The following is a 56,933-nucleotide window of genomic DNA, read 5'->3' on the forward strand; positions in this document are numbered from 1 at the left end:
ATGTACAACACGCCGGAGGGGCGCGCGAAGCTCGAGGACAAGCGGCGCTTCGCCCGCGAGTACGCCGATCTTCTGGGCCGGGAGTCCATCGACCTGCGCGATGTCGACGACACGGAGCTGGCGGCCTTCCTGGCCCGGCACCCCAAGGTCCTCGCGAAGCCGAACGACGGGCACGGCGGCGGCGGCATCGACCTGCATGAGACCGGGCCGGGCACCGACCCGGCCGCATTCCGCGCCGAGGTCACCGGCAAGGGGCAGACGATGATCGACGAGTTCATCGTCCAGCATCCCGACATGTCGGCGCTCTACCCGGACAGCGTCAACACCGTCCGGCTCATCACGTTCCTCGACAAGGCCGGCGTCGTGCACCTGCTGGCGGCGGTGCTGCGCATCGGAAACGGCGCGGTCATCGACAACTTCGCCTCCGGCGGCATGTTCACGATGCTCGACGAGTACGGCGTCGCCCTGTACCCGGGCGTCGACAAGAACAGCAACGTCTACCCCGAGCATCCCGTCACGCACACGCCGATCGTCGGCTTCCAGGTCCCGCTGTACGACCAGGTGGTGGAGCTCGCGTTCGCGCTCGCCCGCCGTACCCCGGAAGCGCCGTACGTCGGCTGGGACCTCGCGATCACCCCGAGCGGCCCCGTCGTCATCGAGGGCAACCACAACTCCAGCGTGTTCCAGCCGAAGCCGTCCGCCTCCGGCGTCCGCACGGGCCTCCTGCCCGTCTACCGCGCCGCGATCGGGTTCTGAGCGGCGCTCCGGCTCGCCGGCAGGCTGCCCGGCTCAGGCGATCGGCCGGGGTCAGGCCGGTGCCTGCAGAATCCGCCTGACGCCGGCTGATCGCCTGACTGCGGCGGCCGAGTGCCCGCCGGATGCGGGGGATGCCGCGGGCCGGGGAACGACGAAGCGCCGAGGGGCTGGGCCGCCTCGGCGCTTCGGTGATCGTGGGTGGGCGTCAGACCGCTTCGGTCAGACGGGCCGTCTCGTCGTGCCACGACGTGGCGATGGAGCGCAGCTTCTCCTCGTACTTGCGGCCGTGGTGCGCGCAGAACAGGAGTTCGCTGCCGTTGACCTCGGCGGCGATGTAGGCCTGTGCGCCGCAGGAGTCGCAGCGGTCGGCGGCGCTCAGGCGGTACTCGAGGACGGCGGGGGACTCTGTGGTGGTCGACATGCTCATTCTGGGTGCCTCCTCGTTGACGTCAAGATCCGGTCCGGTCATGAAATACAACCACGCGGATGTTTCGAGAATGCCGCGATCCGGTCACATTTCGCTGTGCGCGTACCGTGAGTCGCGCCGCGGGGCGGGAACCGGCCCGATGGCGCGTGTGTCTGCGGGGCCGGGGGACCGGCCCCGGATACGCTAGAGGATTGTGACAGCCGAGTATTCCGCCCATCACCTCCAGGTGCTCGAAGGGCTCGAGGCCGTCCGCAAGCGCCCCGGCATGTACATCGGATCGACGGATTCGCGTGGTCTCATGCATTGCGTCTGGGAGATCATCGACAACTCCGTCGACGAGGCCCTGGGTGGCCACGGCTCGCGCATCGACATCCTCCTGCATGCCGACGGGAGCGTCGAGGTCCGCGACCGCGCCCGCGGCATCCCCGTCGACGTCGAGCCGCGCACCGGTCTCAGCGGCGTCGAGGTCGTCTTCACGAAGCTGCACGCCGGCGGCAAGTTCGGCGGCGGCTCGTACGGCTCCTCCGGCGGGCTGCACGGCGTCGGCGCATCGGTCGTCAACGCCCTCTCCGAGCGTCTCGACGTCGAGGTCGACCGCGGCGGGAAGACGTGGGCCATGTCGTTCCACCGCGGCGAGCCGGGCCTGTTCGCCGGTGACGCGCCGGACTCGCCGTTCACCCCGTTCGAGAAGTCGTCCGACCTGCGCGTCGTCGGCAAGGTCGCCAAGGGCGTCACCGGCACCCGCATCCGGTATTGGGCCGACCGGCAGATCTTCACGAAGGATGCCAGCTTCCACCTCGATGAGCTCGTCCAGCGCGCACGGCAGACGGCGTTCCTCGTGCCGGGCCTGGAGATCGTCATCGCCGACGAGCGCGGCCCCGAGCGCGTGGAGACGAGTTACCGCTTCGACGGCGGCATCTCGGAGTTCGCCGACTTCCTCGCCCCCGACTCCGGCCTCACCGACACGTGGCGTCTGACGGGCTCGGGCACCTTCACCGAGACCGTGCCCGTGCTGCAGCCGACGGGGGCCATGGTCCCCACCGACGTCGAGCGCGAATGCCAGGTCGACATCGCCCTGCGCTGGGGGACCGGCTACGAGACGACGAGTCGCTCATTCGCGAACATCATCTCCACGCCGAAGGGCGGCACCCACCAGCAGGGCTTCGAGCAGGGTCTCATGAAGGTCGTGCGCGGGCAGATCGATCAGAACGCGCGCAAGCTCAAGGTCGGCGCGAACGAGAAGATCGAGAAGGACGACATCCTCGCCGGTCTCACCTGCGTCCTGACCGTGCGCCTGCCCGAACCGCAGTTCGAGGGGCAGACGAAGGAGATCCTCGGCACGCCCGCCGTCCGCAACATCGTCGCGAACGTCGTCCAGCGCGAGCTCACCGCACGTTTCACCTCGTCCAAGCGCGACGACAAGGCCCAGACCGCGCTGCTCCTGGACAAGGTCGTCGCGGAGATGAAGGCGCGCATCTCGGCGCGCACGCACAAGGAGACCCAGCGGCGGAAGAACGCACTGGAGTCCTCTTCGCTGCCGGCGAAGCTCGCCGACTGCCGTACGAACGACGTCGCCCAGTCCGAGCTGTTCATCGTCGAGGGTGACTCGGCGCTGGGCACCGCCAAGCACGCCCGCAACAGCGAGTACCAGGCGCTGCTGCCCATCCGGGGCAAGATCCTCAACGTGCAGAAGGCGTCGGTGAGCGACATGCTCTCCAACGCGGAGTGCGCGGCCATCATCCAGGTGATCGGCGCCGGGTCCGGCCGCTCCTTCGACCTGTCGGCGGCGCGGTACGGGAAGATCATCCTGATGAGCGACGCCGACGTCGACGGCGCCCACATCCGCACGCTGCTGCTGACCCTCTTCTTCCGGTACATGCGTCCGCTCATCGAGGAAGGGCACGTGTATGCCGCGGTTCCGCCGCTGCACCGGGTGATCGTGGTGAACCCCGGCTCCAAGCCCAACGACACGGTCTACACCTACTCCGAGCAGGAGCTGCACACGCTGCTGGCCAAGCTGCAGAAGTCGGGCAAGCGCTGGCAGGAGCCCGTGCAGCGTTACAAGGGCCTCGGCGAGATGGATGCCGATCAGCTGGCCACGACGACGATGGACCGCGCCGGGCGCACCCTCCGCCGCGTCCGCGTCCAGGATGCCGAGGCCGCGGCGCACGTGTTCGAGCTGCTGATGGGCAGCGACGTGGCCCCGCGCCGCGACTTCATCGTCTCCTCGAGCGACCGCCTGAACCGCGAGGCCATCGACGCCTGACGCGAGGACCTACTCCTGGACCTCCCAGACGGGACCTGGCTCCACGGCCCACTCCACGAACGAGCGCGCGCGCCCGTCTTCGGCGAACTCGATGACCCAGAGGTTCGCGTACACGCTGCCGCCGGCGTAATCGGTGCGCCCCTGGATGATGCCGGTGCCGGCGGTGAGCGCCAGGGGCGCACCCTCGAACGTCCAGGTTCCCGGCTCGTCCCGGTGCGCTCGCCAGCCCGCGACGATGGCGTCGGCTCCGACCCATGGCTCCGCGTCCCAGGGACTTCCGGCGTAGGTGGCGTCGTCGGTGAACAGGGCACGGATGTCGTCCGGCTCGTTCGACTGCCAGGCGACGAGGTAGCGGTCGAGCCAGTTCTGCAGAATGTCGTCCATCCCGCAGGTCTACCTTAGGGTGCCGACAGCGGTGCCGACAGCGGTGCCGACAGCGGCGTCGGACAGCGGCGTCGGCGATCAGCCGACGACGGTGCCGATCGCGCCGATGACCGCCTCGAGCGGCTGCCCCGAGGCGTCCCGCTTCGCGCCGGCTGCCGGCAGGGCGCGCACGGCGCCGTCCGTGCCGACGGCGCGTGGGTCGGAGCCGACCCAGGCGAGGGTCAGCGTGTCCTCGCCCTTCAGGAACCGCTGGGCGCGCACACCGCCGGTGGCGCGACCCTTGGCCGGGAACTCCGCCAGCGCGGTGACCTTGCCGCTGCCGGGGTCGGCGCCGGCGAGGGCCTGGTTGGACCCGGCGATCGTGACGACGACGGCATCCTCATCCCCGGGTGCGACGGTGCCGAAGAAGACGACGCTCTCGCCGTCCGCGACCCGGATGCCGGCCATTCCGCCGGCGGAGCGGCCCTGCGGGCGGACGGCGTCCGCCCCGAAGCGCAGCAGCTGCGCGTCCGTCGTCGCGAAGACGAGTTCGACGTCGTCCGGCGCCGGGGCCGCGCCGACGACGCGGTCACCGTCCTTCAGCGCGATGATCTCGACGTCGTGCTTCGTCCCGAGCTCGGTGGCCGCGACGCGCTTGACGACGCCCTGGGCCGTGCCGATCGCGATGACCGGCGCCTCGACGAGCGGCACGACCGCGACGACGTGCTCGCCGCCGGAGAGCCCGAGGTACTGGTCGGCCTTCGTACCGGCGGCCAGCTGCACCGAGTTGCCGGGGACGGACGGCAGGTCGACGGGGGAGAAGCGGATGAGGCGCCCGGCCGAGGTCACGGCACCCAGGTCGCCGCGGGTCGTCGCATCGACGCCGGAGCGGACAGCGTCGTGCTTCGAACGGCGCGCCGGCGGGACGATGCCGCCGCCGAGGGTGTCGACGGCGAGCTCGGCGCGCACCATCCGGCCCGTCGCGGAGAGGAACACACGGCACGGGGCGTCGGCGATCTGGAGGTCGGCCGGCGCGGCGGCCCGCGAGCGGGAGGCGACGGGTCCGCCGTTGAGGAGCAGGGTGCGCCGTGGCGTCCCGTAGGCGTCGGCGGCGGCATCCAGCTCCCGCGCGACCTGCGCGCGCAGCAGGGTGTCGCTGGCCAGCAGCTCCTCGAGGTGCGCGATCTCCGCCTTCAGCGCGTCGCGCTCGGTCTCCAGCTCGACACGGGAGAACTTCGTGAGACGGCGCAGCCGCAGCTCGAGGATGTACTCCGCCTGCGCCTCGGACAGGTCGAACACGTCGCGGAGACGCTGCCGCGCCTGCTCGGAGTCGTCGGAGGTCCTGATGACCTGGATGACCTCGTCGATGTCGAGGATCGCGATGAGGAGACCCTCGACGAGGTGCAGGCGCTCCTGCCGGCGGCCGAGGCGGTGACGGGAACGACGGGTGACGACCTGGATGCGGTGGTCGAGGTAGACGCGGAGGAGCTCCTTGAGTCCGAGCGTCTGCGGCTGCCCGTCGACGAGCGCGACGTTGTTGATGCCGAAGGAGTCCTCCAGCGGGGTCAGCCGGTACAGCTGCTCGAGCACGGCGGCCGGGTCGAAGCCCGTCTTGATGCCGATGACCAGGCGCAGTCCGTGGTTGCGGTCGGTGAGGTCGGTGACGTCGGCGATGCCGGTGAGCTTCTTCGCGCCGACGGCATCCTTGATCTTCTCGATGACCCGTTCGGGGCCCACCATGTACGGCAGCTCCGTCACGACGAGGCCGGTTCGGCGGGGCCCGACCGACTCGATCGACACCTTCGCGCGGGTGCGGAACGAGCCCCGCCCGCTCGCGTAGGCGTCCTTCACGCCGTCCAGGCCGACGATGACGCCGCCGCCGGGCAGGTCGGGGCCGGGCACGAACTCCATGAGCTCATCGAGCGTCGCGTCGGGGTGGTCGAGGAGGTGGACTGCGGCGGCGACGACCTCGATGAGGTTGTGCGGTGCCATGTTCGTCGCCATGCCGACCGCGATGCCGGTCGTGCCGTTGACGAGGAGGTTCGGGAACGCAGCCGCCAGCACCTCGGGCTGCTGGAACTGGCCGTCGTAGTTCGGGATGAAGTCGACGACGTCCTCGTCGAGGTTCTCCGCCAGCGCGAGGGCCGCGGGTGCGAGCCGCGCCTCGGTGTAGCGGGCGGCGGCGGGGCCGTCGTCGAGGGAGCCGAAGTTGCCGTGGCCGTCCACGAGCGGGACCCGCAGGGCGAAGTCCTGCGCGAGGCGAACGAGGGCGTCGTAGATGGCGGAGTCGCCGTGCGGGTGCAGCTTGCCCATGACCTCGCCGACGACTCGCGCGCTCTTGACGTGACCGCGGTCGGGGCGGAGGCCCATCTCCGCCATCTGGTACAGGATGCGGCGCTGCACGGGCTTGAGCCCGTCGCGCGCGTCGGGCAGTGCGCGGGAGTAGATGACGGAGTACGCGTACTCCAGGAACGACCCCTGCATCTCCGCGGAGACGTCGACGTCTTCGATGCGTCCCTCGTCGATGGGCGCGGGTTCGGTGCGCGAAGCTGCCATGGAACTGAGGGGTCCTCCGGTGACGGGAAAAGAGGCCCGTCCGCCGTGTGCGAGACTGGCCCCGATGTCTCTCAGCCTACCCGCGGACCCGCCGTCGGCCCGGAGCCTCACCGGTGTCGTGCCGCAGGTCCTGGCCTCGATGTCGGGCGGAGCGGACTGGTTCCCGTCGGCCCGGTCGGCGGTCATCCTCGTTGTGGACGGCCTCGGCCGCGGCAACCTCGCCGCGCGCGCCGGGCACGCGCGCTTCCTCGCGCAGCGCATGGCGAAGAAGGACTCCGCCCGCACGGTCTTCCCGTCGACGACCGCCGTCGCCCTGACGAGCCTCCTGACGGGGGTGGATGCCGGCGTGCACGGCATCGTCGGCTACCGCGCACGGGTGCCCGGCACCGACAGCGCACCGAACCAGCTGAAGGGATGGGAGACCGACGGGCTCGACCCGATGACATGGCAGCGCGCCGAGCCGCTCCTCGCCCGGGAGTCCGCGGCCGGCCGGCCCTGCTTCGTCGTGTCGCGGCCGTTGTACGCGGGCACCGGCTTCACACGCGCCATCCAGCGCGGCGCGACGTTCGTCGGCGCCGCGCACCTCACCGAGCGGGTCGCGCAGGCGGCGGCGCTCGCGGACCACGACGGGGCGCTGGTCTACCTGTACGCGCCGGAGCTCGACACGATCGGCCATGCGCAGGGGTGGGAGAGCGCGGCGTGGACCTCGAGCCTCGAGTCCGTCGACGCGGCCGCGCGCCTCCTCGAGGAGCGCCTCCCGCGCGACGTCGGCGCGCTGGTCACCGCCGACCACGGGATGGTCGATGTGCCGCGCCACCGCCAGATCCTCCTGGGCGACGGCGAGCCCCTCCTGGACGGCGTGCGCCTCGTGGCGGGGGAGCCGAGGATGCTGCACCTGTACGCCGAGGACGGCGAGGCGGCCGGCGTACTGGCCCGCTGGCGCGCGGCGGAGTCGCACCGCTCCTGGGTGATGGGACGGGACGAGGCGGTCTCCGCCGGGCTGTTCGGTCCGGAGGTCGACCCGGCCGTGGCGCCGCGGATCGGCGATGTGCTCGTCGCCGCACGGTCAGCGGTGGTGTACTACGACGACCGTCTCGCGGACAGGAAGCCGCAGAACATGATCGGCCAGCACGGGTCCCTGACCGATCAGGAGCGGATCGTCCCGCTCATCCGCCTCGGCGCGTTCGCGCGCTGAGACGGGCTCAGCCGTCTTCCGTGCGTGCCCCGAAGACGATCTCATCCCAGGACGGCATCGACGTGCGCCCCTTGCGCTTGCCGAGGTCGGCCGTGGTCGCCTCATCGGGCCGCGGCTGCTCGACGGACTCCGGCTCGGGGACGATGTCGTCGTATCCGGGCTCGAGCGCATCGAAGAGGGCGACCGGCGCGTGCGGATGGGCATCGGCGTGCTCGTCCGACGGCATGGGCTCGCGCTGACCACGGCGACGCCGCAGCGCCTCCAGCAGGTCGGCGGTCTCCGCCGAGGTCACACCCTGGTCGGGCGCCCGCTTGATGGCGGCCTCCTGCACGGCCGCCGTGGCGGGCGTGCGCAGCTCGGGCTGGTCGTCGGCGTCCGCCTCGACGATGCGCCGCGGTCCGAACGCCCCGCTGTCGAAGCGCGAGGCATCCTTCAGCGGCGAGAAGTCGAGAGCGCGCAGCCGGGGGATGAGGCCCTCCGGCAGGGACCCCTGCCGGGAGAGCTGCACGGCGTCGGAGTTCTGCGGCGCGAGCGTGGAGCGGCGCGGGTCGAACGACCAGCGGGCATCGTGATCGACCTCGTTCGCGACGAACTCGAGCTTCACGACCCACCCGGTCTGCTCGCGCCAGCTCGACCAGCGCTCACCCGACGCGCCCGCCTCGGCGAGCTTCGCACGCACGGCCGCGCCGAAGGTCGGCTGGGCATCGGGTTCGATGTCGCCGCCCATGAGGACGGGGACGGCGAGGGCCTGCCCCACGATGTGGTCGCGCTCCGCGAGCACGGGGCCTTCGTAGCGGGCGACGTCTTCGACCCGCACGCCGAGCAGCGCCGCCACCTCTTCGGCCGACAGGCCGGAGCGGATGTGGGACTGGATCTCACGGGGACTCGGGCGAGCCGCGCGCGGCTCCGCATCGCGTGGCGCGCGGCGCAGCTGCGCCCGCAGCGTCTCGTCGACGGGCAGCGTGAAACGCTCCCCGGACTCCGTGGCGAGGACGAGGATGCCCTCTTCGGTCCCGATGACTTTGAGCTGCTCCATGCGAAACACCCCTCCCGATCCTGCGTGTGCGGCCCATGCTGTCACAGCGCTCGCCCGTCGCCGGGAATATCGAGGGCGCGCCGTGAGTTTCAGGGGACGCATCGATGAGAGGGCGCCCCACCCGAGCCGCATTTGCGAAAAGCACCTCGGTCATGCAAACTATCGCCGCCCCATCGGGCCCACAGCACCTCCCGGAAGTAGAGACCTTCGAGCATGGCTACGGATTACGACGCCCCCCGCAAGACCGAAGACGACAGCGAGTCGATCGAGGCCCTGAAGGAGCGCGTCCCCGACAAGATGTCCGGCGCCGTCGACAACGAGGATGCCGACAACCCGTCCGGCTTCGAGCTGCCCGGTGCGGACCTTTCCGACCTCGAGCTCGACGTCGTCGTGCTGCCCCCGCAGGAGGACGAGTTCACCTGTGTCGAGTGCTTCCTCGTCAAGCACCGCACCCAGATCGACCACGAGACCGGCGCCGGCGCGATCTGCGTGGAGTGCGCGGCCTGATCTCCGCCGCGTCAGCGCACTGACTGTGCGCGACGGATCGCCGCGATCACCCGGTCGGGCGTGCGCGTCGAGAAGACCCATTCGGTGACGGGATCCTCCGCATCCCGGACCGGGACCCGCACCACGCCGTCGACCCCGCCGCGCAGCAGATGCCAGGCGTCACGGCTGAGCCCGGGCCCGCGCGCCTGACGGGCGTCCTCCCCGGTCGCGCCGACGGGGTCGCCGAGGTCCGCGACGTCGATGTGCGCGCGGCCGACGCGGAGCTCGCCCCCGTGGACGGCGACGACCGGCGCCATGAGGATCATCCCCGCCACGAGCGCGATCCCCGCGACGGCTCCGATGACCAGAGCGAGCGTCGCGTCGATCGGCACGAAGACGAGCGCGATCATGGGACCGCCCACCGCGGCGCCCACGAGCGCCCAGAGCGAGGGGCTCAGGCGCTCCCGATACCCGGCGGCTGCGGGCCGCGTGCCGGCTGCGGTCATGTGCATTAGCCTCATCTGGTGATCGAATCCGTGGACGTTCCCATTATCGCGTCGCAGGTTCCCGTCTACGCACACCCCGGCGACGCGGGGGCCGACCTGGTCTCCGCCGAATCGGTCCGTCTGGAGCCCGGCCGTCGCGCGCTCGTCGGCACGGGGGTACGCATCGCCCTCCCCGACGGGTACGTGGCCTTCGTCGTGCCGCGCAGCGGCCTGGCGGCCAAGCACGGGATCACGATCGTCAACGCGCCCGGCACCGTGGACGCCGGATACCGCGGCGAGATCAAGGTGTCCCTTCTGAACACCGACCTCGACAGCGCGTTCGACATCGCCCCCGGCGACCGCATCGCCCAGCTCATCGTGATGCCGGTCCCGCGCGCCACCTTCCTCCCGGTCACGACCCTCGAGGGCAGCGCCCGCGGCGACGGCGGGTTCGGGTCCACCGGCATCACGACAGGAGCCGCCTCATGAGCGACGACATCACCGACGGCGGCACCGCCGACCGCGCCAGCACCGGACCCTTCGACGAGTCCGAGGCCAATCCCGTCCGGCCGTACATCGACCTCGGCGGCATCAAGATCCTTCCGCGCGAGGGCTTGAACCTCCGCCTCGAGGTGGAGGAGCAGACCAAGCGCATCGTGGCGGTCGGACTCGACTACGCCGGCTCGACCCTGCAGGTGCAGCCGTTCGCGGCGCCCCGGTCGACGGGGCTGTGGGATGAGACACGTGACCAGATCCGCCAGCAGATCCGTCAGCAGGGCGGGCGCGTCGAGGAGCGCGAGGGGCCGCTGGGCCACGAGCTGCTCGCCGAGGTGCCGGTCGTCGCCGGAGCGGACGGCACGGCGGGCAAGCGCCTCGCGCGGTTCGTCGGCGTCGACGGTCCGCGCTGGTTCCTGCGCGGCGTGATCGGGGGCGCGGCCACGAGCGACGTCGAAGCGGCGGCGCAGGTCGAGGACCTCTTCCGCTCCATCGTCGTCGTCCGGGGCGGCACGCCGATGCCGCCGCGCGATCTCATCCCACTGAAGATGCCGGCCTCGCCGGGCACGGCATGAGCGAACCGCGGGACCCCGACCCGCAGCCCACGGCCGCGGAGATCTTCGGGCAGGCCCTCGGCGGCGCCGCCCGAAAGGCCGGGCTGGACCCCGCCAAGGAGGCCAGCACGGGACACGTCGTGTGGTCGGCGATGGGCGGATGGCGGGGCGTCGCGGAGTCCGTCATCCCGGGGCTCGTCTTTATCGTGGTCTACACGCTCACGATCGACCCCGACTCCGGCGACGGCGACCTGTGGCTCTCGCTGGGCCTGTCGGTCGGCATCGCCGCCGTCTTCACCATCGCCCGGCTGATCGCCCGCCAGCCGGTGAGTGCGGCGATCGGCGGACTCCTCGCGGCCGCCGTCGCGGCCGCCTTCGCGGTCTTCACCGGCGACGCCGCCAACAACTTCATCCCCGGCTTCATCACGAACGCGGTCTACGGCACCGCCCTGCTGATCTCGGCCCTCCTCGGGTGGTCCCTCATCGGCCTGGCCGCCGGATTCCTCATGGGGGAGGGCACAGCCTGGCGCGCGGACAAGCGCAAGCGGCGCGTCTTCTCCTGGCTCGCGATCGCCTGGGCGGCGCTGTTCTTCCTGCGCCTCGGCGTGCAGCTGCCGTTCTACCTCGCCGACGATGTGACGACGCTCGGCACCCTCAAACTCGTTATGGGCCTGCCGCTGTTCGCGCCGCTCGTGGCCGTCACCTGGCTCGCCGTCCGCGCACTCTACGGGCGCCGCGACGCATGATAGATTTATCTTGATATCAAGATAAATCTTCCCGGTCACGGTTAGGCCGTCCTCACTGGCACGGGGCGCCGAGGGCAGGGAAGATGAAGGGCGGGGCCCCAGTCCCGTGAATCGCCGACGAAGGAGACCAGACGTGTCGACAGTTGACAGCTTCGGAGCCAAGAGCACCCTGACAGTCGGCGACACCGACTACGAGATCTTCCGGATCGACACGGTCCCCGGCTACGACAAGCTCCCGTTCAGCCTCAAGGTGCTGCTGGAGAACCTCCTCCGCACCGAGGACGGCGCGAACGTCACGAAGGAGCAGATCGAGGCGCTCGGGTCGTGGGATGCGAACGCCGAGCCGAACACCGAGATCCAGTTCACGCCCGCGCGCGTCGTGATGCAGGACTTCACCGGCGTGCCCTGCATCGTCGATCTCGCCACGATGCGCGAAGCCGTCACGGCGCTCGGCGGCGACCCGAAGAAGATCAACCCGCTCTCGCCCGCCGAGATGGTCATCGACCACTCCGTCATCGCCGACCTCTTCGGCACCGAGAACGCCCTCGAGCGCAACGTCGAGATCGAGTACGAGCGCAACGGCGAGCGGTACCAGTTCCTCCGCTGGGGCCAGACCGCCTTCGACGACTTCAAGGTCGTCCCCCCGGGCACCGGCATCGTGCACCAGGTCAACATCGAGCACCTCGCCAAGGTCATCTACGACCGTGAGGTCGGCGGCGTGCTGCGCGCCTACCCGGACACGTGCGTCGGCACCGACTCGCACACCACGATGGTCAACGGCCTGGGCGTGCTCGGCTGGGGCGTCGGCGGCATCGAGGCCGAGGCCGCGATGCTCGGCCAGCCCGTGTCGATGCTCATCCCGCGCGTCGTCGGCTTCAAGCTGAGCGGCGAGATCCCGGCCGGCGTGACCGCGACCGACGTGGTCCTGACGATCACCGACATGCTGCGCAAGCACGGCGTGGTCGGCAAGTTCGTCGAGTTCTACGGCGCCGGCGTGGCCTCGGTGCCGCTGGCCAACCGCGCCACGATCGGCAACATGAGCCCGGAGTTCGGCTCCACCGCAGCGATCTTCCCGATCGACGACGTGACGCTGGAGTACCTGCGCCTCACCGGCCGCGACGAGCAGTCCGTCGCCCTCGTCGAGGCCTACGCCAAGGAGCAGTCGCTCTGGCACGACGCCGACATCGAGCCCGCCTTCAGCGAGTACATGGAGCTCGACCTCTCCACCGTCGTCCCCTCCATCGCCGGCCCGAAGCGCCCGCAGGACCGCATCCTCCTGTCGGAGGCGAAGTCGCAGTTCCAGAAGGACATCCTCAACTACGCGGAGGCCGCCGATGAGGACTCCGTCGAGCTCGAGGGCACCTTCCCGGCGTCCGACCCCGGCACCGCGCCCGGCGTCGAGCACGAGACGGTGTCGGCGAACGGCGTCTCGCACCAGCACGAGGACCAGCACGCCGAGTCGATGCTGCTGTTCAGCGGCTCGAGCCACCCGGCATCCAACCCCGTGAAGGTGACGCCCCCGGAGGGCTCGCCGTACCTGCTCGACAACGGCGCGGTGACCCTCGCCGCGATCACGTCGTGCACGAACACCTCCAACCCGTCGGTCATGATCGCGGCGGGCCTCCTGGCGCGCAAGGCGCGCGAGAAGGGTCTGAAGCAGAAGCCGTGGGTCAAGACCACGCTCGGCCCCGGCTCCAAGGTCGTCACCGACTACTACGAGAAGTCCGGTCTCGACAAGGACCTCGAGGGCCTCGGCTTCTACACCGTCGGCTACGGCTGCACGATCTGCATCGGCAACTCCGGCCCGCTGATCGACGAGGTGTCCCAGGCCGTCAACGACAACGATCTGGCCGTCACGGCCGTCCTCTCCGGCAACCGGAACTTCGAAGGCCGCATCAGCCCCGACGTGAAGATGAACTACCTCGCGTCGCCGCCGCTCGTCGTCGCCTACGCGCTGGCCGGGTCGATGAACTTCGACTTCGAGACCGACGCGCTGGGCAAGGACACCGAGGGCAACGACGTCTTCCTCAAGGACATCTGGCCCGGCACGGAAGAGGTCCAGGAGATCATCGACTCCTCCATCTCGCGCGAGCAGTTCATCAAGCAGTACGCGACCGTGTTCGACGGCGACGAGCGCTGGCAGACCCTGCCGACGCCGACGGGCCCCATCTTCGAGTGGGACCAGGACTCCACCTACGTCCGCAAGGCACCGTACTTCGACGGCATGTCGATGGAGCTCACCCCCGTCGCCGACATCACCGGCGCCCGCGTCATGGCGGCGCTCGGCGACTCCGTGACGACCGACCACATCAGCCCGGCCGGCAACATCAAGGCCGGCACGCCCGCCGCGCAGTACCTCATCGAGCACGGCGTCGCGCAGAAGGACTTCAACTCCTACGGCTCGCGTCGCGGCAACCACGAGGTCATGATCCGCGGCACGTTCGCGAACATCCGGCTCAAGAACGAGCTCGTCGCGGCGGTCAACGGCGGTCAGGTCGTGGAGGGCGGCTACACCCGCGACTTCACGCAGGCCGGCGGCCCGCAGTCGTTCATCTACGACGCCTGCCAGAACTACGCCGCGCAGGGCACCCCGCTCGTCGTGTTCGGCGGCAAGGAGTACGGCTCCGGCTCGTCCCGCGACTGGGCAGCCAAGGGCACGAGCCTCCTGGGCGTCAAGGCCGTCATCACGGAGAGCTTCGAGCGCATCCACCGCTCGAACCTCATCGGCATGGGCGTCGTGCCGCTGCAGTTCCCGGCCGGCGAGAGCTGGAAGTCGCTGGGCCTGGACGGCACCGAGATCGTCTCGATCACGGGTCTCGAGCAGCTCAACGAGGGCGTCACGCCGAAGACGGTCCGCGTCGTCGCCGAGCCGAGCGAGTTCTCGCCGGAGGGCAAGCAGACGATCGAGTTCGACGCGGTCGTGCGCATCGACACCCCCGGAGAGGCGGACTACTACCGCAACGGCGGCATCCTGCAGTACGTGCTGCGCAGCCTCGTCTGACACGCACCGCAACGGGCGCCCGGCATCGCGCCGGGCGCCCGTTGCCGTCTTCCGCATCCTCGCCGCGGGTAGACTCGACAGACGCTGTCGTCACCTGGAGGGACACGCATGTCACTGCTCTCATCGATCTCGGGACCGCGCGACCTCGATCGGCTGAGCATCTCCGAGCTGGACGCCCTCGCCGCCGAGGTCCGCGCCTTCCTCGTCGAGAACGTGGCGCGCAGCGGCGGACACCTCGGCCCCAATCTCGGCGTCGTCGAGCTCACGATCGCGATCCACCGGGTCTTCCGCTCGCCCGAAGACCCGATCATCTTCGACACCGGCCACCAGTCGTACGTGCACAAGCTGCTCACCGGCCGCCAGGACTTCTCCCAGCTGCGCTCCCGCGGGGGCCTCGCCGGCTACCCGCAGCGCTCGGAGAGCCCGCACGACGTCGTCGAGTCCTCGCACGCGTCGAGCTCCCTCAGCTGGGCGGACGGCGTGTCCCGGGCGCTGACGCGCACCGGCCATGTCGACCGTCACGTCGTGGCTGTGGTCGGCGACGGCGCGCTCACCGGCGGGATGACGTGGGAGGCGCTCAACAACATCAGCGACGACAACGACCGCAACCTCGTCATCGTCGTCAACGACAACGGCCGCTCCTACGCCCCGACCATCGGCGGCATGGCCCGCTACCTCAACCGCGTCCGCACGGGGGAGGCGTACCGCTCGCTGCACCGCGGGTCGGACACGCTCTTCCGGCGCCTCGGCCCCGCCGGGCGCGCCGTGTACCGCGGCGTCCGGGGCGGCACGCACGGCTTCCTCTCCCGCTTCGTGAACAACGCGGCGCTCTACTCGAACCTCGACATCAAGTACCTCGGTCCCGTCGACGGGCACGACCTGGCGTCGATGATCGAGACCCTCGAGCTCGCGAAGTCCTACGGCGCCCCGGTCATCGTGCACGCGATCACCGAGAAGGGGCGCGGCTACGCGCCGGCGCTGAGCGACGAGGCCGACCAGTTCCACGCCGTCGGGAAGATCGACCCCGTCACCGGCGTCGCCCTCGGCGGCGCCGCGCAGGTCGCGTGGACGGACGTCTTCGCCGAGGAGCTCGTCACGGCGGGGGAGGAGCGTGAGGACGTCATCGCGATGACGGCGGCGATGCTCCGCCCGACCGGTCTCCTCCCGTTCGCGCAGCGCTTCCCCGACCGTGTCTACGACGTCGGGATCGCCGAGCAGCACGCCGTCGCGTCGGCGGCGGGCCTCGCCTACGGCGGACTGCATCCCGTCGTCGCCATCTACGCCACGTTCATGAACCGCGCGTTCGATCAGGTCGTGATGGATGTCGCGCTGCATCGCGCCGGCGTCACCTTCGTCCTCGATCGCGCCGGCGTGACGGGTCCGGACGGGCCCAGCCACCATGGCGTCTGGGACCTCGCGATGCTGCAGCTCGTCCCGAACATCCGGATCGCCGCGCCCCGTGACGCCGCGCGCCTGCGCGAGGAGTTCCACGAGGCGCTGGCGGTCGGCGACGCCCCGACCGTCGTGCGCTTCCCGAAGGGCGCCGTGAGCGACGATCTGCCGGCGGTCGAACGACTCTCCGACGGCGTCGACGTGCTCGTGCGCAGCGACGCGGAGGACGTGCTGCTCGTCGGGATCGGCCCCATGGCGCACCTCGCGGTCGACGTCGCCGGTCGCCTCCGCGCACAGGGGATCGGCGCGACCGTCGTCGACCCGCGCTGGGTCGTGCCCGTGCAGCCGTCCCTCGTCGACCTCGCCGCCCGTCACCGCCTCGTCATCACGATCGAGGACGGCATCCGCGTCGGCGGCGTGGGAACCCGCATCCGTCAGGTGCTCCGCGAAGCAGGCGTCGACACGGCGGTGGACGAGCTCGGCCTGCCGGACGAGTTCATCGACCACGCGAGCCGCGAGCAGATCCTCGCCGATGCCGGCCTCACCCCGGCGAAGATCGCGCAGGATGTCGTCGCGCAGGTGCTCGGCACCCGCATCCCCGTCGCGCGCCCGTCGACCGAGACCGGGGCGATCTGGCTGGCCGACGTCGAAGCCCGCCACCAGGACTCCTGACCCCTCGGTGCGCTCGGCGTTCCCCCAGGAGCGCGTGACCGCCCCCACGCCCGTCGTGCGCGCCGCCACCCGTCTGCTCTCCTTCGCGGCCCTCAGCATCCTGACCGCGCTGACGGCCATCGCTCCGCTGTCGATCGACATGTACCTGCCGGGGTTCCCGGCCATGGTGACCGAGCTCGGCGCGACGAGCAGCGCCATCCAGCTGACGATGACGACCTTCCTCCTCGGGATGGCGATCGGGCAGCTCGTGATCGGTCCGCTGTCGGACGCCATGGGCCGTCGCCTCCCGCTCATCGCCGGCAGCGTCCTGTGCCTGGCCGCGACGGTCGTCTGCGCCGTCGCGCCGGCGGCTGGCGCGCCGTCTTCTGGGTCCTCGCGGCACTACTCGCCGTGCTCCTCGTGGGCGTCCTCATCTGGGGCCGTGAGACCCTCCCGCGCGAGCGCCGCACCCGCGGTGGGCTGAAGGCCGTCTTCGCCTCCGCCGGCGAGGTCCTCCGCAACCGCGCGTACGTGGGCTACGTGCTCGTCTTCGGCTTCTCTTTCGCCGCCCTGTTCGCCTACATCTCGGCCTCCCCGTTCGTCATCCAGACGATGCTCGGCTTCGACGCCGGCACGTACTCGCTGCTGTTCGCCCTGAACGCCGTCGCCATCACGGCGACGAGCGCCGCAGCCGCCGCGTTGGCCGGCAAGGTCGAGCTCCGGCGCATGATCGGCATCGGCCTCACGGTCGCCGTGGTCGCCGCCTTCGTCCTGCTCCTCCTCGCGCTCTCCGGCGTACCGACCCTGCCGACCCTCATCGCCTTCGGGGTGCTGCAGGCTTCGATGGGCTTCATCTTCGGCAACGCCACGACGCTCGCCGTCGGCCAGGCCGCGGAGCACGCGGGCACCGCTTCGGCGTTCCTCGGATTCCTGCAGTTCATCCTGGCCGCCGCCACCGCCCCCGTCGTCGGGCTCGCGGGCGAGGCGAGCGCCGTGCCGATGGGCATCGCGATGGTCGTCGCGATGATCGTGGCCGTCTGGGCGTTCGGGTTCGCGAAGCGTCCCCGCACCCGCTGACGGCTGCGCGGCCACACGCGCCGGGCAGTCGGCGTGAAACGATGGTCGGATGAGCACCGCCAACCTCACCCGCGAGGAGACCGCCGTCCGATCCGCCGCCGTCACGCTGCACACCGTGCACGTCGACCTCGACGTGCGCTCCGCGCCGGATGCCGACACGACAGGCTTCGCCACGGTCAGCACCCTCGCGTTCTCCGCCTCGACGGGGGAGACCTGGATCGACTTCCTCGGCGAAGCCGTCGACGACGTCGAGGTCAACGGCATCCCGCAGGCCGTCGAGTGGGACGGCTCCCGCATCCGGGTGACGGGGCTCGTGGAAGAGAACGTCGTCCGCGTCCACGCCCGCGGCGCATACAGCCGCTCCGGGGAGGGGCTGCACCGGTTCACCGACCCCGTCGACGGTGCGGTGTACCTGTACACGCAGTACGAGCCCGCCGACTGCCGTCGCGTCTACCCGTGCTTCGAGCAGCCCGACATGAAGGCCCGCTGGACCTTCCGGATCACGGCGCCGGGCGGCTGGGAGGTCCTCTCCAACGGGGCCGAGACCGGCCGCACCGCCGTGGACGACGGCATCCGGGTCACGTTCGCCGAGACGCTTCCGCTGTCCAGCTACATCACCGCCGTCGCCGCGGGGCCGTATCACCGCGTCACGGGGCGCTGGGAAGGCGAGCGGCAGAGCGCCGACCTCGGCGTCCTCTGCCGCGCCTCGCTCGCGGTGCACCTGGACGCCGACGAGATCCTGGGGATCACCCGGCGCGGGCTCGACTTCTTCACCGGCGTCTTCGGCGACTACCCCTGGGGCAAGTACGACCAGATCCTCGTGCCGGAGTACAACCTCGGCGCGATGGAGAACCCCGGCCTCGTGACGTTCACGGAGGGCTACATCTTCCGCGGCGCGTCGACCGTCGCACAACACGAGGCGCGGGCGAACACGATCCTGCACGAGATGGCGCACATGTGGTTCGGCGACCTCGTGACGATGCGCTGGTGGGACGACCTGTGGCTCAAGGAGTCCTTCGCGGACTACATGGGCACGCATGCCGCGGCCGCGGTCGGCGGCTACCCCGACGCGTGGGTGACCTTCGCGTCGCGCCGGAAGGCGTGGGCATACCAGCAGGACCAGCTGCCGACGACGCATCCGATCGTCGCGGACATCACCGACCTCGAGGCGGCGAAGCTCAACTTCGACGGCATCACGTACGCGAAGGGCGCGTCGGTCCTCAAGCAGCTCGTCGAGTACGTCGGGGTGGATGCGTTCTTCGCCGGCGCGAAGCGCTACTTCGAGGCGCACGCGTACGGCAACACGACCCTCGACGACCTGCTCGTCGAACTGGAGGCGGCCGCCGGGCGCGACCTGCGTGCGTGGAGCGCCGCGTGGCTGCAGACCACCGGGATGTCGACCATCCGCGTCGAGCGCGGGGAACACCTCGCGATCGTGCAGACCCCGCCGCGGCCCCATCGCCTGAGCGTGGGCCTGCACCGCCTCGACCACGGCACGCTGCGCCGCCTCGCGGCGCTCGACGTCGACATCCACGAGGAGCGGACGGCCGTGACGCTGCCGGTCGTGCCGGACGTCGACCTCATCCTGCCCAACGACGGCGACCGCACGTACGCGAAGGTGCGGCTCGACGAGCGCTCGGTCGACGCGCTGGCGTCTGCCCTGTCGACGATTCCGGATGCCCTCACCCGCGCCGTCGCATGGTCGGCGCTGTGGAATGCGACGCGCGACGGCGAGCTCGCCGCGGCCCGCTACGTCCAGATCGCCGGCACACACGGCCCCGCCGAGACGAACATCGCCGTGCTGGCGGACGTCGTCGGGCATGCCCGCTACGCCGTCGAGCATTTCGTCCCGGCGGACGAGCGCGACGCGCGGCGTCCCGCGTGGCTCGAGACCGCATGGCAGGCGATGACGGCTGCGGATGCCGGCAGCGACGCCCAGCTCGTCTGGGCGCGCGCCGTGGGCGCGGCCGCGTCGACGTGCGATGACCGCGCCGCAGACCTGCGGGCGATGCTCGACGGCACGGCCCCGGCCCCGGCGGGCCTCGCCCTGGACCCCGAGCTGCGGTGGAACTGGCTGTTCGCCCTGTCCGCAACGGGACACGCGAGCGTCGAGGATGCCGACGCGGAGTACAGCCGGGATGCCACGGCGAAGGGGCGGAGCTCACAGCTCGCGGTGCTGGCCGCCCGACCCGATCCGGGGGTGCGAGCGGTGGCGTGGCGCACCGCGTGGGAGGACCAGGCCCTGACGAACGAGCATCTCGACGCGACGATATCCGGCATCCGTGCGGGCGGGCGGCGCGACCTCGTCGCACGCTTCGACGAGGACTACTTCGCGCGCCTGCGCGCCGTGTGGGAACAGCGCAGCATCGAGATCGCCGGCCGACTCGTGCGCGGGCTGTTCCCGGCCTCGGAGTCACTCGATCCGGTCGACGCGTGGCTCGCGGCGAACGAGGACGCACCGGGCGCGCTGCGCCGCATCGTGCTCGAGCAGCGGGACCACCTGGCCCGCGACCTGCGGGTCCGCGCTGCGCAGGGGCTGCTCGGGGCGGCCTGACCGGCAGCCTCACACGCGGCTGAGAGCCCAACGGCGGAGATCGTCGCGGGCCTGCCGGCCAGCCGGCATCCTTGGGGGTACCCGAGCCACGATCTCCGCCGTTGCACGCGCGCAGCGACGCCGGCACCGACGGCAGCGGCCCCGGGCCGGAGCCCGGGGCCGCTGTGAGCCGATCGTCAGCCGATGCCGCGGATGGGCGGGGTGTGGAACGTGCCACCGAACGCACGCTCCGACGCACCCTCGCGGTCGAGGTACGGCGACGCGCCGCCGTCGATGAACGGCCAGCCGGCGCCGAGGATGAGGCACAGGTCGATGTCCTCGACCTCGGGCACGACGCCCTCGTCGAGCATGATCTTGATCTCCTGCGCGAGACCGTCCTGCACGCGCGCGAGGATCGTGGCGGCATCGACGGGCGTCTTGCCGACGGCCGGCTTGAGGACCTTCTCCGCCGCCTTCGTGAACCCGGTGACGCGGCCGCCCTTGTCCTTCTCGACGACCTCGGGCAGCTCGGCCAGGGCGTGGAAGTTCTCGTTGGCGTAGAACCGGTCGGGGAACGCGCGGACCATCGTGTCCTGCACGTGCGCGGCGACCTTCCAGCCGACCAGGTCGATGAGCTGGAACGGTCCCATCGGCAGGCCGAGCGGGCCGAAGGCCTTCTCGACGTCGGCGACCGGGGTGCCCTCGTAGACGGCGCGCGCCGCCTCGCCCATGACCTTGGCGAGCAGCCGGTTCACGACGAAGCCGGGGGCGTCGGCGGTGAGGACGGCATTCTTGCCCAGCCCGCGAGCGACGACGAACGCCGTCGACAGCGCGGCATCCGAGGTCTGCGGCGTCTTGACGATCTCGATGAGCGGCATGACGGCGACGGGGTTGAAGAAGTGGAAGCCGACGAGACGCTCGGGGTGGGCAAGCTTCGCGCCGATCTCCTCGACCGACAGCGACGAGGTGTTGGTCGCGAGGATGGCATCCTCCGCGATGATCTTCTCGATCTCGCCGAACACCTCCTGCTTGACGCCGACCTCCTCGAACACGGCCTCGATGACGAAGTCGCAGTCCGCGTAGAGGCTCTTGTCGGTCGTGCCGGTCACGAGCGCGCGCAGCCTGTTCGCCGCGTCGCCGTCCAGACGCCCCTTCGCCTCGAGCTTGCCGATCTCCTCGTGGATGTAGGCGACGCCCTTGTCGACGCGGGCCTGGTCGAGGTCGGTGATCAGCACCGGCACCTGGAGCTTGCGCACGAACAGCAGCGCGAACTGGCTCGCCATGAGCCCCGCGCCGATGATGCCGACCTTCGTGACCTTCTTGGCGAGGTCCTTGTCGGGGGCGCCGACGGGACGCTTCGCACGCTTCTGCACGAGATCGAACGCATACATGGATGCCGCGAACTGATCGCCCGTGACGAGTTCCGCGAGCGCCTCATCCTCGCGCGCGAAGCCCTCCGCCTTCGTCCCGGACTTCGCCTTGTCGAGGAGGTCGAGGGCGACGTACGGTGATCGGGGCATGGTGCCGATCTTGGACTCCAGCATGCCGCGGGCCATCTTGATCGCGATGGGCCACTTGGTGAGGCGCTCGATCTTGCCGGGCTCGTTCTTCCGGTCGACCTTGGTCGCCCCGGTGAGCACGCCGTCGGCCCAGCGCAGCGAATCCTCGAGGTAGTTCGCGGCCGGGAAGATGGCGTCGACGATGCCGTAGTCGAACGCCTGCTGCGGCTTCAGCATCCGGTTCTGCTTCAGGGGGTTGGAGATGACCACCTCGAGGGCGTTCTCGATGCCGATGAGGTTCGGCAGCAGGTAGGCGCCGCCCCAGCCGGGGATGATCCCGAGGAAGACCTCGGGGAGCGCGATCGCCGCGGCGGACGCGTCGACGGTGCGGTAGGTGGAGTTCAGCGCGATCTCGAGCCCCCCGCCGAGCGCGAGGCCGTTCACGAACGCGAACGACGGCACACCGAGCTCTCCCAGCATCCCGAGCACCTTGTGCCCGAGCTGCGCGATGAGCTTGGCGTTCTCCTTCGACCCGACCTTCGAGATGTCCGACAGGTCGGCGCCTGCGGCCAGGATGTACTGCTTGCCCGTGATGGCGACGGCGTCGATCTCGCCGGCCTTCGCCCGCGCCGTGAGCGCGGCCAGCGTCTCGCCGAGCTCGGTGAGCGTCGCCGGGCCGAGGGTGTTCGGCCGCGTGTGGTCACGGCCGTTGTCGAGCGTGATGAGGGCCAGCCGCTTGCCGCTCGGCAGCGTGACGTCGCGCACGCGGGAGTGCGTCACGACCTCGCCGGCGGTGAGGGCCTGAATGGGGGAGAAGTCGATCGCGTCGTAGTCGGTCATCGGTGTCTCTCTCACTTCTTCTTGCCGTCGTAGTGCGGGTTCTCCCAGATGACCGAACCGCCCTGACCGAGGCCCACACACATGGCGGTGAGGCCGTAGCGGACGTCGGGGCGCTCGGCGAACTGGGCCGCGAGCTGGATCATGAGGCGCACGCCGGAGGCGGCGAGGGGGTGGCCGAGGGCGATCGCCCCGCCCCACTGGTTGACGCGCGGGTCGTCGTCGGCGATGCCGAAGTGGTCCAGCAGCGAGATCACCTGGATGGCGAACGCCTCGTTCAGCTCGAACAGGCCGATGTCCGAGATCTTCAGCCCCGCCTTGCGAAGCGCCTTCTCCGTGGAGGGGATGGGCCCGATGCCCATGATCTCCGGCTGCACGCCCGCGAACGCGAACGACACCATGCGCATCTTGGGACGGAGACCGAGCTCCTTCACGGCCCGTCCGCCGGCCAGCAGCGACATCGTGGCACCGTCGGTCAGCGGCGACGAGGTGCCCGCCGTGACCCGACCGTGCGGGCGGAACGGGGTCTTGAGGCCGGCGAGGTCCTCCATCGTCGTCTGGGGACGGCGTCCCTCGTCCTCGGTCGCGAGCGCCCAGGAGCCTTCGGCGTCCTTGACGGCGACCGAGACGAGGTCGGGCTGGAACTTGCCGGCGTCGTACGCGGCCTGCGCCTTGTGCTGGCTCAGCATCCCGAAGCGGTCGGAGCGCTCCTTCGTGAGATGCGGGAAGCGGTCGAAGATGCGCTCGGCCGTCACCCCCATGTTGAGGGCGCCCGGGTCGACCATCTTCTCCGCGACGAAGCGGGGGTTCGGGTCGGCGTTGCCGCCGATGGGGTGATGACCCATGTGCTCGACGCCGCCCGCGAGGGCCACGTCGTACATGCCGAAGCCGATCGAGCCGGCCATCGTCGTGACGCTCGTCATGGCGCCGGCGCACATCCGGTCGATCGCGAAGCCCGGCACCGTCTGGGGCAGGCCCGCGAGGATCGCGACCGAGCGCCCGAGGGTCAGCCCCTGGTCTCCGGTCTGGCTCGTCGCGGCGATCGCGACGTCGTCGACGCGGTCTGCCGGGACCTGCGGGTTGCGCTCCATCAGGCCGATGGTCGCCTTCACGGCGAGGTCATCGGCGCGGGTGTTCCAGTACATGCCTTTTTCGCCGGCACGCCCGAACGGGGTGCGCATTCCGTCGACGAAGTAGACGTCCGAAAGCTCGGCCACACTGCCTCCAAAGTTAGGGATCCCTCAAGCCTATGAAGGCGGCAGGGGCGGGGAAATCGGTTGGATCGTATCTACGAAGCCGGCTCGGACGGCTCCGCCGCCGCGTGCACGGAATCCACAAAGGCTTGGACGATCACCTGTGCAGTCTGCGCAATCTGCCAGCGGCGGGCGCCGTACGACTCGAGGACGCGCCCGACGCCGTCGACATCCAGCGGCTCCGGCGGCTGCCACGCGACGCGGCGCAGCGTGTCCGGGGTCAGGAGGTTCTCGGCCGGCATGTTGAGCTCTTCCGCGAGGTCATCGATGCGCGGCCGGACGGTCTTCAGCCGCGCGTCGGCGGCCGGGTTCCGGTCGGCCCATGCGCGCGGCGGCGGCATTCCGTCACCCGGAACGCGTTCCACGGGGAGGACCGGGGCGGCGCGGCCCGCTTCGATCGCCGCCCACCAGCGGTCCAGCTGGGTGCGGCTCGCGCGGCCGATGAACTCCTTCGTGCGGGCGAGATCCTGCTTGGTGGCCGGGTCGGCCCGCACGGCGGCGACGAGTGCACGGTCGGGCACGAGGCGGCCGGGGGAGACGTCCTGCTCCCTGGCGTATTCCTCGCGCGCCGTCCAGAGCGCCTTGGCGACGGCGAGCGAGCGCCGTCCGCGCACCGTGTGCAGTCCGCTCAGGCGGCGCCACGGCTCTTCACGCGGCGGCTTCGCGGGGCGTGTGCGCACGGCCTCGAACTCCTCCTGCGCGAGGGCCGTCTTGCCCTGCTCCTCCAGCTCGAGCGCGAGCGCATCGCGGACGTCGATGAGGTGCAGCACGTCGAGGGCCGCGTATTCGAGCCAGGATTGCGGCAGGGGACGCGTGGACCAGTCGGCCGCGGAGTGCGCCTTGGCAAGGGTGATGCCGAGCGTGTCCTCGACGACGGCGCCGAGTCCGACCCGGGCGTGCCCGAGCAGCCGGGCGGCGAGTTCGGTGTCGAAGATCGACGGAGGCTCGAGGTTCTCCTCGCGCAGCGACGGGAGGTCCTGGCTCGCCGCATGCAGCACCCACTCGACGTCGCCGATGGCGTCCTGCAGCGGGGCCATGTCGCCGAGGGCCGGCGGGTCGAAGAGGAACACGCCGGCATCGCGCCGGTAGACCTGAATGAGGTACGCGCGCTGCGTGTAGCGGAACCCGGATGCTCGTTCGACGTCGACGGCGACCGGCCCCGTGCCGCCCGCGAGGGTCAGCGCGGCCTCGATGAACTCTTCGACATCGGTGATGACGGGGTACTCAGCCACGCGCCGCCCTGTTTCCGCCCAACACGACGATTCCCTCCGACCCGGGCGGGAGACCCGCCAGCATGCACACCAGTTCCGCCCACGCCCGCACGTGCGCCGCGACGTCGCCTTCCGGCGACCAGGACGCACGCAGCTCGATCTGCGCGCCGTCGCCTTCCTCGGCGAGCGATCCGAATCCCTTGGACAGCGTCTTGGTGGCCGTGCCGGATGCCGAGTGGAACCGGGCGCCGCGGGCGGCCAGCGCGTCGACGAGCCAGGACCACGCGACGTCCGCCAGGAGGGGATCGGTGCCGATCTCCGGCTCGAGGGGCGCCTGCGCGAAGCAGACGATGCGCCAGGCGCCGTTCCACGCGTCGGGCTCGCTCGGGTCGTGCAGGAGGATGAGCCGGCCGGTCCCGTACTCGGAGTCGCCGCCCTCCTCATCGGGGCGCACGTCACCGGCGAGAGCGATGGCCTCCGGCGCGAGCGAGGACGGCGCCGGGATCTCGCGTACCGCGAAGTCATCGCGGAAACTCAGGGCGCGCAGCGCATCGGCGACCTGCGCGAAGGCCGGCGTGGCAGCCGGGGGACGGGGTTCATCCACGTCGACAGACTAGAGTGACGGGACCATGAAGGCACCCAGGCGCGCCGTTCCCGCCGGCGCATCTCCGACGCTCATCGCCGCGCTCCGCGGACTCATCGTCGCGATGGCGACGGCGGTCGTCGGCGTGACCGGGATGCTGACCTTCATCTCGGTGCGGATGGCCCGGAAGGTCGTGACCCCGGGGGGCAGGCTGCCCGACACGAAGATCCTCGACGTCGACACCGCCGCGCAGACGATCACCCTGACCCGCACGCCCGACACGGTGCTCCCGGGACGCTACGGCCTGTTCACCGTCGGCACGGCCGCCTATCTCAAGCTCGGCTCCGTGCTCTCCGCGGACGAGACGAGCGTGAAGCGCAAGCTCCTCACGCATGTCGGTCCCGACGCGCAGCTCGCCCCCGATGCCGCCTTCAGCGGCTGGTACTTCGACCAGCCCGAGGAGCTGCACCTGCCCTTCTCCGTCGAGCTCGTCGGCTCTCCCGTCGGCCCCTGCCCGGCCTGGATCTTCCCGGCCGCAGAGCCGAGCGACACGTGGGTCGTGCAGGTGCACGGGCGCGGCACGACCCGCGCCGAATGCCTCCGCGCCGTCCCCGTCTTCCACGCGGCCGGGCTCACCTCGCTCGTCGTGTCGTATCGCAACGACGGCGAAGCGCCCCGCAGCCGCGGCGGGGCCTACGGTCTGGGCGCGACGGAGTGGCGGGACGTGGATGCCGCCATCGGCCTGGCCCGCCGCCGGGGCGCCCGCCGCGTGATCGTCATGGGCTGGTCGATGGGCGGCGCGATCGCACTGCAGCTGGCGCTCAGCTCCGCGCATCGCGACATCCTGACCGGGATCATCCTCGAATCGCCGGTCATCGACTGGCGGATCGTGCTCAGCCATCAGGCGCGGCTCCTCGGCCTCCCCTCGCAGGTCGCGGACCTCGCGATCGGCACCCTGCGCCGGGAATGGACGACGCCGGTCACCGGCGCCGACGTGGCGATCCCGTTCGACCGGCTCGACGTGGTGTCCCGCGCGGCGGAGCTCCGGCATCCGATCCTCATCCTGCACAGCGACGACGACGGCTTCGTCCCGTCGGATGCCTCGCACGATCTGGTCGTCGCGAGACCCGATCTCGTGGACCTGCAGATCTTCGACGTCGCGCGGCACACGAAGCTGTGGAACTACGACCAGGAGCGCTGGACCGCGGCCATCACGGGCTGGCTGACGCGGACCGGGCAGGTCACCCCCGCGGTTTAGTGTGGAGGGGTGAGCAGCGCACCCGTCGGCATCGTGCATCTGAGCGACCGCGCTCCCCAGGTCTCGGGTGAGCAGATGGTCGCGGCGCTGATCCCTCCGCCCCAGTTCGACGGCGCGACGTTCGAGACGTACCGCGCGGATGCGCGCTTCCCGTTGCAGCAGGAGGCGAAGGATCTGCTGATCGCGTTCAGCGGCGGCGGGGCACCGGCGGCCCGGGGCGGGCTCTTCCGACGCGCCAAGAAGAGCCCCGAGGTCAAGCCCGGGGTGTACCTGGACGGCGGCTTCGGCGTCGGCAAGACGCACCTGCTCGCCGCGATCTACCACGCGGTACCGGCCCGCCGGAAGTACTTCGGCTCCTTCATCGAGTACACCGCCCTCGTGGGGGCGCTCGGCTACCAGAAGACGGTCGAGCTGTTCCGCGGCGCCGACCTGCTCTGCATCGACGAATTCGAGCTCGACGACCCGGGCGACACCATGGTGATGACCCGGCTGCTCGGCGAGCTCGTCCCGACCGGCACGCGCCTGGCCGCGACATCCAACACCCCGCCGAACGCGCTGGGCGAGGGCCGGTTCGCCGCGCAGGACTTCCTGCGCGAGATCCACGCGATGGCGGCGAGTTTCCAGACCATCCGCATCGACGGCACCGACTACCGTCAGCGCGCCGTCGACGGGCACGCCGTGGTCGTCACCGCGGGCGAGTACGAGCGTGACCTCGCGGATGCCGCGGCGTCCGGCCTCGTCTCCGACGACGCGTTCGACACCCTCATCCGGCACCTCGCGACGGTGCACCCGTCGCGGTACATCCGCCTCATCGAGGACATCGCCGTCATCGGCATCCGCGATGTCGCCCCGCTCGACGACCAGTCCGCCGCGCTGCGCTTCGTCGCGTTCATCGACCGCGCGTACGACGCGCAGATCCCGGTGCGCGCCACCGGAACCTCTCTGGACCAGGTCTTCACCGACGACATGCTGGCCGGCGGCTATCGCAAGAAGTACCTCCGCGCGATCTCGCGCCTGGTCGCCCTCACCCACAGCTGACCCCGCCGCCCCGGCCTTCCTCCGGCCGATTCGAAGCGGTCATCCGGCCCGCCGAAACGTGATGTTCACGCCCGGGGCACCCTTGTAACAGTCGCGAAACACGACACGCATACTGCGGGAAACCGGCAGTGATGAGACTGGGCGAGCCCGGATCCCACCGTCACACCCGACATCAGGCGGAGCGGGCCTTTGAGTATCAACACATGAGTGAGGAACTTCATGGACAGCGGAAATCTCGCCTGGTCTGTCGCGGCGACAGCCCTCGTGCTTCTCATGACGCCCGGTGTGGCGTTCTTCTACGGCGGTCTGGTGAAGGCCAAGTCGGTCGTCAGCATGATGATGCTGAGCTTCGGCGCCATGGGCTTGGTGGCCGTGCTCTGGATCCTCTACGGCTCCAACATGACCGTGATCGGCGAGGGGGAGTCCCAGTTCCTGGCCGGCAACCCGTTCAGTGACTTCGGTCTGGCCAACGCCGACAGCGACACCCTCGTCATCTCGGCCTACGGTGCCACGTTCGCGATCATCACGGTCGCCCTCATCTCCGGCGCGATCGCAGACCGTGCGAAGTTCGGGTCGTGGATGATCTTCGCGGGCGTCTTCGCCACGGTGGTCTACTTCCCGGTGGCCGCCTGGGTCTGGGGCGGTGGCTGGATCTACAACCTCGGCGCGAACCTCGGTCTGGATGTCGCCGTAATCGACTACGCCGGCGGTACGGCCGTGCACATCAACGCCGGCGCGGCGGCCCTCGCCCTCGCACTGGTGCTCGGCAAGCGCGTCGGATTCCAGAAGGGGATCAACAAGCCGCACAATGTGCCGCTCGTGCTCCTGGGCGCCGCGCTCCTGTGGTTCGGATGGTTCGGGTTCAACGCCGGCGCCGAAGGCACGTTCTCGCTTCTCGGCACCGAGGACTCCAGCGTCGGCCTCATCGTCGTCAACACCCTGGGCGCCACGGCCGCCGCGATCCTCGGCTGGATCATCATCGAGAAGATCAAGGACGGCAAGGCCACCTCGATCGGTGCCGCGTCCGGCGCCGTCGCGGGCCTCGTCGCGATCACCCCGGCGTGCGCCGCGCTGGCGCCCGGCTGGGCCCTCCTCCTCGGCCTCGTCACCGGTGCGGTCTGCGCCCTCGCGATCGAACTGAAGTGGAAGCTCGGCTACGACGACGCGCTCGACGTCGTGGGCGTGCACCTCGTCGGCGGCCTGATCGGAACGCTGTACCTCGGCTTCTTCGCCACCGGCACCGGCCTCTTCACCGGCGGCGACGCGTCGCAGCTGCTCGTGCAGGTCATCGCTGCCGTGGGCGTCCTGGTCTACTCCTTCGTGGTCGCCTACGTCCTCGGTCTCATCATCGAGAAGACGATCGGCTTCCGCGTCAAGAACGAGGACGAGATCGCCGGCGTCGACACCGTGGTCCACGGTGAGGAGGGCTACGCCCTCGTCGACTGAATCGACGCAGTTCCAGCACGGAGAGGGTGCCGCATCATGCGGCACCCTCTTCGCGTGCGCGGGGGGGCGCGGGCGTCGGATTCCGGCTCAGTAGGGTGGCAGGGTGAGCTACGCCACCCGCATCCTGCACGCCCTCGGCGGCCTCTTCCGCTCCTCCGCCGCTTCGACGCCCGCGCCGGTCCGCGACCTGCCGGGGCGCGGGGGAGAGGGCGCGACCTTCGAGGTCGCGCCGCCGGCCGCCCGCGGACTGCGGATCACCTACGCCCCCGCCCTCGACGGCGATCCGGATGCCGGGGAGATCGTCTGGACGTGGGTGCCGTACGCGGAGAACGACGGGCGCGGCAAGGACCGCCCGGTGCTCGTCATCGGCCGAGACGGGGAGGACCGCGTCTACGCCGTCCGCCTCACGAGCAAGTCGCATGACGGCGACCGCGACTTCCTGGCGCTCGGCACGGGACCGTGGGACAGCCGGGGGCGGCCGTCCTGGGTCGACATCGAGCAGCTCTACAGCGTGCACCGCGACGGGATGCGGCGCGAGGCCAGCGTGCTGGACCTCGACCGCTTCACGCGCGTCGCGAAGGCGCTGAGCGACCGGTACGGCTGGGCCGTCGGCGGCTGACCGCCGGCATCCATCCCGGCGCCGGGTGCCGGCATCCCTCCGCCCTCCCGCGCCGGGGCCGTGTCCCACGTCCGGGCCGTGTCCCACTTCGAGCGAGTCGCCGCGGCCTGCAGCCACGGATGCCGTGACACGGTGCGGCCGCCTGTCCCACCTCGTGCGGCTGCGCGCCCGGAAACCCGCAGGTGGCGCGACACGCACGCTCGGCGGGCGTGTGGGCACGCGAGGGCACGAAAAAGCCCCGATGCTCGCGGGGTGCGCGTGCTGCGGGGCTGCTTCCGTGGGCGATACCAGACTCGAACTGATGACCTCTTCCGTGTGAAGGAAGCGCGCTACCAACTGCGCCAATCGCCCATGGCCCGGGGGCCGAGCACCAAGCTTATCGGATTCCCGGAGCCGTTCCACACACGCGGCCCGCGCTTCCGCGTCGAGGGGCGACCGCGCAGCGCGGCGAGACACGCGCGAGCGTCCGCCGGTTTGGAACTCGCGGATTAGTCAGCTAAAGTCAATGACGCGCCCGGAGAGATCCGGGATCCGCGGATGTAGCGCAGTGGTAGCGCATCACCTTGCCAAGGTGAGGGTCGCGAGTTCGAATCTCGTCATCCGCTCGAGTGCGGGGATCCCTTTTCGAAGGGATCACGACACGTGGGTCGAACCACATGGTGGCGTGGCCGAGCGGCTAGGCACCGGCCTGCAAAGCCGTTTACACGGGTTCGAATCCCGTCGCCACCTCCACTCAGAACTGAACAGCCCATGCGGGCGCGATTGGCGCAGCGGTAGCGCGCTTCCCTGACACGGAAGAGGTCACTGGTTCGATCCCAGTATCGCGCACCACCTGAAACCCCCGGCCTCGCCGGGGGTTTTCTGCATTCCGGGTTCGCCCGCACACCCCCGCTCCCACCTCGCGGCCCGACTGTGGATACGATCGGAGGACGACGTCACGGAGGTTTGCGATGTTCATCGTCTATCTGGTGCTCTTCCTGCTCGGCTTCTACCTGTTCGGGCTCGCGTTCGCGATCGACTCCGACCCGAGCGGCTACATCTTCGTCGCCGGCATCCTGTCGGTCTCCCTCGCCGTCGCGCTGCTGATCCACCTGCCGAGCGCAGCCGACCGCGCCAAGCGCTGACGCCGCGCGACAGGCAGCACCATGGCCACCCTCGTCCTCACCGTCGTCGGCGATGACCGTGCCGGTCTCGTCAGCGCCCTCGCCGAACAGGTCGCCGCGCACCGCGGCAACTGGGAGCAGAGCGAACTGGCCGAGCTCGCCGGCGCCTTCGCCGGCATCGTCCTGATCTCGGTGCCGGACGACCGCGTCGACGAGCTCACGCGTGCCGTGCAGAGCCTCGAGGGACTGTTGCGCGTCACGGCCCACACGCCGCCCGCGGCGCACGCCGACGACGACGCCTACAACCTCACCTTCACCGTGCTCGGCAACGACCGGCCCGGCATCGTCCGCGACGTGACGACCGCCGTCGCCGCGCACGCCCTCAGCATCGACGGGTTCCGCAGCCGCACCCTGGACGCGCCGATGGCCGGCGGCACGCTCTTCGAGGCGACGGTCCAGGTGCGCGTCCCCTCGGCAGCGGACGCCGACGCCATCACGAGCGCGCTGGAGCGCCTCGCCGGTGAGATCCAGGTCGACCTCAGCCTGGGGTGAGCACCGGATGAGCGCCGCCGACGACGTCCGCGCCGCCCTCCGCCGCGCCGCGGACCCCGCCCGCGCCGCGGGGCAGCAGGCGTACATGAAGTCGGCCATGCCTTACCTCGGGGTCACGATGCCCGACGTCCGGCGCATCGCCCGGCTTGCCGGGAAGGACCTCCGATCCCCGGATGAGGCGCGGGGCCTCGCCCGCGCCCTGTGGGACGAGGCGACGCACCGCGAGGAGCGGTACGCCGGCATGATCCTGCTCGGCGGGCCCGTCCTGCGGGGCGACCTCGACTCCGTCCCTCTCCTCGAGCACATGGTGCGCACCGGCCGCTGGTGGGACTTCACCGACGACCTCGCTGGCCGGGTGCGCGAGCTGCATGACCGGCATCCCGTCGAGACGGCGCGACTGGTGCGCGACTGGAGCGTCGACGAAGACCTGTGGATGCGGAGGCTGGCGATCCTCTCGCAGCTCGGACGCCGCGACCGCACCGACCTGGCGCTCCTGAGCCAGCTGCTCGAGCCGAACCTCGGCGACCCCGAGTTCTTCATCCGGAAGGCGATCGGCTGGGCCCTCCGCGACGTCGGCCGCACGCGGCCGGACTGGGTGCGGGAGTACGCGGCCACGCACGAGCTCAGTCCGTTGAGCCGCCGGGAGGCGCTCAAGCACCTGTAGCGCCCCGGAGTTCAGCGTGCGAGCGGGATGACGGCGAGCCCGACCACGAGGGGCGCCGCGAGCAGCCCCCACAGGATGTACGTGCGCCAGGGCACGTCGACGCCGACGGCGTGCAGCCGCTGATGCCACAGCAGCGTCGCGAGCGACGCCCACGGCGTGATGAGCGGCCCGGCGTTGACGCCGATGAGGAGGGCCGCCAGGCGCGCGGGGGAGTCGGCCGTCCCCTCGAACGCGAGGTAGGCGGGCAGGTTGTCCGCGACGTTGGCTCCCAGCATCCCGGCTCCGGCCAGTCGCCAGAGCGCCAGGAGGCCGTCGCCGGACCCGGCCGCGGTCGCCAGGACCGCGCCCCAGCCGAGCGCCTGCGCGGCGGCGACGGCGAGGAAGAGCCCGGAGGCGAACACGAGAAGCTGCCACGGCACGAGGCCCACGCGCAGCACGTCCGGGGAGCGCGAGGCGAACACCCCGGCCAGCACGAGCGCCGCCACGCCGGCCGGCATCCACGGCGGCAGCCCGCTGACCAGGAGGGGCACCATCACGGCGACCACGACGGCGCTGACCGTCAGCAGGCGGCGGTCCACCAGGTGCGGCGGCGGGGCCGGTGTGTACCGGCCGCGGAGCGATCGCCGGTGGATGAGGAGCAGCAGGGCGACCGTCACGACGATCGCGACGACCGCCGACGGGCCGAGCAGGGCCAGGAAATCCCCGGCATCCGCGCCGCCCAGCCGGTGCGCGGCGAGCAGGTTCGTGAGGTTCGACACCGGCAGCAGCAGGGATGCCGTGTTGGCGAGCCAGACGGTCGTGAACGCGAAGGGGAGCGCCGGCAGCCCATTGGCCCGCGCCACGGCGACGACGACGGGGGTCAGCAGGACGGCGGTCGTGTCGAGCGACAGGAACGCCGTCGCGGCGACCGCCAGCGCCACGACCAGCAGCCACAGCACGAGCGTGCGCCCACGGGCCAGGCGCGCGAGGCGGGCGGCCAGCGCGTCGAAGACCCCCGCGACGGCGGCGAGCTCCGCGACGATCGTCACCGCGACGACGAAGAGGAGGATCGGCCAGACCCGCTCCGCCACGGCCAGCGCGTCATCGACGGGAAGCACGCCGAAGGCGACCGCGGCCCCGCCGAGGAGCAGCAGCGCGGCTCCGACGACGGCGAGCTTCACGGCATCCATCATGGGGGATCGGCCGGGCGGCGATAGACTCGATCCATGGAACACCGCCGGATCCTCGCCGTGACGCTCGTCACGCGCACCGGCACGCGAACGCTCGACGCCTGAGCGGGCGGGACGCGACGCGTCCGAAGCTGAGCACATCCTTCCGATCCACCTCTGGAGTCCTCTCTTGACTGACGTCAACGCCCCGTCGGACGTGTCCTTTCCGGCCGACGGCTTCGCCCTGTTCCCCGACCGCTCCGTCGTCGCCCTGCGCGTCAACGGCGAGCTGAAAGACCTCGCCACGGTCGTCACCGCGACGGATGCCGTCGAGCCGGTGACGATCGACAGCGCCGACGGCCTGTCGATCCTCCGTCATTCCACCGCCCACGTGCTCGCGCAGGCGGTCCAGCGGGTGCGCCCGCAGGCCAACCTCGGCATCGGCCCGCCCATCACCGACGGCTTCTACTACGACTTCGGCGTCGACGAGCCCTTCACCCCGGAGGACGTCAAGGCGATCAAGAAGGAGATGGAGCGCATCGTCCGGGAGGGCCAGCGCTTCGTCCGCCGCGTCGTCACCGACGACGAGGCGCGCACCGAACTCGCCGACGAGCCGTTCAAGCTCGAGCTCATCGGGCTCAAGGGCGGGTCGAAGGAAGCGGCAGAAGGCGCCTCCGTCGAGGTGGGCGCGGGCGAGCTGACCATATACGACAACGTGTCCCGCGACGGCGAGACCGTCTGGAAGGACCTCTGCCGCGGGCCGCACGTGCCGGGCACCCGCATGCTCGGCAACGGCTGGGACCTCACCCGCATCGCCGGCGCGTACTGGCGCGGCAGCGAGAAGAACCCGCAGCTGCAGCGCATCTACGGAACCGCCTGGCCCACGAAGGACGAGCTGCGCGCCTACCAGCAGCGCCTCGAGGAGGCCGCCAAGCGCGACCACCGCCGCCTCGGCAAGGAGCTCGACCTGTTCTCGTTCCCCGACGAGATCGGCTCCGGCCTGTCGGTGTGGCACCCGAAGGGCGGCATCGTCCGCGGCGAGATGGAGCAGCACGCCCGCCGCCGCCACATCGAGGGCGGCTACACCTACGTGTACACACCGCACATCTCGAAGGAGGACCTGTTCCTCACCTCGAACCACCTCGTCACCTACCGTGAGGGCATGTTCCCGCCCATCCGCATGGATGAGGAGACGGATGCCGACGGCAACATCACCAAGCACGGCCAGGATTATTACCTGAAGCCGATGAACTGCCCGATGCACATCCTCATCTACAAGGAGCGCGCGCGCAGCTACCGCGACCTGCCCATGCGGCTCGCGGAGAACGGCACCGTCTACCGCAACGAGCTCTCCGGCGCCCTGCACGGGCTCACCCGCGTCCGCGGCTTCACACAGGACGACTCGCACCTGTTCGTCACCCCCGACCAGCTCGAGGCGGAGACGGCCCGCGTGCTGGAGTTCGTCCTGTCGATGCTGCGCGACTTCGGCCTGGAGGACTTCGAGCTCGAGCTCTCGATGCGCGACGACGAGAAGTCGAAGTGGATCGGCAGCGACGAGTTCTGGGAGTACTCCACGAACGCCCTCCGCCACGTCGCGCACGCCTCGGGCCTCAAGGTCACCGAAGTGCCCGGCGAGGCCGCGTTCTACGGGCCGAAGATCGACCTGAAGACGCGCGACGCGATCGGCCGGACCTGGCAGCTCTCGACCGTCCAGGTCGACGTCAACCTGCCGGAGCGCTTCGGTCTGGAGTTCACCGGCCCCGACGGCGAGAAGCACCGGCCGATCATGATCCACCGGGCCCTGTTCGGATCGATCGAGAGGTTCTTCGCGATCCTGCTGGAGCACTACGCGGGCGCGTTCCCGGTGTGGCTCGCCCCCGTCCAGGTCGTCGGCATCCCGGTCGCCGAGCAGTACGGCGACTACCTGCAGGGCATCGTCGACACCCTCCGCGAGGCGGGGGTCCGCGCCGAGGTGGACCATTCCGACGACCGCATGCAGAAGAAGATCCGCACCCACACGACGCACAAGGTGCCGCTGCAGCTCATCGCCGGCGAGCAGGACCGCTCGGCGGGAACCGTCTCCTTCCGCTTCCGGGACGGGTCGCAGACCAACGGCATCCCCGTCGACGAGGCCATCGCGAAGATCCGGTCCGCGATCGAGCAGAAGACGCTCGTGAACACCGCGGAGGACCTGGCGTGACGGACGGCTCGGAGCCCCGCCTGGAGGACGCCGCGACGCTTCCGGGGGTGCCGGACGAGTTCCAGCGCCTGTGGACGCCGCACCGCATGGCGTACATCCAGGCAGGCCCCGAGCCGCTCCGCGAGGCGTGCCCGTTCTGCGCGGCGCCGGGCAAGTCCGACCCCGACGGTCTCATCGTCGCGCGGGGGAAGACCGCGTACGTGCTGCTGAACCTCTTCCCGTACAACTCCGGGCATCTGCTCGTGTGCCCGTACCGGCATATCGGGCTGTACGACGAGGCGACGCCGGAGGAGATCGCCGAGATCGGCGCCCTCACGCAGACCGCCATGCGGGTGCTGCGTCAGGTGTCGCGCTGCGACGGCTTCAACATCGGCATGAACCAGGGTGCCGTGGCCGGCGCAGGCGTGGACGCCCACCTGCACCAGCACGTCGTGCCGCGCTGGGCGACGGACGCCAACTTCTTCCCGATCATCGCGAAGACCAAGGCGCTGCCGCAGCTGCTCGGCGACGTCCGCCAGGCGGTCGCGGCCGCCTGGCCGGCATCCTGACCCGATCGGTCCGGCCGCGCCCCGGCCGGGATCAGGCGATCGGCCCGGATCAAGCGGATTCCGCGCGGATCGTCCTGTCCTCGGCCGATCGCCTGACTCCGGGTGGCGCAGCGAGGCGCGAGGCGCGCCCCGCCGGCCTCAGCGGACCTGCGTGACGGCGAACTGCTCCGCGGGGTGCGCGTAGAACTCCTGCGCCTCCACGAGCTGGAGCTCCCGCTGCCCCGACTCGTACGTCATCCGCAGCAGGTCGTACACGCTCGAGGTGGTCTTCGCGAGCGCCGTCGCGGCGTCGCCCGTCGCGCGGTAGTGCGCGGTGAACAGCGCCGCCGTGACGTCCCCCGACCCGTTGGCCTTCATGGGGATGTGCGGCGTCTGGACGATCCACGCACCGGCGTCGGTGACGGCGAGCATCTCGATCGTGCCCTCCGGGCGGTCAGGACGCTCGACGCTCGTGACGAGCACCGTGCGGGGGCCCATGGCCCGCGCCAGGTCGGCGGAGGCGAGGGTCGATTCCAGGTCGGCGGGCTCGGTGCCGGTGAGGAACCCCAGCTCGAACTGGTTCGGCGTGATGATGTCGGCGGCGGGGACCACGCGCTCGCGCAGCAGCACCGGGATCGCGGGCGCGACGAAGCACCCCGACTTCGCGTTGCCCATGACCGGGTCGCACGCGTACACGGCGGACGGGTTCGCCGCCTTGACCCGCGCCACGGCATCGAGGATGACATCGGCGATGCCCTCGCCGCCCTGGTAGCCGGAGAGGATCACGTCGATGTCGGGGAAGGCGCCGCGCGCCTCGATGCCGGAGATGACGGCGGCGACATCGTCGGGGCTGATCATGGGGCCGCCCCAGGAGCCGTAGCCGGTGTGGTTGGAGAAGTTCACGGTGTAGACGGGCAGGACCTCGACGCCGATGCGCTGCAGGGGGAACACGGCGGCGGAGTTGCCGACGTGACCGTAGGCGACGGCGGACTGGATCGACAGGATCTTCACGAGCGGGTGACCTTCTCTCGGGGGGATGCCGTCGCACCGACGGCGGCGGCGACGTCGGCGGCGAGCCGCTCGGCGTGGGGATCGGACAGGGTGTGCACGGTCAGGCGGAGGCGGTGCGCCGCACGCTCGTCGACGAGGACGAACTCGTCGCCCGCGCGGGCGAGCCAGCCGCGCCGCATGAGCCGCTCGACGACCGGGCGCGCGGGCCCGTCGACGTCGACCCACAGGCTCAGCCCGTCGCCGGCGTCGCACGGTACGCCGAGGGCGGTCAGGCGGGCGGCGAAGGCGCGGTTCCGCCGCAGGTAGTGCTCGCCCGCGCGGTCGACGGCTGCCATCACGGCCGGGTCGGTGACGAGGGCGACGGCAAGGCGCTGCAGCAGGTGGCTGACCCACGTGCTGCCGGGGCTCAGGCGCATCGCGAGGCGGTCGGCGGTCTCCGGGTCGGAGGCGGTGACGGCGAGGCACATGTCGGGGCCGAGGAACTTCGACACCGAGCGGACGAGTGCCCACCGCCGATGCTCGGGTCCGATGATGGAGTGGTAGGGCTGACGCGTGAGCATCGAGAAGTGGTCGTCGGCGATCACGAGGAGGTAGGGGTGGTCGGCGAGCACGGCGCGCAGCTGCGCGGCGCGCTCGGCGGTCAGGCTCGCGCCGGTCGGATTCTGGGCGCGCGGCGTGCAGATGACGGCGCGCACGCCCTGCGCGAGCGCGGCGCGCAGCCCCTCGACCGTCATCCCCTCCTCGTCCACCGGGACGGCGACGGGGCGGTACCCGCCGAGACGCACGGTGCGGATGCCGGAGAGGAAGCACGGGTCCTCCAGCGCCACGGCGTCGTCCCGGACGAGCGCGTGCGCGAGGAGACGCTCCATGGCATCCACGGCCCCGCCGGTGACCGTCAGCCGCAGCGCCGCGGGGTCCGCGACGTCGGGCGTCATCCAGTCGCGCGCCCAGCGCTCCAAGTCGGGGTCGATGACGGGTTCGCCGTACAGGATCGGCCGGCCGGCCAGCGCCGTCAGGGCGCGGGACGGGTCGGGGATCAGCGCGGGGTCGGGGTTGCCGTCCCCGACGTCGCGGAGGACGCTGTCCTGCGCGTACCCCTCGACGGCGAGCGGGGCGGGAGAGGCGACCCGCGTGCCGCCGCGTCCGAGCGTCTCGACCGTCCCGGCCTGCCCGAGGAGCCGGTAGGCGGCGACGACCGTGTTGCGGTTCACTCCGAGCCGGTCGGCGAGCGCCCGCACCGGGGGGAGGGCCTCGCCGGGGGAGAAGCGGCCGCTGTCGACGAGCGCGCGGACGCTGTCGGCGATCTCCGCCGCGGAGGTCCCCGTGATCGCCGTGTCGCTCACCGTCACCGTCCTTCACCTGTCCGCCGGCACAACTCAGGCCATGCTAGCTTCTGGCATAGGCCAATAGCGAAGCGACGCGACCCGCGCGTCGAAGAGGGGAAGCAGCCATGTCCAGCACCGGAACCGGGCGCGTCAAGCGCGGACTCGCCGAGATGCTCAAGGGCGGCGTCATCATGGACGTCGTGACCGCCGACCAGGCGAAGATCGCCGAGGATGCCGGCGCGGTCGCCGTCATGGCGCTCGAGCGCGTGCCCGCGGACATCCGCGCGCAGGGCGGCGTGTCACGCATGAGCGACCCGGACATGATCGACAGCATCATCGCGTCGGTCTCCATCCCCGTCATGGCGAAGGCCCGCATCGGCCACTTCGTCGAGGCCCGCGTGCTGCAGGAGCTCGGCGTCGACTACATCGACGAGTCCGAGGTGCTCTCCCCGGCGGACTACGTCAACCACATCGACAAGTGGGACTTCACCGTGCCGTTCGTCTGCGGGGCGACCAACCTGGGCGAGGCGCTGCGGCGCATCACCGAGGGCGCCGCGATGATCCGCTCCAAGGGCGAGGCCGGCACCGGCGACGTCTCCGAGGCCACGAAGCACATCCGCACCATCACGAGCGAGATCAACGTGCTGCGCTCGAAGACGAAGGACGAGCTGTACGTCGCCGCGAAGGAGCTGCAGGCGCCCTACGAGCTGGTCGCGGAGGTCGCCGAGACCGGGAAGCTCCCCGTGGTGCTGTTCGTCGCCGGCGGCGTCGCGACGCCCGCCGACGCCGCGATGATGATGCAGCTCGGGGCCGACGGGGTGTTCGTCGGGTCGGGCATCTTCAAGAGCGGCAACCCCGCGCAGCGCGCGGCGGCCATCGTCAAGGCCACGACGTTCCATGACGACGCGAAGGTCATCGCGGAGGTCTCCCGCGGACTCGGCGAGGCGATGGTGGGCATCAACGTCGCCGACCTCCCCGCCCCGCACCGGCTGTCCGAGCGCGGCTGGTGACAGGCCCCCGGGTCGGCGTCCTCGCACTGCAGGGGGACGTCCGCGAGCACGCCCGCGTCCTGACCGACCTCGGGGCGGAGGTCGTGCTCGTCCGGCGGCCCGAGGAACTGGCATCCGTCGCGGGACTCGTGCTGCCGGGCGGGGAGTCGAGCGTCATCGACAAGCTCTCGCGGGCCTTCGGCCTGCAGCAGCCGCTGCGGGATGCCATCGCGGCGGGCCTTCCGGTCTACGGTACGTGCGCGGGGCTCATCCTCCTCGCCGAGCGCATCACCGACGGGATCGCCGGTCAGCAGACGCTCGGCGGCCTCGATGTGACGGTGCAGCGGAACGCGTTCGGCAGTCAGGTCGACTCCTTCGAAGCCGACCTGGACGTGCCGGCCTTCGGCGATCCCGCGGTGCACGCCGTGTTCATCCGCGCGCCCCTCGTGACCCGGGTCGGCACGGGTGTCGAGGTGCTCGCCGCGCTCGAGGACGACCGGATCGTCGCGGTCCAGCAGGGGAACCTGCTCGGCACCGCGTTCCACCCCGAGGTCGCGGGGGAGACGCGGTTCCACCGCCGTTTCCTCGACCTCGTGCGCGCCGCCTGACGACCCGCGGCCGGGCTCACCGCGGACGCCGCTCCGCGACGAGCCGGGCGATGGCCTCGATGGTCCGGTCGATGTCGTCCTGCGTGGTCGCCCACGACGACATGGAGCAGCGCAGCGTCGCGTGCCCGTCCCACTCGGCGCCGGTGAGCGCCGCCGTCCCATCGGCCAGGATCGCGGCGCCGAGCGCGCGGGTCGCGTCGTCGTCGTCGAGCCGGAACATCACCTGCGTGTAGACGACGTCGTTGACGACCGTCACGCCGTCGATCCGGCGAAGGCCCGCCTCGAGCCGGCGCGCGTGCGCGTGCAGCCGGTCGACGAGGTCGGCGACGCCCCGGCGGCCGAGGCTGCGCAGCGCCGCCCACGCGGGCACCCCGCGCCCGCGCCGGGACAGCTCGGGGTTCACGTCCCACGGGTCCAGGCTCGTGTACATCAGGTAGTCCCCGCCGGTCCGGAACATCGCGATCGCGTCGGCGGGGTCGCGGATGATCGCCATCCCGCAGTCGTAGGGGACGTTCAGCGTCTTGTGCGCATCGGTCGTCCACGAGTCGGCGCCCGCGACACCCGCGGCGAGATGCCGAAGACCGGGCGTCGCGGCCGCCCACAGCCCGAACGCCCCGTCGATGTGGACCCACGCCCCGGCGGCGCGCGCCAGCGGGATGAGCTCCTCGAAGGGGTCGAACGCCCCGGTGTGCACCTCCCCGGCCTGCAGGCACACGATCGTCGGCGTGTCGGCGCCCGCGCCGAGCGCCTGGGCGAGGGCGGCCGGCAGCATCCGCCCCTCTTCGTCCGTGTCGACGACGACGAGTTCCTCCGCGCCGATGCCGCTGAAGCGCGCAGCCCGGTCGATCGACCCGTGCCGGTGCCGCCCGACGACGAGGCGCAGCGCCGGCGCCCCACGCAGGCCCCGGCGGGTCAGGTCCCAGCCGACGCGGCGCAGGACGGCGTGCTGCGCGACCGCGAGGCAGACGAAGTTCGACATCTGCGCGCCAGTGACCCAGCCCACCGCCGCGTCCTCCGGCAGTCCCATCAGATCACACACCCAGCGCCCCGCGACCCGCTCGAGCGCGACCGTCGCGGTGGTCATGGTGGAGGAGCCGGAGTTCTGATCCCACGCCGAGACCAGCCAGTCCGCCGCGAGCGCGGCCGGCAGCGTCCCGCCGATCACGAAGCCGAAGAACCGACCGCCGGGGATGGCGACGAGGCCTGGGTCGGCGCGCGCGGCCAGGTCGGTCACGACGGCCGCCGCGTCCGCGCCCTCCGCGGGAAGGTCGTCGCCGAAGACGGCGAGCATGTCCTCGAAGCCCGCGCGCGGCCACACGGGCCGCTCGTCGAGACCGTCCAGGAACCCGAGCGCTGCCGCATGGGCCGCCTCAAGCGCACGACGCCGATCGTCCATACCAACGAAGTGTGCTCGCGTCGCCCGGCTGATACAACGGGGCCCCGGCACGGTGGGGATTGCCGGCCGGCGGCCACGGCGCTAGCATCCCGCCATCGACCAGCCATGGGGTCGGGGGAGGGGGATGCCATGGCCGCCACAGCGCTGCCGTCGTCGGGCGCGCCGATGCCGGAGGACGCGGGGTGCGACGCCGAGGACCTCGTGTTCGTGCACGATGCGTTCCGCCGGCTGTACGCCGTCCTGCCCACCGGCGTCCGCAAGACCCCGCCGGAGGATCACCGGCGCGTCGCGCGCGTCGCGCGCGGTGTCGCGATGGTCGGCGATGCCCTGCACCACCATCACCACCTGGAGGACGAGTACTACTGGGGCCCGATGCAGACGCGCCGGCCGGCCTGCACGCCGCACGTCGAGCTCATGAAGCAGCATCATGCGCGGGTCGCCGCGCTCCTGGACGCCTCCGCACCGCTCGCGGACGCGTGGACGACCAACCCCGGCGCCGGCACGGCGGAGGCGTTCGCCGCCCACATCGAGGAGATCGGCGCGCTGCTGCGGCTGCACCTGGCCCGCGAGGAGGAGCTCGCCCTCCCGGTCATGGGCGAGGTGTTCAGCCAGTCCGAATGGGATGCGGTGGGGGCCCAGGCGCAGAAGGCCTACGACCGGTCGCAGATCTTCCTCTTCTTCGGGATCATCCAGGACTCCCTAACGCCGGAGCGGCTGGACGCCTTCATCGCAGAGGTCCCGGCGGCCATCCGCATCCTCTATCGCCTCATCGGGCGCCGCCAGTACGAGAGATCCCTCGACCTGCTGTCGGCCGGCACGGTGCGTCCCGGGCCGTACGACGCCGCGGCTCGGCGCGGCGTCGGCTAGCGCCGCCCTTTAGACTGATCGTCATGTCCGGCCACTCCAAGTGGGCGACGACCAAGCACAAGAAAGCCGTCATCGACTCTCGCCGTGCCAAGTCGTTCGCCAAGCTCATCAAGAACATCGAAGTCGCCGCCAAGCTCGGCGGCGCGGACCTCGCGGGTAACCCCACCCTCTACGACGCCGTCCAGAAGGCGAAGAAGACCTCGGTCCCCAACGACAACATCGACCGCGCCATCAAGCGCGGCGCGGGCATCGGCGGGGAAGCCGTCGAGTACACGACGATCGTGTACGAAGGCTACGGCCCCAACGGCGTCGCGCTCCTGATCGAGTGCCTCACGGACAACAAGAACCGCGCCGCCGCCGAGGTGCGCACGGCACTGTCCCGCAACGGCGGCACGCTCGCCGATCCCGGGTCGGTCGCGTACAACTTCCACCGCAAGGGCGTCATCGTCGTCTCCGGCGAGGGCACGACGGAGGACGACGTCATGCTCGCCGCGCTCGAGGCCGGCGCCGAAGAGGTCGAGCCGCACGCGCAGGGCTTCGAGGTCGTCATCGACGCCTCGGACCTCGTCTCCGTCCGCGTCGCGCTGCAGGAGGCGGGCCTGGACTACGAGTCCGCCGACGTGGAGTTCGTCCCCTCGCTGAAGGTGGAGATCGACGCCGACACGGCGCGGAAGGTCTTCCGTCTCATCGACGCCCTCGAAGACAGCGACGACGTGCAGAACGTCTTCAGCAACTTCGACCTCACCCCCGAGGTGCAGGCCGAGCTCGAGAACGACGAGTGAGTCGCGGGCGCGCCTGAGCGCGCCCGTCGGCACCCGCCCGTACCGTGGGGGCGTGGCATCCACCCTCCGCGTCCTCGGGATCGACCCCGGCCTCACCCGCTGCGGTGTCGGCGTCGTCGACGTCGGCCGCGACCGGTCCGCCACGCTCGTGCACGTCGGCGTCGTGCGCTCCGACCACACGCTCCCCATCGAGCGCCGGCTCGCGCTCATCGCCGCCGGCATCCGGGAGGTGCTGGACACGCACCGTCCGCACGTCGTCGCGGTCGAGCGGGTGTTCGCGCAGCAGAACCGCAACACGGTCATGGGCACGGCGCAGGCCAGCGGCATCGCGCTGCTCCTCGCGGGGGAGTACGGGCTCCCGGCCGCGACGCACACCCCGTCCGAGGTGAAGGCGGCGGTCACCGGGTACGGGTCGGCGGACAAACGGCAGGTGCAGACGATGGTCGCCCGGGTCCTGCGCCTGGACGCGCTCCCGCAGCCCGCCGATGCCGCCGACGCCCTCGCGATCGCGCTGTGTCACGCCTGGCGCGGCGGAGCATCCGGCGCGGCCTCGGCGACCGGCGCTGCGGCGACCGCGCTCACCCCGGCGCAGCGCGCGTGGGCCGACGCGGAACGTCTCGCCCGCCGGTGACGCGTGTCGCTCGAACAAACATCCGAACCGATGCGTAGGCTCGACGCATGATCTCCTCCCTGCGCGGACGCGTCCTGCACCTCGATGCCGACAGTCTCGTCGTCGACGTCGGGGGTGTCGGGTTCGCGGTGGCGGTGACGCCCGCCGTGACGCGCGAATTCCATATCGGCGACGAGATCGTGCTGCACACGAACCTCATCGTCCGGGAGGACGCCCTGTCCCTCTTCGGGTTCCAGGAGCGCGAGGAGCTCACCGTCTTCACACAGCTGCTGAGCGTCTCAGGCGTCGGCCCGAAGTCGGCGCTCGGCGTGCTGTCGTCCCTCACGGTCGACCAGATCGCGGATGCCGTCGCGGCCGAGGACGACGCACCGTTCCGCCGCGTGTCCGGCATCGGCCCGAAGACCGCGAAGCTCATCGTCGTCCAGCTCGCCGGCAAGCTTCTGCCGTCCGGCCGACCCGGCGGGGTTCGCGGCGCCGCGGCTCCCGCCGTCGCGAGCCAGGTCGTCGCGGCTCTCGTCGCCCTCGGCTGGAGCGAACGCGTCTGCATCGACGCCGTCTCCGACGTCTCGGCGGGCGCGACGCCGGCGGAACTGGGGTCCGTCTCCGCCCTCCTGAAGCTCGCCCTGGCGCACCTGGGACCGGCACGGACGGAGCAGAGCGGTGTCTGAGCCCCGCGACCCGAGCCTCGCCGAGGACGCGGGCGAGCTCGCCGTCGAAGGCGCCCTGCGCCCCGGCTCGCTCGCGGAGTTCATCGGGCAGCACAAGGTGCGCCGTCAGCTGCAGCTGCTCCTCGACGCCGCCCGCATCCAGCAGCGGCCGGCCGATCACATCCTGCTGTCGGGTCCTCCCGGCCTCGGGAAGACGACGCTCGCCATGATCGTCGCCCACGAGAGCGAGCGACCGCTGCGCCTCTCCAGCGGCCCCGCGATCCAGCACGCCGGCGACCTCGCCGCGCTGCTGTCGAGCCTCCTTCCCGGCGAAGTGCTCTTCATCGACGAGATCCACCGGATGACCCGGTCCGCCGAGGAGATGCTGTACCTCGCGATGGAGGACTTCCGGATCGACATCATGGTCGGCAAGGGCGCCGGGGCGACCAGCATCCCCCTCGACCTCGCGCCGTTCACGCTCGTCGGCGCCACGACGCGCTCGGGACTCCTGCCGAACCCGCTGCGTGACCGCTTCGGCTTCACGGCGCACCTGGAGTACTACGAGACCGCCGAGCTCGAGCAGGTCGTCGAGCGCTCGGCCAGCGTCCTGGACGTGACGGTGCCGCCGGTCGCCCGCGCCGAGATCGCGCGGCGGTCGCGGGGCACCCCGCGCATCGCGAACCGGCTGCTGCGGCGCGTCCGCGACTACGTCGTCGTGCACGGCGGGGATGCCGGTTCGGCCACGGAGGCGGACGTCTCCGCCGCGCTGGACCTGTACGACGTCGACGCGATCGGCCTGGACCGGCTGGACCGCGCCGTCCTCGATGCGCTCATCCGGCGGTTCCGCGGGGGACCGGTGGGCCTGAACACCCTGGCGGTCACGGTCGGCGAGGAGGCCGAGACCATCGAGTCGGTCGTCGAGCCGTATCTCGTGCGCATCGGCCTCATGGGGCGCACCCCGCGCGGCCGCATCGCGACCCCGGAGGCGTACGCCCATCTGCGCGTCCCGCGGGCAGATGAGGCGCTGAGAATCGATGACCTATAATCGCTGAAGGCACTCGCCGATCACCCGCTCTTCGCTGCGCCCCTGCGCCGCGCCACCACCGTGAAAGGTGCCGTCATCTCCATGACTTTCGCAACGACGCAGACCACCGAGGCCAGCGGGTTCGCCCTATTCTTCCAGCAGTACGGCCTTCTGCTGATGCTGCTCGTGCTCATCGTCTTCATGTTCTGGAGCTCGCGTCGTCGCGCGGCTCGCGCGAAGGTCGAGCAGGAGACGAAGGCGCGCCAGATGGTCCCCGGCGTGAAGGTCCTCCTGCAGGGCGGCCTGTACGGCACGCTCGTCGAGTTCGACGCCGAAGACCTCTCCAAGGCGGCGCACGTCGAGCTGGCTCCCGGCTTCGTCGTCGAGGTGCACAGCCAGGCGATCCTCCGTGTCGTCGACCCGCTCGAGGACGCTCCGGCCGAGGACGCCGTGCTCTCCGACGCCCCCGCCGTCGAGTCGATCGACGCCGAGCCGGCCGAGCCGACCACGCCTCTCACGGGCGGCACCGTCCCCGACGCGGACGACAAGCCCAAGGCCTGATCCTCCACCGCCCGCGCGCGGTGCTCGAAGAAAGCTGACCCTCCGTGGCCACACCGACCCCCGTCCGCCACGCCTGGCGCGCCCTGACCGGGCTGCTCATCGTCACCGCGGTCCTGTTCGGCATCAACGCCCTCGGCGTGCACGTGTTCCAGAAGAGCTCGTGGACTCCGGAGCTGGCGCTCGACCTGCAGGGCGGCACGCAGATCATCCTCGCGGCCCAGACGCCCGACGGCGCCGCGCCGACGACGGAGCAGATGGAGCAGGCGGCGTCGATCATCCGCCAGCGCGTCGACGCGTCGGGTGTCGGCGAGGCCGACATCACGACGCAGGCCGGGAACCAGATCGTCGTCCAGATCCCCGGCCAGGCAGACGAGGAGACCCGCAACCGCATCGAGGCGTCCGCGCAGCTGCAGCTGCGCGCCGTCCTCTACACCGGCTCCGCCGCGACGAGCTTCGTGGGCGAGGACGGCAACGAGACGCCCTACCCGAGCCCCGACCCGACGCTCAACGCCACGCCGACCGCCGAGCCGACCAACGGCAGCGACCCGAGCTGGGTCACCGACCGCCTCTTCGCCGAGTTCCTCGCGTACGACTGCTCCGATGAGGCGAACGACCCTGCCAACGAGCCGGCCGACCAGCCGCTCATCACGTGCGGGCCGACCGGGACCGACAAGTACATCCTCGGACCCGTCGAGCTCGACGGCTCGTCGATCTCGGACGCGACGTTCGGCGTCGTCCAGACGAACGGCCAGTGGGCCGTCAACCTCGTCTTCGACGGTGAGGGCACCGACGTCTTCGGCAAGATCAGCCAGCGCCTGTACGGGCTCGACGCCCCGCAGAACCAGTTCGCGTTCGTCCTCGACGGCGTCGTCCTCTCCGCGCCGTCGATGAACGCCGTCATCCTCGACGGCAAGCCGCAGATCACCGGCAGCTTCACGCAGGAGTCCTCCAAGACGCTCGCCGACCAGCTCAAGTACGGCGCGCTGCCGCTGAGCTTCGAAGTGCAGAGCAGCAACTCCATCTCGGCGACGCTCGGCTCCCAGCAGCTGCAGATCGGCCTGATCGCGGGCCTCATCGGCCTCGCGCTCGTCGCCATCTACTCGCTGGTCGTGTATCGCGCCCTGGGCTTCGTCATCATCGCGTCGCTCGCCGTGATGGGCGTCCTGACGTACATCGCGCTTTGCATCCTCGCGTGGCGCATGGGCTTCCGCCTGTCCCTCGCGGGCGTCGCGGGCCTCATCGTGACGATCGGCTTCACGGCCGACTCGTTCATCGTGTACTTCGAGCGCATCCGAGACGAGCTGCGCGACGGGAAGTCGATCACCGGGGCCGTCGAGGACGGCTGGGCCCGCGCGAAGCGGACGATCTACATCTCGAAGTCGATCAACGTGCTGGCCGCCGTCGTGCTGTACATCCTCGCCGACGCCACCGTGAAGGGCTTCGCGTTCACCCTCGGCCTCACCACGGTCATCGACATCGCGATCTTCATCCTCTTCACCCATCCCGTGCTGCAGCTGCTCGCACGCACCCGGTTCTTCGGGGGCGGTCACCCGCTGTCCGGACTCGACCCGGAGGCGCTGGGCGCGGTGTACCGCGGCCGCGCACAGTTCCGCGCGCCCGCGGCCGCCGCGGCGAAGGGAGCCGCGGCACGCCGCAGCGTCCGCTCCCGCGGGGAGGCGGAGCGCCGCCAGACCATCGCCGAGCGCAAGCAGGCCGAACTCGGCACGAGTAGCCGCCGGACGACGGAGGGGGACCGCTGATGCGCTCCATGAACGATCTCGGCAACGACCTCTACACCGGCAAGACGTCCTTCCCGTTCGTCGGCAAGCGGCGGCTGTGGTTCATCATCGCCGCCGTGCTGGTCATCGGTGCGGCGCTCGTGCCGCTCCTGCGCCCCATCCAGTTCTCCATCGAGTTCACCGGCGGGTCGCAGTTCACCGTCAGCAACGTGGCGTCACCGGATCAGGCCGTCGCCACCGAGGCCGTGCAGACCGTCGTCGACGGCGCCGCGACGAAGGTCACCACGATCGGCGAGGACACGCTCCGCGTGCAGACCGACCAGATGACGGATGCCGACACGCGCGCCGTGACGGCCGCCCTCGCCGACGCGTTCGGCGTGTCCACCGACGAGGTCAGCTCGTCCTTCATCGGACCCAGCTGGGGCGCCGACGTGACGCGTCAGTCGCTGTGGGGTCTTGCGATCTTCCTGGCCCTGACCTTCCTCATCCTCGCGATCTACTTCCGCACCTGGAAGATGTCCGTCGCGGCCATCATCGGCCTCGTCGACGTGCTCATCATCACGGTGGGCGTGTACGCGCTGTTCGGCTTCGAGATCTCGCCGGCGGCCGTCATCGGCTTCCTCACGATCCTGTCGTACTCGCTGTACGACACGACCGTCGTGTTCGACAAGATCCGCGAGAACACCCAGGAGGACGGGGAGGGCTCGCCCCGCACGTTCGCCGAGTCGGTGAACCTCGCCGTCAACCAGACCCTCATCCGGTCCATCAACACGACGGTCGTCGCGGCGCTGCCGACCGGCGCGATCCTCTTCATCGGCGCCCTGTGGCTCGGCGCGCAGACGCTCACCGACATCTCGCTGTCGATCTTCGTCGGCACGATCGTCGCCGCCTACTCGACCCTGTTCGTCGCCGCGCCGCTGTACTCGCTGCTGCGCGAAGGCGAATCGGACCTGAAGGCGCGCGACGCACGTCTCCTCGAGTCGCGCGAGCGTGCGCTCGCCTCGGCGTGACTCCGCGGCCCACCCGGCGGGCGTAGAATCGAGGAATGCCCGGCGGAGCGCTCCGCGAGGGCGTGAGAAAGCTGCACAGGCGGTCCTGAGACGGAGGTGAGCGGATGGCGGAGCCCGTTCCCGCGTCGACGCAGACGCCCGGACAGAGCTCTTCGCTGCGCCGCCTCGTTCCGCGCATCTTCTCCCGCGCCCCCTCCCGCGACGGCGTCGAACTCCTCGTCCGCACGGTGCGCACGCACCACCCGAAGGGCGACCTCGCGATCATCGATCGCGCGTACCGGGTCGCCGAGCGCGCCCACGCCAACCAGAAGCGGCAGAGCGGCGAGCCGTACATCACGCATCCGCTCGCGGTCGCGCAGATCCTCGCCGAGCTCGGTCTCGGGCCCCGCGCCATCGCGGCGGCACTCCTGCACGACACCGTCGAGGACACCGACTACCGCCTCGACCAGCTGACCGCCGACTTCGGCGACGAGGTCGCGATGCTCGTCGACGGCGTCACGAAGCTCGACAAGGTCAAGTACGGCGACGCGACGCAGGCCGAGACGGTCCGGAAGATGATCGTCGCGATGTCCAAGGACATCCGCGTGCTCCTCATCAAACTCGCCGACCGCCTGCACAACGCGCGCACCTGGGGTTTCGTCCCGCCGGAGAAGGCCGCGCGCAAGGCCACCGAGACCCTCGAGATCTACGCGCCGCTGGCCCACCGGCTCGGCATCCAAGCCATCAAGAGCGAGCTCGAGGACCTCTCCTTCGCGGTCCTGCACTCGAAGCTGTACGCCGAGATCGACAGTCTCGTCAAGCAGCGGACGCCGCAGCGCGAGCAGTACGTCCAGACGGTCATCGAAGCCGTCGAGGCCGACCTGCGGGAGCTCCGCATCCGCGGGCGCGTCATGGGACGCCCGAAGCAGCTGTACTCGGTGTACCAGAAGATGGTCGTGCGGGGCCGTGAGTTCGACGACATCTACGACCTCATCGGCATCCGCGTGCTCGTGAACTCCGTCCGCGACTGCTACGCGGTGCTCGGCGCCATCCACGCGCGCTGGACGCCGCTGCCGGGCCGCTTCAAGGACTACATCGCGACGCCGAAGTTCAACCTGTACCAGTCGCTGCACACGACCGTCATCGGCCCCGGCGGCCGGACGGTCGAGATCCAGATCCGCACGAACGAGATGCACCAGCAGGCCGAGTACGGCGTCGCGGCGCACTGGAAGTACAAGGAGCGCGTCAACGGCGGCAAGACCGATTCCAAGTCGGACAACGCCGACATGGCCTGGCTCGCGCACATCTCCGACTGGCAGGCCGAGACCGCCGACCCGGGGGAGTTCCTCGACTCGCTGCGCTTCGAGATCGGCGCGAAGGAGGTCTACGTCTTCACACCGAAGGGACGGGTCATCGGCCTTCCCGCCGGCGCGACGCCGGTCGACTTCGCGTACGCGGTGCACACCGAGGTCGGCCACCGCACGATGGGCTCCAAGGTCAACGGCCGCCTCGTGCCGCTGGAGTCCGAGCTGCACAGCGGCGACGTCGTGGAGGTGTTCACCTCGAAGAACCCCGACGCCGGCCCCAGCCAGGACTGGCTGACCTTCGTCAAGAGCACCCGCGCGCGCAACAAGATCCGCGGCTGGTTCACGAAGGAGCGGCGCGAAGAGGCCATCGAGCAGGGCAAGGATGCCATCGCCCGCGCCATGCGCCGGCAGAACATGCCCCTGCAGCGCCTCATGAACCAGGACTCGTTCACCGAGGTCGCCCACCAGCTGCGCTACGAGGACGTCACGGCTCTGTACGCCGCGGTCGGCGAGGGCCACGTCTCGACGCAGTCGGTCATCGAGAAGGTCACGGCGCTCATCGGCGCCGAGGAGGACACCTCGACCGGCGCCGTCGACCTGCCCGCCCCGGGCCGCGCGCGGGCGCCGCGCGGGGGAGACTCGGGCGTGCTCGTCCGCGGCGCCGGCGATATCCTCGTCAAGCTCGCGAAGTGCTGCACGCCGGTGCCCGGCGACGCGATCGTCGGCTTCGTTACCCGGGGCAGCGGCGTGTCGGTGCACCGCGCCGACTGCACGAACGTGAAGTCTCTGACGGCCGACGCGGAGCGGATGATCGAGGTCGAGTGGGCCCCGACGAGCAAGAGCGTCTTCCTCGTCCAGATCCAGGTCGAGGCCCTGGACCGCGCGGGACTGCTGAGCGACGTCACCCGGGTGCTCAGCGAGCACCACGTCAACATCCTGTCGGCCACCGTCTCCACGACGAACGACCGGCTCGCGCTCAGCCGCTTCGTCTTCGAGATGGGCGACACGGTGCACCTGGACCGCGTGCTCAACGCCGTCCGCCGCATCGACGCCGTCTACGACGTCTACCGCGTCACCTCCTCCTGATCCCGCGCCCGCCCGCGCAGGTAGGCGAGGGCCGGACGCTTGAAGTGCACGGGACCGGACCGCTCGAGCCAGGCCACGGCGGCGACGGCGAGACCCGGCTGCCACGCGCACATCGCCTCCACGGCCGACGGATCGCCGTCAGTGCGCCCGACGAGGTCACGGACGAGGTCGACGAGCGTCCGGACGGGCGTCGTGACCGCGACGCCTGAGATCGTCATGATGTCCGCCGGGGGAAGCCGGAGGTCGCGGTAGTCGAGCCGCGCATCGATGACGGTCGCGATGCGACGGTCCGTGCGGCGCTGTACGCAGTGCCGCACGGGAGGTTCGGGGACCGCTCCGTGCACCCACGCCGCCGACAGACGCGTCAGGGCGACCGTCTCGCCCGCGAGTGCGCGCAGGGCACCGGCGCGCAGCTCGCGCGTCTCGACCGCGTCGGCGGGCATGAACGCCTCGCCGATCTCGACGAGGTCGCCGTCCAGCCGCGCCGCCGTCAGCTCCGCCGTGGACAGCCGATCGCCCGCGTAGTACAGGAACGGCCACATGAGGGCAGTGTGCCGGAGCGGGACGCCGTGAACGCGCATCGCGACCCGTCCTGTGGACAGGTCGCGATGGGCGACGAGGGGGAGGAGACGCCGGCGGCTGTCAGCTGCCGAGCGCAGCTGCGTGTCAGCCGCCGAGCGCGGAGAGCCACGCCTTGCGCGCCGCGAGGGCATCCTTCGCGGCCGCGATGGCGCGCTCGTCCTTCGTCTTCTCGGCCGCCGCGACATCCGCCTCGAGCTTCGCGATCGCGTCGCGGAGCTGCTGCGTCATGTCGTTCTGGCGCGCCTTGGTCTCGGGGTTGTTGTTCTTCCACTCGGCGTCTTCGCGCGCCTTGACGCCCTGCTCGATCTTGCGGAGCTCGTCGTCGAGGCCCCGCTCGGCCTCCCGCGGGAAGATCCGGCCGATGTCGTCCCAGCGGCGCTGGATGCCGGTCAGGAGCGCGCGCGCCTTGCCGGCGTCCTTCTCCTTGGGCACGGCGGCAGCCTCGGCCAGAAGAGCGCGCTTGGCCTCGATCTTCTCCTTGGACTCCTCGGCATCCGCCTGCTCGCGCTCGGCGCGCGCACCGTACAGGGCGTCGCCGGCGGCCTTGAACCGCGCCCACAGCGCGTCGTCGGCCTTCTTGCCGGCACGGCCGGAGTTCTTCCACTCATCCAGCAGCGCGCGGTAGGCGGTGATGCCGTCCTCGCCCTTGCTCGCGAGCGCCTCGGCCTTCTCGACGAGACGCGACTTGGCATCCCGTGCGGACTTGTGCTGCTCGTCCAGGCTCGAATAGAACTCTCGGCGGTGCTTGTCGACCACGCTGCGCGCGTCGCGGAACCGCTTCCACAGCTGCTGCCCGGTGGACTTGGGCAACCGGGGCCCGGTCGCCTGGTGGGCCTGCCAGCGCTCGAACAGCGCGGTGACCTCGGCGGTCACCTGCTTCCACTGGATGGACTTGGGGTCGCGGGAGGCGATCTCCTCGATCGTCTGCACGAGCTGGGTGCGCTCGGCGATCGCGGCGTCGACGGCGGCGCGCTGCGCCTGCTGCTCCTCTGCGGTCGCCTCGGAGAGCGTCGCCTCGAGGGCGTCCAGCCGCGCCTCCAGGGCCGCGAGGTCGCCGACCGCCATGGCTCCCGTCACGCGCTCGCGCACCGTCTTGGCCGTCGAGCGAAGATCGGATGCCGACGCGCCGCCGCGCCGGTGGCGAACCTCCAGGAGGCTCACCTCGCTGACGAGGTCGGCGTACTTGCGCTGGAAGTAGGCGAGCGCCTCATCGGGCGTGCCGTCGGGGTACTGGCCGACGACGCGCCACTGGTCACCATCGCGGACGGAGACCGTGCCGTCCTCATCGACGCGGCCCCACTCGCCGGCATCGGCCAGGGGCTCGGCGACGACGGCGGGCGCCGCGGCGTGCTTGACCGGCATCGCCGGCTTGGCGGGCTCTCCCGGCAGCGGGAAGCGTCCCGGGGTCGGCTTCGCGGGGGCGGGGGATGCCACCGGCTCGGCCGGGGCGCTCAGCTCGGCGTCTGCAGACGGCTCGGCGTCGGCATCGGCTGCGGGCTCGGCCTCGGCCGCGGGCTCTGCCTCGTCGATCGACTCCGGCTCGGGCTCGGCGGTCGGCGCGGGCTCGGCGGTCGGGTCAGGATCGGCCTCGTCGGCCGGCTCGGGCGCGGCCTCGTCGGTCGGCTCGGGCGCAGCCTCGTCGGCGGCGGTGGATGCGGGCTCGACGGTCTCCGCCGGCTCGGGAGCGTTCAGCTCCGAGTCCTCGGCGGCGTTGTCGGCGGGCTCGGGATGTGTGGCGGAAGTCACAGGATGCACCTCGTCGCGGCATACGCCGCATGGGGGTTCGGTCGGCTCACAGCCTAGTACGGCCGAACTCAGGGTGTGGGCGAGGGGGACGGCGTCGTGGCCACCGTCGGCGTGGGCGACGGGGTCACCGCCGGCGTCGGCGTCGGTGTGGCGGACGGCGACGGCGCGGGCTCGGGGGTGCCGGGGCCGAGCGTGTAGTAGGCGATCTGCCCGCCGATGACGGCGAGGATGAGCGCACCGCCCGCGATCCCCGCGATGAGGTTGTCGCGCTGTCGGCGACGCTGCAGGCCCTGGTGGTACTCCTGGCGCGCGAGATACAGCCGCGCGCGTTCCTTCGCCGCGCGGTCGCCCTTCTTGCCTGCACCGCTTGCCACGTGGCCTCCTTCATCGCCGGTCCGCACCGGGCGCGGGAAAGCCTATGGTGCGGGCGCAGCGGCGGCCAAACGCGCCCGCGTCGGCGGGCGCGACTAGCCTTGACGGGTGACCACTCCCACCGCGCTCTTCCAGGGGCAGACGCCTCTCGCGGTGCGGATGCGGCCGGTCTCGCTCGACGAGGTGGCGGGCCAGTCGCACCTCCTGCGTCCCGGATCCCCGCTCGTCGCCCTCGCCAACCCCGACGCCACGGCGTCGCGCGCCGTGTCCGTCATCCTCTGGGGTCCGCCCGGGACCGGGAAGACGACCCTCGCGCAGGCGATCGCACGCACCTCGGGGCGGCGCTTCGTCGAACTGTCCGCCGTCACGGCCGGCGTGAAGGACGTCCGCGAGGTGATGCAGGAGGCGATGACCCAGCGCGACCTGTACGGCCAGTCCACCATCCTCTTCCTCGACGAGATCCACCGCTTCACGAAGGCGCAGCAGGACGCGCTGCTGCCCGGCGTCGAGAACGGCTGGGTCATCCTCATCGCCGCCACCACCGAGAACCCGTCCTTCTCGGTCATCTCCCCGCTGCTGTCCCGCTCCCTGCTCCTGACCCTGCAACCGCTCACCGACGCCGACCTCGGCATCCTCATCGACCGGGCGGTGACCGACGCCCGCGGTCTGGCCGGAGCCGTCGAACTCGCCCCGGAGGCGCGGGCGGCACTCATCCAGCTGGCATCCGGAGACGCGCGGCGGGCGCTCACGGCGCTCGAAGCGGCGGCATCCATGCCGGACGGCGACTCCGCCGTGATCACGGCGGAGCACGTCGCGCAGGCCGTGGACCGCGCGCTCCTGCGCTACGACCGGCAGGGCGACGAGCACTACGACGTCATCAGCGCGTTCATCAAGTCGATCCGCGGTTCCGACGTGGATGCCGCGATGCACTACCTCGCCCGCATGATCGAGGCGGGGGAGGACCCCCGCTTCATCGCGCGCCGGCTCGTCATCTCGGCCGCCGAGGACATCGGCCTCGCGGACCCCCACGCGCTGCAGATCGCAGTCGCCGCCGCCGACGCCGTCGCGTTCATCGGGATGCCGGAGGGCCGCATCCCGCTCGCCGAGGCCACGGCCTACCTCGCGACGACGGCGAAATCCAACGCCGCCTACAACGCCATCAACGCCGCGATCGCCGATGTGCGCGCGGGCGGGTTCGGCCGCGTCCCGACGCACCTCCGCGACGCGCACTACCCGGGCGCGAAGCGGCTCGGGCACGGCAAGGGCTACATCTACCCGCACGACCTCGACGTCGGCGTCGCGACCCAGCAGTACCTGCCCGACGAGCTGCAGGGCCGGCGCTACTACGAGCCGACCGGCCGCGGCGTCGAGCGCGACATCTCGGCGCGGCTGGAGAAGATCCGCAAGATCCTCGGGGACGACCGGTGACGGCAGACGAGCCCGTCCCGCGCTGGATCAAGCTCGGCACAGAACCGATGTACGCCGGCTATGTGCGCGTGCGCCGCGACCAGTACCGCCTCCCGGACGGCAGCGAGAGCGGCTGGGACGTCATCGAGATCGGCGACACCGTCTCGGTCGTCGCTTTCACGCCGGACGACCGCGTCGTGCTGTTCGACCAGTACCGGGTCGGGCCCGAGCGGGTCATCGCGGAGCTGCCCGGCGGCCTCATCGATCCCGGCGAGGATGCCGTGGAAGCCGGCATCCGGGAGCTGCGGGAGGAGACCGGCTACCGCCCGGGCGCCGTCTTCCACGCGGGGGCGGAGTGGGCGGCCGCCAACTCCCGGCGTCGCAAGAACATCCTCATCGCGGCGGACTGCGTCCGCGTCGGCGATCCGCAGTGGGAGACGGGGGAGACCGGGCGCGTCCGCGAGATCCCCGCGGCCGCGCTGCTGGAGCACCTCGTCTCCGGCGAGCTCAGCGACGCCGGCGCGGCGCTGCGCGGCCTGCACGCCTTCGCCCGGGCGGGCGACGTGCCCGCGCCGCTCGCCGGACTGCGGAGCAGCGTCCGCACGCTCCTGGCTCCGTGGACGGCCTAGCCGCGCCGAGTCAGTCAGTCAGTCAGTCAGTCAGTCAGTCAGTCAGTCGACCGGCATCCGCTCGAGCGCATCGGCTCCCGCCGCCGGCATGCCGTCGCGCGGGGTCCACCGCATCCCCGCCAGCACGAGGGTGCCGATGAACGACGCCGCCGCGATCCCGACCATCAGATAGGTCCACGCGCGGAGCTCGCCGACGGCTTCGCGGTCGTATGACGCGTAGTCGGTCTTCGCGGCGACGATGAGCACCAGCATCAGGGCCAGGAGCAGCGCGAGGCCGCCGACCGTGAGAAGGGTGACGTAGTAGGGATTGCGCCGCATGGCGCTCATGATTCCAGCCGCCGCGCACGCCCACCAGAGCAGGGCAATCCGCCCGGCGGCCCGTGTCACACCACCTGTGGGCTGCCGGCTGGCCGACCCGCACCTCGCGCGACACCCGCGCGCGGCGTGTCACACCTCCTGCGCCTGTGCCCGCGCGTGGCCGCGGCTTCTGTGACAGGCGCCGCGCACGAGGGCCCGCGCCAGGAGGATGATCTGAGGCGCCGCGGATCGGGGTCGGTTCGTGCCGCGTCGCGCGGGCTGAGGCGGCACGGGCTGACACCCTTCGCGGAGCCCGCGGAGAATGGGGGCGGATGCTGTCGCCTCTCGGCGGGGGAGGCGGCGCGAAGCGACCCCGATTTCACCGCCCGACCCCGCCGCAGGCGTGCCCGGACGCGCCGTGGGGCGCCCAGGCCCGGTCTGTTAGACTTGAGCGGCTCGAAACGGAGTTTTCGGGCATCCCCTCTCCTCTGGAACAACCATTCGGCATGCCCCGGCGTGCTGTCCGAACCGGGCGAGGAGAGGCGATACGTCCGTGAGTCGCGAAAGACGCGGCCACGTCTACGGAAGGAATACTTCGTGGCAACGAAGTCCCAGGACCGCCGCAAGGTGCGTCTGTCGCGCGCCCTCGGCGTCGCGCTGACCCCCAAGGCAGCCAAGTACCTCGAGAAGCGCCCCTACGCTCCCGGCGAGCACGGTCGCACCAAGCGCAAGCAGGACAGCGACTACGCCGTCCGTCTGCGCGAGAAGCAGCGTCTTCGCGAGCAGTACGGCATCCGCGAGAAGCAGATGCGCAACACGTTCAACGAGGCCCGCCGCAAGGACGGCCTGACCGGTGAGAACCTGGTCGAGCTGCTCGAGATGCGTCTCGACGCCCTCGTCGTCCGCTCCGGCTTCGCCCGCACCACGGCGCAGGCCCGCCAGCTCGTCGTGCACCGGCACATCCTCGTCGACGGCCAGCTC

Annotated in this window: 52 protein-coding genes and 4 tRNA genes (2 of these 56 cut by a window edge); 38 read left to right on the forward strand and 18 right to left on the reverse strand. The window is 71.1% G+C overall.

The genetic code is table 11. The annotated features are described in order from the left end of the window. Positions 1-756: the 3' portion of a sugar-transfer associated ATP-grasp domain-containing protein gene (locus tag MSA03_RS06210; protein ID WP_147050039.1), read on the forward strand. Its footprint begins 258 nt before the window's first position; only the last 756 of its 1,014 coding nucleotides appear in the window; its start codon lies off the left edge, out of view; it ends in the stop codon at positions 754-756. Positions 757-961: 205 nt separating this feature from the next. Here the strand turns inward: MSA03_RS06210 and MSA03_RS06215 are convergent, their stop codons facing one another. Then, on the reverse strand, positions 962-1,177 hold the full coding sequence (locus MSA03_RS06215; protein WP_028495660.1) for a DUF7455 domain-containing protein: 216 nt from the start codon (positions 1,175-1,177) through the stop codon (positions 962-964). 199 nt (positions 1,178-1,376) lie between these two features. Here MSA03_RS06215 and MSA03_RS06220 point away from each other — a divergent pair, with 199 nt between their 5' ends. Further along, a complete protein-coding gene (locus MSA03_RS06220) occupies positions 1,377-3,449 on the forward strand; it encodes a DNA gyrase/topoisomerase IV subunit B (protein WP_028495661.1) in 2,073 nt (690 codons plus the stop codon). A gap of 9 nt (positions 3,450-3,458) precedes the next feature. Here the strand turns inward: MSA03_RS06220 and MSA03_RS06225 are convergent, their stop codons facing one another. Both MSA03_RS06225 and MSA03_RS06230 read right to left on the reverse strand, forming a co-directional pair. Next, the gene (locus MSA03_RS06225; protein WP_147050040.1) at positions 3,459-3,833 is read right to left on the reverse strand and encodes a nuclear transport factor 2 family protein; all 375 of its coding nucleotides are present in this window, start codon (positions 3,831-3,833) and stop codon (positions 3,459-3,461) included. A 78-nt stretch (positions 3,834-3,911) separates the two neighbouring features. Continuing rightward, positions 3,912-6,368, reverse strand: coding sequence for a DNA gyrase/topoisomerase IV subunit A (locus MSA03_RS06230; RefSeq protein WP_028495663.1), 2,457 nt, complete (start codon positions 6,366-6,368; stop codon positions 3,912-3,914). A 64-nt stretch (positions 6,369-6,432) separates the two neighbouring features. On the opposite strand from MSA03_RS06230, the gene MSA03_RS06235 reads away from it, so the two are divergent. Further along, the gene (locus tag MSA03_RS06235) at positions 6,433-7,563 is read left to right on the forward strand and encodes an alkaline phosphatase family protein (RefSeq protein ID WP_147050041.1); all 1,131 of its coding nucleotides are present in this window, start codon (positions 6,433-6,435) and stop codon (positions 7,561-7,563) included. Positions 7,564-7,570: 7 nt separating this feature from the next. Here MSA03_RS06235 and sepH read toward each other — a convergent pair whose 3' ends face one another. After that, positions 7,571-8,599, reverse strand: coding sequence for a septation protein SepH (gene sepH / locus MSA03_RS06240; protein WP_147050042.1), 1,029 nt, complete (start codon positions 8,597-8,599; stop codon positions 7,571-7,573). Between the two features lie 213 nt (positions 8,600-8,812). Between sepH and MSA03_RS06245 the strand changes: the two genes are divergently transcribed. Further along, the gene (locus tag MSA03_RS06245) at positions 8,813-9,106 is read left to right on the forward strand and encodes a DUF4193 domain-containing protein (RefSeq protein ID WP_028495666.1); all 294 of its coding nucleotides are present in this window, start codon (positions 8,813-8,815) and stop codon (positions 9,104-9,106) included. 11 nt (positions 9,107-9,117) lie between these two features. Here the strand turns inward: MSA03_RS06245 and MSA03_RS06250 are convergent, their stop codons facing one another. Further along, the gene (locus MSA03_RS06250) at positions 9,118-9,591 is read right to left on the reverse strand and encodes a DUF3093 domain-containing protein (protein WP_307725234.1); all 474 of its coding nucleotides are present in this window, start codon (positions 9,589-9,591) and stop codon (positions 9,118-9,120) included. Positions 9,592-9,609: 18 nt separating this feature from the next. Between MSA03_RS06250 and dut the strand changes: the two genes are divergently transcribed. From dut to pepN, 8 genes are all read left to right on the forward strand, one after another. After that, positions 9,610-10,059, forward strand: a complete 450-nt coding sequence (gene dut / locus MSA03_RS06255; RefSeq protein WP_170245463.1) for a dUTP diphosphatase — start codon at positions 9,610-9,612, stop codon at positions 10,057-10,059. Next, positions 10,056-10,640, forward strand: coding sequence for a DUF3710 domain-containing protein (locus MSA03_RS06260; RefSeq protein WP_028495669.1), 585 nt, complete (start codon positions 10,056-10,058; stop codon positions 10,638-10,640). The genes dut and MSA03_RS06260 overlap by 4 nt, the downstream gene beginning before the upstream one ends. Further along, entirely contained in the window at positions 10,637-11,365 is a 729-nt protein-coding gene (locus MSA03_RS06265) for a DUF3159 domain-containing protein (protein WP_028495670.1), read from the forward strand. Before MSA03_RS06260 ends, MSA03_RS06265 begins: the two co-directional genes overlap by 4 nt. A gap of 133 nt (positions 11,366-11,498) precedes the next feature. Then, positions 11,499-14,366 carry an aconitate hydratase gene (locus MSA03_RS06270; RefSeq protein WP_147050043.1) on the forward strand — a complete coding sequence of 956 codons (2,868 nt, stop codon included), beginning with the start codon at positions 11,499-11,501 and terminating at the stop codon, positions 14,364-14,366. Between the two features lie 108 nt (positions 14,367-14,474). Further along, positions 14,475-16,430, forward strand: a complete 1,956-nt coding sequence (gene dxs / locus MSA03_RS06275; protein WP_147050044.1) for a 1-deoxy-D-xylulose-5-phosphate synthase — start codon at positions 14,475-14,477, stop codon at positions 16,428-16,430. A 34-nt stretch (positions 16,431-16,464) separates the two neighbouring features. Beyond that, the gene (locus MSA03_RS14485; protein WP_218028803.1) at positions 16,465-16,893 is read left to right on the forward strand and encodes an MFS transporter; all 429 of its coding nucleotides are present in this window, start codon (positions 16,465-16,467) and stop codon (positions 16,891-16,893) included. Next, complete coding sequence (locus MSA03_RS06280) at positions 16,821-17,486, forward strand: MFS transporter (protein ID WP_218028804.1); 666 nt, start codon at positions 16,821-16,823, stop codon at positions 17,484-17,486. Before MSA03_RS14485 ends, MSA03_RS06280 begins: the two co-directional genes overlap by 73 nt. A gap of 49 nt (positions 17,487-17,535) precedes the next feature. Then, positions 17,536-20,040, forward strand: a complete 2,505-nt coding sequence (pepN, locus tag MSA03_RS06285) for an aminopeptidase N (RefSeq protein ID WP_147050045.1) — start codon at positions 17,536-17,538, stop codon at positions 20,038-20,040. A gap of 176 nt (positions 20,041-20,216) precedes the next feature. Here the strand turns inward: pepN and MSA03_RS06290 are convergent, their stop codons facing one another. The 4 genes from MSA03_RS06290 to MSA03_RS06305 all read right to left on the reverse strand — a co-directional run bounded on the left by MSA03_RS06290 (position 20,217) and on the right by MSA03_RS06305 (position 25,423). Then, positions 20,217-22,358, reverse strand: coding sequence for a 3-hydroxyacyl-CoA dehydrogenase NAD-binding domain-containing protein (locus tag MSA03_RS06290; RefSeq protein ID WP_147050046.1), 2,142 nt, complete (start codon positions 22,356-22,358; stop codon positions 20,217-20,219). Between the two features lie 11 nt (positions 22,359-22,369). Then, positions 22,370-23,572: a thiolase family protein gene (locus MSA03_RS06295; RefSeq protein ID WP_147050047.1), complete on the reverse strand. Its 1,203-nt coding sequence runs from the start codon at positions 23,570-23,572 to the stop codon at positions 22,370-22,372. A gap of 71 nt (positions 23,573-23,643) precedes the next feature. Further along, positions 23,644-24,840, reverse strand: coding sequence for a ribonuclease D (locus MSA03_RS06300; RefSeq protein ID WP_147050048.1), 1,197 nt, complete (start codon positions 24,838-24,840; stop codon positions 23,644-23,646). Next, entirely contained in the window at positions 24,833-25,423 is a 591-nt protein-coding gene (locus MSA03_RS06305) for a DUF3000 domain-containing protein (protein WP_028495677.1), read from the reverse strand. Before MSA03_RS06305 ends, MSA03_RS06300 begins: the two co-directional genes overlap by 8 nt. 25 nt (positions 25,424-25,448) lie before the next feature. Here MSA03_RS06305 and MSA03_RS06310 point away from each other — a divergent pair, with 25 nt between their 5' ends. The 4 genes from MSA03_RS06310 to MSA03_RS06325 all read left to right on the forward strand — a co-directional run bounded on the left by MSA03_RS06310 (position 25,449) and on the right by MSA03_RS06325 (position 29,763). Continuing rightward, positions 25,449-26,660, forward strand: a complete 1,212-nt coding sequence (locus MSA03_RS06310; RefSeq protein WP_147050049.1) for an alpha/beta hydrolase family protein — start codon at positions 25,449-25,451, stop codon at positions 26,658-26,660. 9 nt (positions 26,661-26,669) lie between these two features. Continuing rightward, complete coding sequence (gene zapE, locus MSA03_RS06315) at positions 26,670-27,698, forward strand: cell division protein ZapE (protein ID WP_147050050.1); 1,029 nt, start codon at positions 26,670-26,672, stop codon at positions 27,696-27,698. 219 nt (positions 27,699-27,917) lie between these two features. After that, positions 27,918-29,144, forward strand: a complete 1,227-nt coding sequence (locus MSA03_RS06320) for an ammonium transporter (RefSeq protein ID WP_028495680.1) — start codon at positions 27,918-27,920, stop codon at positions 29,142-29,144. A gap of 103 nt (positions 29,145-29,247) precedes the next feature. Continuing rightward, on the forward strand, positions 29,248-29,763 hold the full coding sequence (locus tag MSA03_RS06325) for a type II toxin-antitoxin system PemK/MazF family toxin (protein ID WP_147050051.1): 516 nt from the start codon (positions 29,248-29,250) through the stop codon (positions 29,761-29,763). A 278-nt stretch (positions 29,764-30,041) separates the two neighbouring features. On the opposite strand, the gene MSA03_RS06330 is transcribed toward MSA03_RS06325, so the two are convergent. Beyond that, positions 30,042-30,114, reverse strand: a tRNA-Val gene (locus tag MSA03_RS06330). Between the two features lie 182 nt (positions 30,115-30,296). On the opposite strand from MSA03_RS06330, the gene MSA03_RS06335 reads away from it, so the two are divergent. From MSA03_RS06335 to MSA03_RS06355, 6 genes are all read left to right on the forward strand, one after another. Beyond that, positions 30,297-30,368: transfer RNA gene (locus MSA03_RS06335), tRNA-Gly, on the forward strand. 53 nt (positions 30,369-30,421) lie between these two features. Beyond that, a tRNA-Cys gene (locus MSA03_RS06340) sits at positions 30,422-30,495 on the forward strand. A gap of 24 nt (positions 30,496-30,519) precedes the next feature. Beyond that, positions 30,520-30,594: transfer RNA gene (locus MSA03_RS06345), tRNA-Val, on the forward strand. 119 nt (positions 30,595-30,713) lie between these two features. Beyond that, positions 30,714-30,887, forward strand: coding sequence for a hypothetical protein (locus tag MSA03_RS14335; RefSeq protein WP_155947959.1), 174 nt, complete (start codon positions 30,714-30,716; stop codon positions 30,885-30,887). Between the two features lie 21 nt (positions 30,888-30,908). Beyond that, positions 30,909-31,418: a glycine cleavage system transcriptional repressor gene (locus MSA03_RS06350; RefSeq protein WP_147050052.1), complete on the forward strand. Its 510-nt coding sequence runs from the start codon at positions 30,909-30,911 to the stop codon at positions 31,416-31,418. A gap of 7 nt (positions 31,419-31,425) precedes the next feature. Beyond that, positions 31,426-32,082, forward strand: coding sequence for a DNA alkylation repair protein (locus MSA03_RS06355; protein WP_028495683.1), 657 nt, complete (start codon positions 31,426-31,428; stop codon positions 32,080-32,082). A gap of 11 nt (positions 32,083-32,093) precedes the next feature. On the opposite strand, the gene MSA03_RS06360 is transcribed toward MSA03_RS06355, so the two are convergent. Further along, positions 32,094-33,251, reverse strand: coding sequence for an ArsB/NhaD family transporter (locus MSA03_RS06360; protein WP_147050119.1), 1,158 nt, complete (start codon positions 33,249-33,251; stop codon positions 32,094-32,096). Positions 33,252-33,420: 169 nt separating this feature from the next. On the opposite strand from MSA03_RS06360, the gene thrS reads away from it, so the two are divergent. Together thrS and MSA03_RS06370 are read left to right on the forward strand one after the other, a co-directional pair. Then, the gene (gene thrS / locus MSA03_RS06365; protein WP_147050053.1) at positions 33,421-35,430 is read left to right on the forward strand and encodes a threonine--tRNA ligase; all 2,010 of its coding nucleotides are present in this window, start codon (positions 33,421-33,423) and stop codon (positions 35,428-35,430) included. Then, the gene (locus MSA03_RS06370; protein ID WP_147050054.1) at positions 35,427-35,978 is read left to right on the forward strand and encodes an HIT family protein; all 552 of its coding nucleotides are present in this window, start codon (positions 35,427-35,429) and stop codon (positions 35,976-35,978) included. The genes thrS and MSA03_RS06370 overlap by 4 nt, the downstream gene beginning before the upstream one ends. 138 nt (positions 35,979-36,116) lie before the next feature. Here MSA03_RS06370 and pdxY read toward each other — a convergent pair whose 3' ends face one another. Beyond that, complete coding sequence (pdxY, locus tag MSA03_RS06375) at positions 36,117-36,968, reverse strand: pyridoxal kinase PdxY (protein ID WP_147050055.1); 852 nt, start codon at positions 36,966-36,968, stop codon at positions 36,117-36,119. Then, positions 36,965-38,311: an aminotransferase class I/II-fold pyridoxal phosphate-dependent enzyme gene (locus MSA03_RS06380; RefSeq protein WP_147050056.1), complete on the reverse strand. Its 1,347-nt coding sequence runs from the start codon at positions 38,309-38,311 to the stop codon at positions 36,965-36,967. The genes pdxY and MSA03_RS06380 overlap by 4 nt, the downstream gene beginning before the upstream one ends. Positions 38,312-38,418: 107 nt before the next feature. Between MSA03_RS06380 and pdxS the strand changes: the two genes are divergently transcribed. Both pdxS and pdxT read left to right on the forward strand, forming a co-directional pair. Beyond that, complete coding sequence (pdxS, locus tag MSA03_RS06385; protein WP_147050057.1) at positions 38,419-39,303, forward strand: pyridoxal 5'-phosphate synthase lyase subunit PdxS; 885 nt, start codon at positions 38,419-38,421, stop codon at positions 39,301-39,303. Next, the gene (pdxT, locus tag MSA03_RS06390; RefSeq protein ID WP_147050058.1) at positions 39,300-39,890 is read left to right on the forward strand and encodes a pyridoxal 5'-phosphate synthase glutaminase subunit PdxT; all 591 of its coding nucleotides are present in this window, start codon (positions 39,300-39,302) and stop codon (positions 39,888-39,890) included. Before pdxS ends, pdxT begins: the two co-directional genes overlap by 4 nt. Positions 39,891-39,906: 16 nt before the next feature. Here the strand turns inward: pdxT and MSA03_RS06395 are convergent, their stop codons facing one another. After that, entirely contained in the window at positions 39,907-41,286 is a 1,380-nt protein-coding gene (locus MSA03_RS06395; RefSeq protein WP_147050059.1) for a pyridoxal phosphate-dependent decarboxylase family protein, read from the reverse strand. Between the two features lie 129 nt (positions 41,287-41,415). Here MSA03_RS06395 and MSA03_RS06400 point away from each other — a divergent pair, with 129 nt between their 5' ends. From MSA03_RS06400 to MSA03_RS06440, 9 genes are all read left to right on the forward strand, one after another. Beyond that, a complete protein-coding gene (locus tag MSA03_RS06400) occupies positions 41,416-42,153 on the forward strand; it encodes a hemerythrin domain-containing protein (protein WP_170245464.1) in 738 nt (245 codons plus the stop codon). Positions 42,154-42,176: 23 nt separating this feature from the next. After that, the gene (locus MSA03_RS06405) at positions 42,177-42,935 is read left to right on the forward strand and encodes a YebC/PmpR family DNA-binding transcriptional regulator (RefSeq protein ID WP_147050061.1); all 759 of its coding nucleotides are present in this window, start codon (positions 42,177-42,179) and stop codon (positions 42,933-42,935) included. 52 nt (positions 42,936-42,987) lie between these two features. Next, positions 42,988-43,566 carry a crossover junction endodeoxyribonuclease RuvC gene (ruvC, locus tag MSA03_RS06410; protein ID WP_028495693.1) on the forward strand — a complete coding sequence of 193 codons (579 nt, stop codon included), beginning with the start codon at positions 42,988-42,990 and terminating at the stop codon, positions 43,564-43,566. A 47-nt stretch (positions 43,567-43,613) separates the two neighbouring features. Beyond that, positions 43,614-44,234 carry a Holliday junction branch migration protein RuvA gene (gene ruvA / locus MSA03_RS06415; RefSeq protein ID WP_147050062.1) on the forward strand — a complete coding sequence of 207 codons (621 nt, stop codon included), beginning with the start codon at positions 43,614-43,616 and terminating at the stop codon, positions 44,232-44,234. Then, positions 44,227-45,258: a Holliday junction branch migration DNA helicase RuvB gene (gene ruvB / locus MSA03_RS06420; protein ID WP_028495695.1), complete on the forward strand. Its 1,032-nt coding sequence runs from the start codon at positions 44,227-44,229 to the stop codon at positions 45,256-45,258. The genes ruvA and ruvB overlap by 8 nt, the downstream gene beginning before the upstream one ends. Before the next feature lie 81 nt (positions 45,259-45,339). Beyond that, positions 45,340-45,798: a preprotein translocase subunit YajC gene (locus tag MSA03_RS06425; RefSeq protein ID WP_147050063.1), complete on the forward strand. Its 459-nt coding sequence runs from the start codon at positions 45,340-45,342 to the stop codon at positions 45,796-45,798. A gap of 44 nt (positions 45,799-45,842) precedes the next feature. Then, on the forward strand, positions 45,843-47,558 hold the full coding sequence (gene secD, locus MSA03_RS06430; RefSeq protein WP_147050064.1) for a protein translocase subunit SecD: 1,716 nt from the start codon (positions 45,843-45,845) through the stop codon (positions 47,556-47,558). Beyond that, positions 47,558-48,547 (forward strand): protein translocase subunit SecF, encoded by a 990-nt coding sequence (secF, locus tag MSA03_RS06435; protein WP_147050065.1) that lies wholly within the window; start codon positions 47,558-47,560, stop codon positions 48,545-48,547. The genes secD and secF overlap by 1 nt, the downstream gene beginning before the upstream one ends. Before the next feature lie 104 nt (positions 48,548-48,651). Continuing rightward, positions 48,652-50,919, forward strand: a complete 2,268-nt coding sequence (locus tag MSA03_RS06440; protein ID WP_147050066.1) for a RelA/SpoT family protein — start codon at positions 48,652-48,654, stop codon at positions 50,917-50,919. On the opposite strand, the gene MSA03_RS06445 is transcribed toward MSA03_RS06440, so the two are convergent. The 3 genes from MSA03_RS06445 to MSA03_RS06455 all read right to left on the reverse strand — a co-directional run bounded on the left by MSA03_RS06445 (position 50,898) and on the right by MSA03_RS06455 (position 53,621). Further along, complete coding sequence (locus MSA03_RS06445; protein WP_174799856.1) at positions 50,898-51,461, reverse strand: type IV toxin-antitoxin system AbiEi family antitoxin; 564 nt, start codon at positions 51,459-51,461, stop codon at positions 50,898-50,900. The two genes, MSA03_RS06440 and MSA03_RS06445, sit on opposite strands and share 22 nt — an antisense overlap. A gap of 124 nt (positions 51,462-51,585) precedes the next feature. Further along, positions 51,586-53,247: a DUF349 domain-containing protein gene (locus MSA03_RS06450; protein WP_307725235.1), complete on the reverse strand. Its 1,662-nt coding sequence runs from the start codon at positions 53,245-53,247 to the stop codon at positions 51,586-51,588. A gap of 68 nt (positions 53,248-53,315) precedes the next feature. Next, positions 53,316-53,621, reverse strand: a complete 306-nt coding sequence (locus MSA03_RS06455) for a dioxygenase (RefSeq protein ID WP_147050068.1) — start codon at positions 53,619-53,621, stop codon at positions 53,316-53,318. Positions 53,622-53,778: 157 nt separating this feature from the next. On the opposite strand from MSA03_RS06455, the gene MSA03_RS06460 reads away from it, so the two are divergent. Continuing rightward, positions 53,779-55,047: a replication-associated recombination protein A gene (locus MSA03_RS06460; RefSeq protein ID WP_147050121.1), complete on the forward strand. Its 1,269-nt coding sequence runs from the start codon at positions 53,779-53,781 to the stop codon at positions 55,045-55,047. Further along, positions 55,044-55,655 (forward strand): NUDIX hydrolase, encoded by a 612-nt coding sequence (locus MSA03_RS06465; RefSeq protein WP_244946345.1) that lies wholly within the window; start codon positions 55,044-55,046, stop codon positions 55,653-55,655. Before MSA03_RS06460 ends, MSA03_RS06465 begins: the two co-directional genes overlap by 4 nt. A 42-nt stretch (positions 55,656-55,697) precedes the next feature. Here the strand turns inward: MSA03_RS06465 and MSA03_RS06470 are convergent, their stop codons facing one another. Further along, on the reverse strand, positions 55,698-55,973 hold the full coding sequence (locus tag MSA03_RS06470; RefSeq protein WP_147050069.1) for a hypothetical protein: 276 nt from the start codon (positions 55,971-55,973) through the stop codon (positions 55,698-55,700). A 576-nt stretch (positions 55,974-56,549) separates the two neighbouring features. Between MSA03_RS06470 and rpsD the strand changes: the two genes are divergently transcribed. Continuing rightward, positions 56,550-56,933, forward strand: the 5' portion of a protein-coding gene (gene rpsD / locus MSA03_RS06475) for a 30S ribosomal protein S4 (RefSeq protein ID WP_028495705.1). It continues 246 nt past the right edge of the window; only the first 384 of its 630 coding nucleotides appear in the window; the start codon lies at positions 56,550-56,552; its stop codon lies off the right edge, out of view.

The organism is Microbacterium saccharophilum (assembly GCF_007992455.1).
Classification (GTDB): Bacteria; Actinomycetota; Actinomycetes; order Actinomycetales; family Microbacteriaceae; genus Microbacterium; species Microbacterium saccharophilum.

Bases quoted from the DNA above. Each gene is read 5' to 3' on its own strand.
- MSA03_RS06215 (WP_028495660.1), bottom strand. From the start codon at position 1,177: ATGTCGACCACCACAGAGTCCCCCGCCGTCCTCGAGTACCGCCTGAGC.
- MSA03_RS06225 (WP_147050040.1), bottom strand. From the start codon at position 3,833: ATGGACGACATTCTGCAGAACTGGCTCGACCGCTACCTCGTCGCCTGG.
- MSA03_RS06230 (WP_028495663.1), bottom strand. From the start codon at position 6,368: ATGGCAGCTTCGCGCACCGAACCCGCGCCCATCGACGAGGGACGCATC.
- MSA03_RS06235 (WP_147050041.1), top strand. From the start codon at position 6,433: ATGTCTCTCAGCCTACCCGCGGACCCGCCGTCGGCCCGGAGCCTCACC.
- sepH (WP_147050042.1), bottom strand. From the start codon at position 8,599: ATGGAGCAGCTCAAAGTCATCGGGACCGAAGAGGGCATCCTCGTCCTC.
- MSA03_RS06245 (WP_028495666.1), top strand. From the start codon at position 8,813: ATGGCTACGGATTACGACGCCCCCCGCAAGACCGAAGACGACAGCGAG.
- MSA03_RS06250 (WP_307725234.1), bottom strand. From the start codon at position 9,591: ATGACCGCAGCCGGCACGCGGCCCGCAGCCGCCGGGTATCGGGAGCGC.
- MSA03_RS06260 (WP_028495669.1), top strand. From the start codon at position 10,056: ATGAGCGACGACATCACCGACGGCGGCACCGCCGACCGCGCCAGCACC.
- MSA03_RS06265 (WP_028495670.1), top strand. From the start codon at position 10,637: ATGAGCGAACCGCGGGACCCCGACCCGCAGCCCACGGCCGCGGAGATC.
- dxs (WP_147050044.1), top strand. From the start codon at position 14,475: ATGTCACTGCTCTCATCGATCTCGGGACCGCGCGACCTCGATCGGCTG.
- pepN (WP_147050045.1), top strand. From the start codon at position 17,536: ATGAGCACCGCCAACCTCACCCGCGAGGAGACCGCCGTCCGATCCGCC.
- MSA03_RS06290 (WP_147050046.1), bottom strand. From the start codon at position 22,358: ATGACCGACTACGACGCGATCGACTTCTCCCCCATTCAGGCCCTCACC.
- MSA03_RS06310 (WP_147050049.1), top strand. From the start codon at position 25,449: ATGAAGGCACCCAGGCGCGCCGTTCCCGCCGGCGCATCTCCGACGCTC.
- MSA03_RS06320 (WP_028495680.1), top strand. From the start codon at position 27,918: ATGGACAGCGGAAATCTCGCCTGGTCTGTCGCGGCGACAGCCCTCGTG.
- MSA03_RS14335 (WP_155947959.1), top strand. From the start codon at position 30,714: ATGTTCATCGTCTATCTGGTGCTCTTCCTGCTCGGCTTCTACCTGTTC.
- MSA03_RS06350 (WP_147050052.1), top strand. From the start codon at position 30,909: ATGGCCACCCTCGTCCTCACCGTCGTCGGCGATGACCGTGCCGGTCTC.
- MSA03_RS06355 (WP_028495683.1), top strand. From the start codon at position 31,426: ATGAGCGCCGCCGACGACGTCCGCGCCGCCCTCCGCCGCGCCGCGGAC.
- MSA03_RS06360 (WP_147050119.1), bottom strand. From the start codon at position 33,251: ATGGATGCCGTGAAGCTCGCCGTCGTCGGAGCCGCGCTGCTGCTCCTC.
- pdxS (WP_147050057.1), top strand. From the start codon at position 38,419: ATGTCCAGCACCGGAACCGGGCGCGTCAAGCGCGGACTCGCCGAGATG.
- MSA03_RS06395 (WP_147050059.1), bottom strand. From the start codon at position 41,286: ATGGACGATCGGCGTCGTGCGCTTGAGGCGGCCCATGCGGCAGCGCTC.
- MSA03_RS06400 (WP_170245464.1), top strand. From the start codon at position 41,416: ATGGCCGCCACAGCGCTGCCGTCGTCGGGCGCGCCGATGCCGGAGGAC.
- MSA03_RS06405 (WP_147050061.1), top strand. From the start codon at position 42,177: ATGTCCGGCCACTCCAAGTGGGCGACGACCAAGCACAAGAAAGCCGTC.
- ruvA (WP_147050062.1), top strand. From the start codon at position 43,614: ATGATCTCCTCCCTGCGCGGACGCGTCCTGCACCTCGATGCCGACAGT.
- MSA03_RS06425 (WP_147050063.1), top strand. From the start codon at position 45,340: ATGACTTTCGCAACGACGCAGACCACCGAGGCCAGCGGGTTCGCCCTA.
- secF (WP_147050065.1), top strand. From the start codon at position 47,558: ATGCGCTCCATGAACGATCTCGGCAACGACCTCTACACCGGCAAGACG.
- MSA03_RS06440 (WP_147050066.1), top strand. From the start codon at position 48,652: ATGGCGGAGCCCGTTCCCGCGTCGACGCAGACGCCCGGACAGAGCTCT.
- MSA03_RS06445 (WP_174799856.1), bottom strand. From the start codon at position 51,461: ATGTGGCCGTTCCTGTACTACGCGGGCGATCGGCTGTCCACGGCGGAG.
- MSA03_RS06460 (WP_147050121.1), top strand. From the start codon at position 53,779: ATGCGGCCGGTCTCGCTCGACGAGGTGGCGGGCCAGTCGCACCTCCTG.
- MSA03_RS06470 (WP_147050069.1), bottom strand. From the start codon at position 55,973: ATGCGGCGCAATCCCTACTACGTCACCCTTCTCACGGTCGGCGGCCTC.